The 57,671-nt window shown below is 70.4% G+C and carries 48 protein-coding genes (2 of these 48 running past the window's edge); 32 read left to right on the top strand and 16 right to left on the bottom strand.

The features are described 5' to 3' along the window. Window positions 1-559, top strand: partial view of a trans-sulfuration enzyme family protein gene (locus OG504_RS16420; RefSeq protein WP_405990515.1) — the 3' portion only. It extends 626 nt beyond the left edge of the window; 559 of the gene's 1,185 nt are visible here — the last part of the coding sequence; its start codon lies beyond the left edge, outside the window; it ends in the stop codon at window positions 557-559. Between the two features lie 69 nt (window positions 560-628). After that, the gene (locus OG504_RS16415; protein WP_405990514.1) at window positions 629-1,933 is read left to right on the top strand and encodes an amidohydrolase family protein; all 1,305 of its coding nucleotides are present in this window, start codon (window positions 629-631) and stop codon (window positions 1,931-1,933) included. 39 nt (window positions 1,934-1,972) lie between these two features. Here OG504_RS16415 and OG504_RS16410 read toward each other — a convergent pair whose 3' ends face one another. The 6 genes from OG504_RS16410 to manD form a co-directional block, all read right to left on the bottom strand. Continuing rightward, complete coding sequence (locus OG504_RS16410) at window positions 1,973-2,614, bottom strand: bifunctional 4-hydroxy-2-oxoglutarate aldolase/2-dehydro-3-deoxy-phosphogluconate aldolase (protein WP_405990513.1); 642 nt, start codon at window positions 2,612-2,614, stop codon at window positions 1,973-1,975. 374 nt (window positions 2,615-2,988) lie between these two features. Next, window positions 2,989-4,059: a sugar kinase gene (locus OG504_RS16405; RefSeq protein WP_405990512.1), complete on the bottom strand. Its 1,071-nt coding sequence runs from the start codon at window positions 4,057-4,059 to the stop codon at window positions 2,989-2,991. Between the two features lie 43 nt (window positions 4,060-4,102). Further along, entirely contained in the window at window positions 4,103-5,194 is a 1,092-nt protein-coding gene (locus OG504_RS16400) for an L-idonate 5-dehydrogenase (protein ID WP_405990511.1), read from the bottom strand. Next, on the bottom strand, window positions 5,191-6,594 hold the full coding sequence (locus tag OG504_RS16395) for an MFS transporter (protein ID WP_405990510.1): 1,404 nt from the start codon (window positions 6,592-6,594) through the stop codon (window positions 5,191-5,193). Before OG504_RS16395 ends, OG504_RS16400 begins: the two co-directional genes overlap by 4 nt. 68 nt (window positions 6,595-6,662) lie before the next feature. After that, window positions 6,663-8,135, bottom strand: coding sequence for a mannitol dehydrogenase family protein (locus OG504_RS16390; protein WP_405990509.1), 1,473 nt, complete (start codon window positions 8,133-8,135; stop codon window positions 6,663-6,665). Next, window positions 8,132-9,340, bottom strand: a complete 1,209-nt coding sequence (manD, locus tag OG504_RS16385; RefSeq protein WP_405990508.1) for a D-mannonate dehydratase ManD — start codon at window positions 9,338-9,340, stop codon at window positions 8,132-8,134. Before manD ends, OG504_RS16390 begins: the two co-directional genes overlap by 4 nt. 122 nt (window positions 9,341-9,462) lie before the next feature. Here manD and OG504_RS16380 point away from each other — a divergent pair, with 122 nt between their 5' ends. Then, entirely contained in the window at window positions 9,463-10,176 is a 714-nt protein-coding gene (locus OG504_RS16380) for a GntR family transcriptional regulator (protein ID WP_405990507.1), read from the top strand. A 15-nt stretch (window positions 10,177-10,191) separates the two neighbouring features. Here the strand turns inward: OG504_RS16380 and OG504_RS16375 are convergent, their stop codons facing one another. Beyond that, window positions 10,192-10,641, bottom strand: coding sequence for a MarR family winged helix-turn-helix transcriptional regulator (locus OG504_RS16375; RefSeq protein ID WP_405990506.1), 450 nt, complete (start codon window positions 10,639-10,641; stop codon window positions 10,192-10,194). Window positions 10,642-10,734: 93 nt separating this feature from the next. On the opposite strand from OG504_RS16375, the gene OG504_RS16370 reads away from it, so the two are divergent. From OG504_RS16370 to OG504_RS16335, 8 genes are all read left to right on the top strand, one after another. Next, complete coding sequence (locus OG504_RS16370; RefSeq protein ID WP_405990505.1) at window positions 10,735-11,805, top strand: ABC transporter permease; 1,071 nt, start codon at window positions 10,735-10,737, stop codon at window positions 11,803-11,805. A gap of 165 nt (window positions 11,806-11,970) precedes the next feature. Further along, window positions 11,971-13,392 carry a dihydrolipoyl dehydrogenase gene (lpdA, locus tag OG504_RS16365; protein ID WP_405990504.1) on the top strand — a complete coding sequence of 474 codons (1,422 nt, stop codon included), beginning with the start codon at window positions 11,971-11,973 and terminating at the stop codon, window positions 13,390-13,392. Window positions 13,393-13,536: 144 nt separating this feature from the next. Then, window positions 13,537-13,938, top strand: coding sequence for a sortase-dependent protein (locus tag OG504_RS16360; protein ID WP_405990503.1), 402 nt, complete (start codon window positions 13,537-13,539; stop codon window positions 13,936-13,938). After that, complete coding sequence (locus OG504_RS16355) at window positions 13,935-14,558, top strand: class F sortase (protein WP_405990502.1); 624 nt, start codon at window positions 13,935-13,937, stop codon at window positions 14,556-14,558. Before OG504_RS16360 ends, OG504_RS16355 begins: the two co-directional genes overlap by 4 nt. A gap of 47 nt (window positions 14,559-14,605) precedes the next feature. Then, a complete protein-coding gene (locus OG504_RS16350; RefSeq protein ID WP_405990501.1) occupies window positions 14,606-15,097 on the top strand; it encodes an RNA polymerase sigma factor in 492 nt (163 codons plus the stop codon). Beyond that, on the top strand, window positions 15,081-15,596 hold the full coding sequence (locus OG504_RS16345) for a hypothetical protein (RefSeq protein WP_405990500.1): 516 nt from the start codon (window positions 15,081-15,083) through the stop codon (window positions 15,594-15,596). Before OG504_RS16350 ends, OG504_RS16345 begins: the two co-directional genes overlap by 17 nt. An 83-nt stretch (window positions 15,597-15,679) precedes the next feature. Beyond that, a complete protein-coding gene (locus OG504_RS16340) occupies window positions 15,680-17,353 on the top strand; it encodes a carboxylesterase/lipase family protein (protein WP_405990499.1) in 1,674 nt (557 codons plus the stop codon). A 71-nt stretch (window positions 17,354-17,424) separates the two neighbouring features. Beyond that, complete coding sequence (locus OG504_RS16335) at window positions 17,425-18,693, top strand: alpha/beta hydrolase-fold protein (protein WP_405990498.1); 1,269 nt, start codon at window positions 17,425-17,427, stop codon at window positions 18,691-18,693. Between the two features lie 35 nt (window positions 18,694-18,728). Here the strand turns inward: OG504_RS16335 and OG504_RS16330 are convergent, their stop codons facing one another. Next, window positions 18,729-19,403: an IclR family transcriptional regulator gene (locus OG504_RS16330; protein ID WP_405990497.1), complete on the bottom strand. Its 675-nt coding sequence runs from the start codon at window positions 19,401-19,403 to the stop codon at window positions 18,729-18,731. Between the two features lie 73 nt (window positions 19,404-19,476). On the opposite strand from OG504_RS16330, the gene OG504_RS16325 reads away from it, so the two are divergent. Together OG504_RS16325 and OG504_RS16320 are read left to right on the top strand one after the other, a co-directional pair. Beyond that, window positions 19,477-20,121, top strand: coding sequence for a nitroreductase family protein (locus tag OG504_RS16325; RefSeq protein WP_405990496.1), 645 nt, complete (start codon window positions 19,477-19,479; stop codon window positions 20,119-20,121). 64 nt (window positions 20,122-20,185) lie between these two features. Continuing rightward, on the top strand, window positions 20,186-20,713 hold the full coding sequence (locus OG504_RS16320; protein WP_405990495.1) for a hypothetical protein: 528 nt from the start codon (window positions 20,186-20,188) through the stop codon (window positions 20,711-20,713). Here the strand turns inward: OG504_RS16320 and OG504_RS16315 are convergent. After that, complete coding sequence (locus tag OG504_RS16315; RefSeq protein WP_405990494.1) at window positions 20,706-21,860, bottom strand: serine hydrolase domain-containing protein; 1,155 nt, start codon at window positions 21,858-21,860, stop codon at window positions 20,706-20,708. The two genes, OG504_RS16320 and OG504_RS16315, sit on opposite strands and share 8 nt — an antisense overlap. Before the next feature lie 283 nt (window positions 21,861-22,143). Here OG504_RS16315 and OG504_RS16310 point away from each other — a divergent pair, with 283 nt between their 5' ends. Further along, the gene (locus tag OG504_RS16310) at window positions 22,144-23,427 is read left to right on the top strand and encodes an alginate lyase family protein (protein ID WP_405990493.1); all 1,284 of its coding nucleotides are present in this window, start codon (window positions 22,144-22,146) and stop codon (window positions 23,425-23,427) included. Window positions 23,428-23,459: 32 nt separating this feature from the next. Continuing rightward, on the top strand, window positions 23,460-25,517 hold the full coding sequence (locus tag OG504_RS16305) for an RNA polymerase sigma factor (RefSeq protein ID WP_405990492.1): 2,058 nt from the start codon (window positions 23,460-23,462) through the stop codon (window positions 25,515-25,517). Here OG504_RS16305 and OG504_RS16300 read toward each other — a convergent pair. Next, window positions 25,499-25,867, bottom strand: coding sequence for a winged helix-turn-helix transcriptional regulator (locus tag OG504_RS16300; protein WP_405990491.1), 369 nt, complete (start codon window positions 25,865-25,867; stop codon window positions 25,499-25,501). The genes OG504_RS16305 and OG504_RS16300 overlap by 19 nt on opposite strands. A gap of 30 nt (window positions 25,868-25,897) precedes the next feature. On the opposite strand from OG504_RS16300, the gene OG504_RS16295 reads away from it, so the two are divergent. Next, window positions 25,898-26,563 (top strand): NADPH-dependent F420 reductase, encoded by a 666-nt coding sequence (locus OG504_RS16295; RefSeq protein WP_405990490.1) that lies wholly within the window; start codon window positions 25,898-25,900, stop codon window positions 26,561-26,563. Here OG504_RS16295 and OG504_RS16290 read toward each other — a convergent pair. Together OG504_RS16290 and OG504_RS16285 are read right to left on the bottom strand one after the other, a co-directional pair. Further along, complete coding sequence (locus OG504_RS16290; protein WP_405990489.1) at window positions 26,547-27,233, bottom strand: glycerophosphodiester phosphodiesterase; 687 nt, start codon at window positions 27,231-27,233, stop codon at window positions 26,547-26,549. The genes OG504_RS16295 and OG504_RS16290 overlap by 17 nt on opposite strands. Window positions 27,234-27,269: 36 nt before the next feature. Further along, window positions 27,270-28,349, bottom strand: a complete 1,080-nt coding sequence (locus tag OG504_RS16285; RefSeq protein WP_405990488.1) for an adenosine deaminase — start codon at window positions 28,347-28,349, stop codon at window positions 27,270-27,272. Window positions 28,350-29,123: 774 nt separating this feature from the next. Between OG504_RS16285 and OG504_RS16280 the strand changes: the two genes are divergently transcribed. Next, on the top strand, window positions 29,124-29,954 hold the full coding sequence (locus OG504_RS16280) for a DUF4190 domain-containing protein (protein ID WP_405990487.1): 831 nt from the start codon (window positions 29,124-29,126) through the stop codon (window positions 29,952-29,954). Between the two features lie 577 nt (window positions 29,955-30,531). Here OG504_RS16280 and OG504_RS16275 read toward each other — a convergent pair. After that, window positions 30,532-31,125: an NADAR family protein gene (locus tag OG504_RS16275; protein ID WP_405990486.1), complete on the bottom strand. Its 594-nt coding sequence runs from the start codon at window positions 31,123-31,125 to the stop codon at window positions 30,532-30,534. A gap of 211 nt (window positions 31,126-31,336) precedes the next feature. Here OG504_RS16275 and OG504_RS16270 point away from each other — a divergent pair, with 211 nt between their 5' ends. The 8 genes from OG504_RS16270 (at window position 31,337) to OG504_RS16235 (ending at window position 41,117) form a co-directional block, all read left to right on the top strand. Next, window positions 31,337-32,875 (top strand): gamma-aminobutyraldehyde dehydrogenase, encoded by a 1,539-nt coding sequence (locus tag OG504_RS16270; RefSeq protein ID WP_405990485.1) that lies wholly within the window; start codon window positions 31,337-31,339, stop codon window positions 32,873-32,875. Window positions 32,876-32,990: 115 nt separating this feature from the next. Beyond that, entirely contained in the window at window positions 32,991-34,235 is a 1,245-nt protein-coding gene (locus tag OG504_RS16265) for a PotD/PotF family extracellular solute-binding protein (protein WP_405990484.1), read from the top strand. A 79-nt stretch (window positions 34,236-34,314) separates the two neighbouring features. Then, window positions 34,315-35,469 (top strand): ABC transporter ATP-binding protein, encoded by a 1,155-nt coding sequence (locus OG504_RS16260; protein ID WP_405990483.1) that lies wholly within the window; start codon window positions 34,315-34,317, stop codon window positions 35,467-35,469. Beyond that, window positions 35,466-36,398 (top strand): ABC transporter permease, encoded by a 933-nt coding sequence (locus OG504_RS16255; protein ID WP_405990482.1) that lies wholly within the window; start codon window positions 35,466-35,468, stop codon window positions 36,396-36,398. Before OG504_RS16260 ends, OG504_RS16255 begins: the two co-directional genes overlap by 4 nt. Next, the gene (locus OG504_RS16250; RefSeq protein WP_405990481.1) at window positions 36,398-37,204 is read left to right on the top strand and encodes an ABC transporter permease; all 807 of its coding nucleotides are present in this window, start codon (window positions 36,398-36,400) and stop codon (window positions 37,202-37,204) included. Before OG504_RS16255 ends, OG504_RS16250 begins: the two co-directional genes overlap by 1 nt. Window positions 37,205-37,221: 17 nt before the next feature. Continuing rightward, window positions 37,222-38,640, top strand: coding sequence for an NAD(P)/FAD-dependent oxidoreductase (locus OG504_RS16245; protein WP_405990480.1), 1,419 nt, complete (start codon window positions 37,222-37,224; stop codon window positions 38,638-38,640). 128 nt (window positions 38,641-38,768) lie between these two features. Further along, window positions 38,769-39,236, top strand: coding sequence for a hypothetical protein (locus OG504_RS16240; protein WP_405990479.1), 468 nt, complete (start codon window positions 38,769-38,771; stop codon window positions 39,234-39,236). A gap of 108 nt (window positions 39,237-39,344) precedes the next feature. Then, the gene (locus tag OG504_RS16235) at window positions 39,345-41,117 is read left to right on the top strand and encodes a chitinase (RefSeq protein WP_405996348.1); all 1,773 of its coding nucleotides are present in this window, start codon (window positions 39,345-39,347) and stop codon (window positions 41,115-41,117) included. Here the strand turns inward: OG504_RS16235 and OG504_RS16230 are convergent. Together OG504_RS16230 and gabT are read right to left on the bottom strand one after the other, a co-directional pair. Further along, entirely contained in the window at window positions 41,105-41,680 is a 576-nt protein-coding gene (locus tag OG504_RS16230; protein ID WP_405990478.1) for a phosphatase PAP2 family protein, read from the bottom strand. The two genes, OG504_RS16235 and OG504_RS16230, sit on opposite strands and share 13 nt — an antisense overlap. Before the next feature lie 478 nt (window positions 41,681-42,158). Beyond that, window positions 42,159-43,493 carry a 4-aminobutyrate--2-oxoglutarate transaminase gene (gabT, locus tag OG504_RS16225; RefSeq protein WP_405990477.1) on the bottom strand — a complete coding sequence of 445 codons (1,335 nt, stop codon included), beginning with the start codon at window positions 43,491-43,493 and terminating at the stop codon, window positions 42,159-42,161. A gap of 251 nt (window positions 43,494-43,744) precedes the next feature. On the opposite strand from gabT, the gene OG504_RS16220 reads away from it, so the two are divergent. The 3 genes from OG504_RS16220 to OG504_RS16210 all read left to right on the top strand — a co-directional run bounded on the left by OG504_RS16220 (window position 43,745) and on the right by OG504_RS16210 (window position 49,489). Then, window positions 43,745-46,159, top strand: coding sequence for an ATP/GTP-binding protein (locus OG504_RS16220; RefSeq protein ID WP_405990476.1), 2,415 nt, complete (start codon window positions 43,745-43,747; stop codon window positions 46,157-46,159). A gap of 116 nt (window positions 46,160-46,275) precedes the next feature. Then, window positions 46,276-47,865 (top strand): PucR family transcriptional regulator, encoded by a 1,590-nt coding sequence (locus OG504_RS16215; RefSeq protein ID WP_405990475.1) that lies wholly within the window; start codon window positions 46,276-46,278, stop codon window positions 47,863-47,865. 178 nt (window positions 47,866-48,043) lie between these two features. Continuing rightward, on the top strand, window positions 48,044-49,489 hold the full coding sequence (locus OG504_RS16210; protein ID WP_405996347.1) for an aldehyde dehydrogenase family protein: 1,446 nt from the start codon (window positions 48,044-48,046) through the stop codon (window positions 49,487-49,489). 153 nt (window positions 49,490-49,642) lie between these two features. On the opposite strand, the gene OG504_RS16205 is transcribed toward OG504_RS16210, so the two are convergent. Then, the gene (locus tag OG504_RS16205; protein ID WP_405990474.1) at window positions 49,643-52,480 is read right to left on the bottom strand and encodes a glycoside hydrolase family 3 C-terminal domain-containing protein; all 2,838 of its coding nucleotides are present in this window, start codon (window positions 52,478-52,480) and stop codon (window positions 49,643-49,645) included. A 291-nt stretch (window positions 52,481-52,771) separates the two neighbouring features. On the opposite strand from OG504_RS16205, the gene OG504_RS16200 reads away from it, so the two are divergent. From OG504_RS16200 to OG504_RS16185, 4 genes are all read left to right on the top strand, one after another. Then, entirely contained in the window at window positions 52,772-54,463 is a 1,692-nt protein-coding gene (locus tag OG504_RS16200) for an extracellular solute-binding protein (protein ID WP_405990473.1), read from the top strand. 27 nt (window positions 54,464-54,490) lie between these two features. Further along, window positions 54,491-55,525 (top strand): ABC transporter permease, encoded by a 1,035-nt coding sequence (locus OG504_RS16195; RefSeq protein WP_405990472.1) that lies wholly within the window; start codon window positions 54,491-54,493, stop codon window positions 55,523-55,525. Continuing rightward, window positions 55,522-56,484, top strand: coding sequence for a carbohydrate ABC transporter permease (locus OG504_RS16190; protein ID WP_405990471.1), 963 nt, complete (start codon window positions 55,522-55,524; stop codon window positions 56,482-56,484). The genes OG504_RS16195 and OG504_RS16190 overlap by 4 nt, the downstream gene beginning before the upstream one ends. Window positions 56,485-56,586: 102 nt before the next feature. Next, window positions 56,587-57,671, top strand: the 5' portion of a protein-coding gene (locus OG504_RS16185; RefSeq protein WP_405990470.1) for a 1,4-beta-glucanase. It continues 1,126 nt past the right edge of the window; only the first 1,085 of its 2,211 coding nucleotides appear in the window; the start codon lies at window positions 56,587-56,589; its stop codon lies off the right edge, out of view.

The raw sequence follows: 57,671 nt of genomic DNA, 5'->3' as shown, positions 1-57,671 counted from the left end.
TTCCGATGTGTCCGCGGGAGTACTGGCCGGGCCGGCCGAGATCCTCGACCGGATATGGGACGTGGGTCTTCTGACCGGTGCCACGCTCGGGCCGATCGACGCGTGGCTGTTGCTGCGCGGGATGCGGACCCTGCCGTTGCGGGTGCCCCGGCACAACGCCAACGGACGTGCCCTCGCTGAGGCGTTGAGCTCGCATCCGGCGGTGACGAAGGTGCACTATCCCGGGCTGGAGACCCACCCGCAGCACAAGCTGGCCGTGGACCAGATGAGCGGTTTCGGCGGGGTGCTCGGCATCGAGTTCGCCGGTGGGTTCGAGATGGCCGACGCGTTTCTCGGGCGGCTGCGTTACCCGCGTCGGTCGGCCAGCCTCGGGGGCGTGGAGTCGCTGGCCGTGCATCCGGCGTCGATGTGGCGCGGGATGCTCAGCGAGCAACAGCTCGCGGAATCCGTTCCGTCGGGGCTGGTCCGGCTGGCGGCGGGCACGGAGGACACGGCGGATCTGGTCGCGGACGCGGTTGCAGCGGCCGACGCGGTGCTGGCTGAAGCGGCGAGTGGCTGAGCGGGCGACGACACCCCCACCCCCTAGTGACGACAGACACTCCACCCCCACCAGTCAGGAGCTCCTCCGATGACGAAGAAAACCCTGCTCACCGGCGGCACCGTGGTCAGCATGGACCCGGCTGTCGGCGATCTCGAACGCGGTGACGTGCTGATCGAGGACGGTGTGATCGTCGAGGTGGCCGAGCGCATCGACGCGCCGGACGCCGCGGTGATCGACGCGGCCGACCGGATCGTCATGCCCGGCTTCGTCGACAACCACCGGCACAGCTGGCAGACCGCGTTCCGGGGTGCCGGTGCGGACTGGACGTTCCCCGAGTGGGCGCTCGCCATGCACCGCACGGTCAAACCCCATTACCGGCCCGAGGACGTCTACGTCGGCACCCTGCTCGGCCGTCTGGAGGCTCTGCACTCCGGGGTGACCACGATGCTGGACTGGTACCACGTCGCCCAGACCCACGACCACGAGGACGCCGCCGTCGCCGCGCTGCGGGACGCGCCGGGGCGGTCGATCTTCTGCCTCGGTGCCGGCTGGGGCACCGCCGACTCCGTCGACGCCGACATCCGCCGCGTCCGCTCCGAGCTGCCCGGCGACGGCCTCGTCACCATGGCGTTCGGCCTGCGCGGACCCGACGACACCGGCATGGACACCGTCGCCCGGGAACTGAAGCTGGCGGACGAACTCGGCCTGCGCACCAGCCTGCACGTCGACCCGGGCGGCACCAGCCCCACGGTCGCCGGTCTGCGTGAGCACGGTCTGCTGCGGGAGACCACCACGTTCGTGCACGCCAACGGGATCACCGACGAAGAGCTGCGGATGCTCGCGGACGTGGGCGCGTCCCTGTCCGTCAGCCCGGACGTCGAACTGAAGATGGGCTTCGGATCGCCGGTCACCGGGCGGGCGTTGGCCGCGGGCGTGCGCCCGACGCTGTCCGTCGACGACGTTCCCTCGGCCGGTGGTGACATGTTCTCCACGATGTGTACGGCCTTCGCCGTGCAGCGCGGTCTGGACGGTGGCCTGCGCTCCCGCGACCTGCTGGAGTTCACCACGATCGACGCCGCCCGCTCCTGCGGACTCGACGCCCGCACCGGCAGCGTCACCCCCGGCAAGGACGCCGACCTGATCCTCCTGCGCACCGACGACCTGACGGTGTTCCCGGTCACCGACCCGGCCGGCAGCATCGTCAGCGCGGGTCATCCCGGTCTGGTCGACACCGTCCTCGTCGCCGGTCAAGTGGTCAAGCGCGACGGGGAGTTGGTCGGCGTGGACCTGTCCGCACTGCGGACCCGGCTGCTCGCGTCCCGCGACCGGATCGCGGCGGCGGCGGGGATTCCGGTCGACGGTACGTGGCGCCCGCGGCCCGAGCAGGCGTAGCGGGGTAGGGGTTCGGCGCCGGTCCCGGCAGCCGTTCCCCTACACCGGCGACGGTACGGCGGACAGCGCGTCGGTGAAGACACGCGCCCGGCGCGTGATCTCCGCCCAGTCGCCCGCGGCCACGACCGCGGGCGGTACGACCTCCGAACCGGCGCACACCGCACGCGCCCCGGCCGCGAGGAACCCGGCCGCGTTCTCCGCGTTGACCCCGCCGGACGCCACCAGCGGTACGTCAGGAAAGGGACCGGCCAGGTCACGGAAGTGCCGGGGGCCGAAGGCGCGGGCCGGGAAGATCTTCACCGCGTCCACGCCCAGGTCGAGCGCCATCCCGACCTCCGTCGGCGACAGGGCACCCATGACGACCGGCACCCCGGCCGCCGCTCCCGCCTCCGCGACACCGGGACGGCAGCCCGGGGTGACGAGATACTGCGCCCCCGCCTCGATCAACTCCTCGGCCTGGGCAGCGGTCATCACCGTCCCGGCACCGACCCCGTCCTGTCCGTCGGCCACCGCGCGCCGCAGATGCCCGGCGAGTCCGGGGGTGGTCCGGGTGAACTCGATCCACCGGATGCCACCCGCCCGCAACGCCTCGCGCAGCGCCGCGGCGTCCGGTATTTCCGGCGCCCGGACCACGGCGATCACACGGTCCTTCGCCAACCGGGTGAGGAAGTCGGGGGTCATGGGCGGGGGCTCCTTCGGCTGTGGGTGGGGGTGGTTACGCCGGTCGGCGTGCGGGGCGGCGGCGTGGGCGGGCGGTGTTGTCCCGGGCGGGACAGGGGCCGGTGGTGGGTGTGCTCGCGTCGGCCTGTCCGCTCGGGTGTCGTTCCGAGCGGGGCCGAAGTCGCGCTCCGCGTACGGTGATCGGGCGTGGCCGGCGCGGTCTCGGTGAGCCGCTTCACTGCGGTGGACCGGGCCCGCTGCCCAGGGTGGCGGCGCCTGGGCGGGGCCGGACCCGGGAGTCGCAAGCCGATTCCCCCGGCACCGTCCCGGACCGACCGCCGTCACCCGGCACGGCACGGCACCGACCCCAGGTGAGCGCCGTCGCCTCCGCCGATTCATCCCGTCGCCGCCATGGCCCAACCCACGTCGTCCAGCGCGAGCCATCGAGCGGTCTCCGTGCGGGACGGCATGCGGGGCACGTCGTCCCGCGTTCGCAGCGCCGCGGAGGCCGCTACATGGCCGAGGCGCAGGCGGGACCGTTCGTCCCGGTTCTCCAGGACCGCCGAGAGGTAACCGGCGGCGAACGCGTCGCCCGCGCCCACCGGTTCGACGACCTGGGTGGGCAGTGCGGGGACGAACGTACGGGTGCCGGCGGCGTACGAGGTCGCTCCGTGTTCGGCGTCCTTGACCACGACCAGCGGTGCGGGGCCGAGCAGTTCGGCCACGTCGTCCGGGCGGGCCGTGCCCCACAACGCCTCGGCCTCGTCCCGTCCGACGAACACGATGTCGGCGGCGCGGGCCAGGGCCAGCAGGTTCTTCGCGGCGTCCGCGGGGCCGGAACGCCACAGCGCGGGGCGGTGGTTGACGTCGAAGGAGACGATCGGTCCTCTTGATTCACCCAACTCACCCAACTCACCCGACTCATTGGACTCATTGGACTTAGCCGACTCGCCGGCTTCGCTCTCGAGCGCGCGGTCGACCAGGATCGCCTCCAACAACCCGGCACAACTCTCGGAGAGCGCCGCCGCGACGCCCGAGAGATGCACGATGCGGGCCCGGCGCAGCACGGGCAGCAGGGTCAGCTCCGGGCCCATCAGGGTCGCGGCCGATCCGCCCCGGTAGTAGTGGGTGCGGGTGCCCTCCGGCGCCGGGTCCTTGAAGTAGACGCCGGTCGGGCGGGCCGGGTCGGTCTCCACTCCCGTCACGTCCACGCCCCGCGCGGTGAGTTCGGCCAGGATGCGGCGCGCGAACGGGTCGTCGCCCAGGCGGCTCAGCCATGCGACACGGTGACCGAGACCGGCGAGCCCGCAGGCGACGTTGGACTCGGCACCGCCGATGGCCATCGTGAGCGTCGGCTGTTCGTCGAGCGGACGGCTGTCCGGCGGACTGAGGACGGCCATCGTCTCGCCGACGCACACGACGTCGGCAGCCTTCACCCGTCGGTCGGTCGTAGGGGGCAAGAGCACGTGAATCTCCTGGTTCTCGTTCTTCCGAAGGACGACCTGTGTGTCACGTACCGGAGCCGGACGAACCGGCGTCAGGCACACCGGAGTTGGTCCCACCACCCAGCCGCAGCAGCACCTTGCTGCTCCCGCTTCCCGGATCCGCCGCGACCGCCAACGCCTCCTCCGCCCGCTCCAGCGGGAACCGGTGCGTGATCACCGGCGTCACGTCCAGCCCGTCCCGCAGCGCGCGCAACGCGTCGTCGATCTCCTCGACGAAGCGGTAGGAGCCGATCCAGGTGACCTCGCGGGTGACCAGGTCACCGAGGGCCGCGGAGACCGCCGTACCGGGGAGGTTGCCGACCTGGACGAGGGTGCCGCCGCGCGCGGTGGACCGTAGGACCGGGCCGAGGGCCGAGGGGGCGCCGGATGCCTCGAAGACGACCTCGACGTCCTCCGGCAGGGACTCGCCGCGCGAGATGTCCCGCGTCTCGTCGGCGCCCATCGCGCGGGCGACGGCAAGGGAGGTGGCGGAGAGGTCGGCGGCGATGACGGTGCCCGCTCCGGAGTGCCGGGCCGCCGCGACCACCAACGAGCCGATCGGACCTGCCCCGTTGACCAGGACCGTCCGCCCGCGCAACGACGGCACCCGGCCCACGGCGTGCAGGGCGACCGCCAACGGCTCGGCCAGGGCGCCCTGTTGGGTGTCGACGCCGGCCGGCAGGGGGCGGACCTGGGCCGCGCGGACCGTACGGAATTCGCTGAACCCGCCGTCCGTGTGCGGGTCGAAGGCCGCTGAGCCGAAGTAACGGACGTGCGGGTAGAGGTTGGTGCGTCCGGCGATCCGGTCCGGGAGGACGCCGTCGCCGACCAACTGGGCGGGGTGGACGGTGACTTGCTGGCCCTCGTCCAGGCCGGTGACCCCGGCGCCGAGTGCCGCGATGCGGCCCGCGACCTCGTGGCCGAGGACGAGCGGGTGGGCCAACGAGGCCGTACCGGACGCGCCGTTCTTCCAGTAGGCGATGTCGGAGCCGCAGATCCCGCCCCACTCCAGGGCGAGCAGCACCTCGCCCGTACCCGGTGTCGGGCGGGTCCGTTCGTCGATGCGGACGTCTCCGGGGCCGTGCACCACGACGGCCCTCATACGGCCCGTACTCATACGGCGTCCTCCAGTCGGACCAGGTCGCGTCCGCGTGTCTCGGGGGCGAGGTACGCGCTGACGAGGGTGATGAGCGAGTAGACGATGAGCATCACCGCGATGGGCCACCAGCTGCCGGTGACGGCGGTGAGCGAGGCCGCGAGGACCGGGCCGATCGCGGTGGTGAGGATGCCGCCGATCTCCTTGGCGAGCGCGAGCTGGGTGAACCGGGTGCGGGAGCCGAAGAGTTCGGCCATCGTCACGCTCTCCAGCGAGAAGAGGCCGAGGACGCCGACGTTCAGACCGAGCACCATGCCGAACATCACCGCCGCCGCGGAGCCGGACGCGATGAGGAACATCACCGGGAAGGCGATGACGACGGTCAGCAGCGAGAACGCCATGTAGACCGGGCGGCGTCCGTAGCGGTCGCCGAGCAGACCCACGGCCGGCACGGTGGCGAAGCCGAGCAGCGAGCCGTAGACGATCGCGTCCGTGGGGACCGAGCGGCCGACCGAGAGGTTGGTGGCGATGTAGCCGACGAGGAACGTCTGGATCAGCCCGGAGTTGCCCGCCTGGCCCAGGCGCAGGCCGAGCGCGAGGAAGAACGCCTTGCCCTTGCGCTGCCGGATGCCCGCCGCGAGGACGTCGACCCGGTGTTCGCCCTCCTCGGCGATCGTGGACTCGACCTCGCCGCGGGTCATCGCCACGCCGTCCACGACGTCGGCGCGTTCCTCGAAGACCGGGCTCTCCTTGAGGCCGCGCCGCAGCCAGACCGCGAAGAGCATGAGGACGAAGCTCAGCAGGAACGGCAACCGCCAGCCCCAGGACAGGAGTTGGTCCTCGCTGAGCACGCTGATGAGGATGGCCCACAGACCCGACGCGGCGAGCGTCCCGGAGTTCGTGCCGAGCGACACCAGCGAGGCGATCAGACCGCGCCTGCGCACCGGGGCGTACTCGGCGAGCAGCACGGTCGCGCCCGCTATCTCGGCCCCGGCGCCGAAGCCCTGGACCAGGCGCAGCAGGACCAGCAGGCTCGGCGCGAGGATGCCGATCGCGGCGTAGGTGGGCAGCGCGCCGATGAGGGTGGTGGACCCGCCCATCAGCAGGATCGTGATGACGAGGACCTTCTTGCGGCCGATCCGGTCGCCCATCCGCCCGAAGTAGACCGCACCGGCGAGGCGGGCGACGTAGCCGACGCCGTAGGTCGCCATCGCGGCGATCAGCCCGATGGCCGGGCTGACGTCCGGGAAGAAGATCTTGTTGAAGACGATCGCGGCGGCCAGCGAGTACAGCTGGAAGTCCATGAACTCCATGGCCGTACCGAGCCAGCCCGAGACGGCCGCCTTGGTGAGATCGCGGGTCGTGCGCCGGGCGGGCGCCGATGGTTCCGTGCGGGCGGGGACGGGGGTGTCCTGCATCATGAACTCCGTTGTTCGTGAGCCGAGTTGAGCGAGCGGACGGGCAGGGGAGTGGGCTTGGGGGCGGGGGTTCAGATCTCGATGCGGCCGGCGCGCAGGCCGGGCAGCCGGCCGGTGATCGCGGCGGTGAGCCGGTCGTCGTCGGCCAGGTCCGTGGCGCCGAGCACGCGCAGCAGTGCGCGAACCGTCTCCACGGGAGTGGCCGTCCCGTCCCAGCAGGCGGCGAGGGCGTCGGCCGCGGGGTCGGTCGGCGCGTCGGTGTGACGGGTGCTCCGGGTGCTCAACACCCAGGCGGCAAGGGCGAGTTCGAGCACGGGCGTGCTCGTTCCCCGTTCGCGCAGGGCCCGCAAGGCGGGCAGCCAGCGCTCCGTGATCTTCAGCGAACCGTCGGACCCGATCTGCCGCAACAGGTGCCGCATCGCGGGATTGCGGAACCGTACGACGAGATCGTCGGCGTACGCGGACGGGTCGGGACCGCCCGGCGGGAGCGTGGGCGCGACCTCCGCGCACAGCGCCCGGACGAGCCGCTCGCCCCAACTCGCCGCCATGGTCTCGGAGATGGTGGTGAGGCCCGCTGCCGTCCCCAGGTAGGCGAGAGCCGAGTGGGAGCCGTTCAGCAGCCGCAGCTTCGTGAGCTGATACGGCGTCACATCCCTGACGAACAAGGCACCGTCGAGTTCCCACGGCGGCCGGGTGGCGGCGAAGGAGTCCTCCAGGACCCACTGCCGGTACGGTTCGGACGTCACGGCGAGTTCGTCGCGTACCCCGAGAGCGGTCGCGGCGGCCACGAGGTCCGCCTCGCTCGTCGCGGGCACGATCCGGTCGACCACTGTCGCGGGGAAACGGACGGATTCGGCGATCCGGTCCAGGATCCGGTGCCGGTCGGGCCAGTGGGACGCGTCGACGAACTCCCGTACCACCCGGCCGAGTACGGCGCCGTTGTCCGCCATGTTGTCGCAGGACACGACGGTGATCGGCGCGCCGCCCGCCCGTGTTCGCGCCGCGAGCCCGGCGGCCAGGGCCCCGACTGCCGTGCTGAACGGGCCGTCAGGGTCCGCCGCGAGGTCGGCGGCGACGGCGGCCGTGTCCAACCCGCCTGTGGATGCGAGCCGTTGATAGCCCTTCTCGGTGACGGTGAGCGTCACCACCGTCACCTCGGGATCGACGAGCAGCGCGCTGAGCGCCTTCGCGTCCGGTCCCATGGCCAGCGCGTCGACCACCGAGCCCACGACCCGGGTGCGGGGGCCGTCCGGACGGCGTTCGGTGAGCGAGTACAGGAAGTCCTGTTCGCGCAGGGCACGTACGGTCGCCGCCGACCTCGGCGCCACGGCGGTGATGCCCCAGGGCTCGCCGGACAGCGCGGCGGCGTTCTCCGTATAGACCGCCTGGTGCGCGCGGTGGAAGGCGCCGAGCCCGAAGTGGACGACACGGGTGCGGAGTTGGGCGGGGTCGACGGCGGGCCGCGCCTCCGGGGCGAGCGGCGCCGTACGGCTCAGCGCGGGGAGCCCGGCACCCCTCGCGGGAGGAAGGTCGACGCCGCTCACCAGTCGTGCACCGACCCGTCGAGACGCCGCGCGACCGGAAGATAGCGCTGCTGGTACGGGAAACGCTCGGCCGCCTTCTCGTCGTACTCGACGCCCAACCCCGGTTCCTCCGAGGGGTGGAGCATCCCGTCGGCGAAGGTGACGCCCGTGCGGAACACCTCGGCGGCCTCGTCGGGATGCCCCATGTGCTCCTGGATGCCGAAGTTCGGCACGCTGATGTCGAGGTGCACCGCCGCCGCCATGCTGACGGGGGAGAGGTCGGTCGCGCCGTGCGAACCGGTCCGCACCTGGTACAGCGCGGCGAGGTCGAAGATCCGCCGCAGGTGGGTGATGCCGCCCGCGTGCACGACGGTCGTACGGACGTAGTCGATGAGCTGCTCGGTGATCAGGTGCTGGACGTCCCAGATCGAGTTCATCACCTCGCCCACCGCGATCGGGGTCGTCGTGTGCTGCCGGATGAGCCGGAACGCCTCCTGGTTCTCGGCCGGTGTCGGGTCCTCCATCCAGAACAGCCGGCACGCCTCGACGCTCTTGCCGAAGCGCGCCGCCTCGATCGGGGTGAGCCGGTGATGGACGTCGTGAAGGAGGTGGAAACCGAAGCCGAAGCGTTCCCGGACGGCTTCCAGATACGTGGGCGCGAACCCCAAGTAGGCCTCGGTGTCCCAGGGTTGCTCGTCCGGCAGCTCGGTGGCGGCGGGTTCGTAGACCTTGCCCTTGCGGACGCCGTAGGTGCCGCCGACGTCGGGGACGGCGGCCTGCGCGCGGACCGCCTTGTAGCCCAGCTCCAGGTAGCGCTCGACGTCGTCGAGGAGGGACGGCACGTCGGTGCCGCTGGCGTGCGAGTAGACGAGTACGCCGTCCCGGGAGCGGCCGCCGAGGAGCTGGTAGACGGGCAGGCCCGCGGTCTTGCCCTTGATGTCCCACAGCGCGGTGTCGACGGCCGCGATCGCCGTCATGGTGACCGGTCCGCGCCGCCAGTACGCGCCCCGGTACAGGTACTGCCACATGTCCTCGATGCGGGCGGGGTCCTTGCCGATCAGCAGTGGGACGAGGTGATCGCGCAGATAGCTCGCCACGGCCAGTTCACGTCCGTTGAGCGTGGCGTCGCCGAGGCCCGTCACACCGTCGTCCGTGGTGATGCGCAGCGTGACGAACGTGCGCCCGGGGGAGGCGACGAACACGTCGACGCGCTCGATCTTGCTCACGGGTGGCTCTCCTAACCGTGTCCTGTTGCCGGTCGACCGGGTTCCACCGCCGGTCGCTCAGTACTTGTATACAAGCATGTGTCGCGAAGTGGCAATGGTCGCGTCACGGATACGATGGCCGCATGGCTCACTCGAATCGGGACCGCACCAGCCGACGCGCGATCTATCTGAAACTGCGTCAGATGGTCCTGACCCTCGAACTCGCCCCGGGCGCCGCCCTGTCGGAGAACGAACTCGCGGCCTCGCTCGGCGTGAGCCGGACCCCGGTGCGGGAGAGCCTGATCCTGTTGTCGCAGGAGGGCCTGGTGCAGGTCTTCCCGAAGATCGGCTCGTTCGTCTCCCGGGTGGACCCGGCACAGGTCGCCGACGCGCAGTTCCTGCGGGAGGCCGTCGAACTTGCCTCACTGGACGACCTGCCCGCCGCACTCGACCCCGAGGTCGACGGCGAGCTCCGCGAGAACCTCGCCCGCCAGCAGCGCGCGGACCTCGGCCTGGAGGAGTTCTTCGACCTGGACGAGGCGTTCCACCAGGGCCTGATGCGCCTGAGCGGCCACGGCAACGTCTGGACCAACGTCGCCGCCGCCAAGGGGCATCTCGACCGGGCCCGCCGCCTGGGCCTCCACGAGAACGTCTCCCCGGCCGTCTTCGCCCTCCAGCACCGCGAGATCTACGACGCGGTCGTCGCCGGCGACATCCCGCTCGCCCGCGCCGCCATGCGCACCCATCTCCGCGCCGTCTTCAGTGACATCGAGCGCATCCGGGCACACTCACCGGAACTGTTCGCCAGCGGGCCCTCGACGGTGCCGGTGCGGCGCAACGTGGTGGTCTGGGAGTAGCGCCGGTCCGGCGCCTCAGGAAAGGTCGCCCTCCAGGGCGGAGGGATTCAGTGACGCCAGCAGCTTGAGCAGCAGCGCGTGCGTCTGCTCCTGCTCCGCCGGTGTCAGCGCCTGAAGCGCCTCGGCGTGGGCGGCGTCCACCGTCTCCGCCGCCTCCGCGGCGAGTCGTACGCCGGCCTCGGTCACGTGCAGGCGCTGGGTGCGCCGGTCGCCGGGCGTCGTACGCCGCTCCAGCATCCCGCGTTCGACCAGCCCGTTGACCGCCGTGCCCATCGACTGCGGGGTGATCGCCGCCCTGCGTGCAGCGGTCGCGCTGGAGACCCCCGGGTCGAGGACGGCCTGCATCAGGGCCCGGTGCTGGGCGAGCGTGAGCTGGAGCGGGCGCAGGGCGCGCTCCATCCGGGCCGCCATGATCTGGCCGATCTGCCAGGCGACGTAGCCGGTGCGGCGGTCGGGATGGTTCACAGGGTGGACCTCTTTTGTAAGGCAGCTGATGGTGATGTACAAATATTATCAGTTGCCTTCTAATCGAGCGCCTTCTGATCTAGGACCCTCCCGATGTCCCAGCAAGCCACCACCCCGGTCACCGGCACCACCAGCGCCCCCCGGCCGTCGCACAAGCACGCCCTCGACGTGGCCCACCCGCCCCCCGGCCCCGGAAACCTCCGTGCCGTCCTGCTCCCCGTGGCCGTCGTCCTGCTGATCGGCGCCGTCTTCGTCAGCGTCTACCTCGCCGCCTTCCACGCCCCGAGCCCGCACCAACTCCGCGTCGGCACAACGGAGATAGGCACGGCACAGGCCCACCTGAACGAGGACCTCGACCGCATCGCCCCCGGCGGCTTCACGGTCGAGACCTACCCCGACGAGTCCGCCGCCCGGAACGCCGTACAGGACAGGAAGGTCTACGCGGCCTACCTCGGCGACGGAAAGCTCCTCTACGGCAGCGCGAACGGAGCCGCCGTCACCGCCACCGTGACCACCGCCTTCGGCACCGTGGCCCACGCGGAGCAGCACGAACTCGCCGTCGAGGACGTCGCCCCGGCGGCGGCGGGCGACACCCGGGGCCTCTCCGTCTTCTACGCCGCCTTCGGCCTGGTCCTCGCGGGCTACCTCTTCGGTATGACGACCTACCAGCTCGCGCCCCGCCTCCAGTACCGCTGGCGGATGGCCAGCCTGGCCCTGTTCGGCGTCGTCGGCGGTCTCCTGATCGCCACCATCGCCGGCAGCACCGGCTTCGGCGCGCTGCCCGGCTCCTTCCTGCCGCTCGTCGTCGTGATCTCCCTGATGGGCGCGGCGGTCGCGGCCACGACCATGGTCCTGCTACGGCTGTTCGGCTCGGCCGGCGTCACCCTCGCCTCGATCCTCATGCTGATCCTCGGCAACAGCACCAGCGGCGGCATCATGCCGTCGGCGTATCTGCCGGGCTGGCTGCGCCCGCTCTCCGAGATCCTCCCGGTCGGCGTCGGTGTCCGCGCGATGCAGGGCCTTTCCCGCTTTCAGAACGACGGCCTCTCCCGCGCCCTGGTGATCCTCCCGGTGTGGGTGCTCGGCGCGGTCCTCGTGCTCTACCTCAAGGACGTGTACCGGCGCGGCCCCCGAGCCGGGACGCCCGCGCCCGCGACCGGCTGACGTCGTCCCGCCGTCACCCTGTGGCACGTCGACGAGACCGGTCTCATCGACGACTTCCGCGGCTACTTCGACCTCGCGCCGCTTTTCGCCTGATCGTCCCCGGACGCGGCATGCTGGACACCGCAGAGGATCTACGTGGACCTCCTCTCGGGAAAGGACCTTCCGATGGACCAGCAGGACGCGCAGGACGAGCGGTTCGACGTCGTCGTACTCGGTGCGGGACCCGGCGGCTATGTCGCCGCCGTCCGTGCCGCCCAACTCGGCAAGCGGGTGGCCGTGGTTGAGGAGAAGTACTGGGGCGGTGTCTGTCTGAACGTGGGCTGCATCCCGACCAAGGCCCTGTTGCGGAACGCCGAGTTGGCGCACATCTTCACCCGCGAGGCGAAGACCTTCGGCATCAAGGTCGAGGGGGAGGTCTCCTTCGACTACGGCGAGGCGTTCCGCCGCAGCCGCCGGGTCGCGGACGGCCGGGTGAAGGGCGTCCACTACCTGATGAAGAAGAACAAGATCACGGAGATCGACGGCCGCGGCACCTTCCTCGACCCGAACACGCTTCAAGTCGCGGGCTACGACGGCGAATCGCGCACCATCGGCTTCGAGCACTGCATCATCGCGACCGGCGCCACCCCCAGGCTGCTGCCCGGCACCAAGCGCACCGCGCGCGTGGTGACCTACGAGGAGCAGATCCTCGCCGACGACCTCCCGCGGTCGATCGTCATCGCGGGCGCCGGCGCGATCGGCATCGAGTTCGCGTACGTCCTGCACAACTACGGCGTGAAGGTCACGATCGTCGAGTTCCTGGACCGGATGGCGCCCCTGGAGGACGTCGAGGTCTCCACCGAACTCGCCAAGCAGTACCGCAAGTTGGGCATCGACGTCCTCACCTCCACCCGCGTCGAGTCGATCGACGAGTCCGGCCCGCAGGTCCGCGTCACGGTCACCGGCAAGGACGGCGCCCAGCAAGTGCTGGAGGCCGACAAGGTGTTGCAGGCGATCGGCTTCGCCCCGAACGTCACCGGCTACGGCCTGGAGAACACGGGCGTACGGCTGACCGAGCGCGGCGCGATCGACGTCGACGGGCACTGCCGTACGTCCGTCCCGCACCTGTACGCCATCGGCGACGTCACCGCGAAGCTGATGCTCGCGCACGCCGCCGAGTCGATGGGTGTGATCGCCGCCGAGACCCTCGCGGACGCGGAGACGATGGAGCTGGACTACGCGATGATCCCGCGCGCCACCTACTGCCAGCCGCAGATCGCCAGCTTCGGCTACACCGAGGCGCAGGCACGGGAGTTGGGGCACGAGGTCAAGGTCGCGAAGTTCCCGTTCACCGCGAACGGCAAGGCGCACGGCCTCGGCGACACCACCGGTTTCGTGAAGCTGATCAGCGACGCGAAGTACGGCGAACTCCTCGGCGGCCACCTCATCGGCCCCGACGTCACCGAACTCCTCCCCGAACTCACCCTCGCCCAGCAGTGGGACCTCACCGTCCACGAGGTCGCCCGCAACGTGCACGCCCACCCGACCCTGGGCGAGGCGGTGAAGGAAGCGGTGCACGGCCTCGCGGGACACATGATCAACATGTGAGCCGGAGGGCTCCTGGCGGACTTTGCCAGCTCTTTGCAACCCACCCGCCCGCTGCCTCGTCTCTCCGCTCGATCACTGACCCGCCCCGCCGCCGAACCGTCGTCCGACGGACCCGGTGGGGCGGCCGACGAGAGAGAGCGATCCATGCGCCGAACTGTCCTCAGCGCCCTGGCACTTACGTGCGGCGCGGTCCTGGCGTCCACCGCGCCCGCGTTCGCGACCGGGGCCTCAGCGTCCCCGACCCGCGCCCCGTCCGCCTCGCCGTCCACGGCGCCGAGCGCCACCCAGGCGCCGACCCCGGCCCCCACTGCCGAACCCACCCGCAGCGCGAGCACTGCACCCTCCGCCGTACCGTCCGCCGAGCCCACCCGGGCCCCGAGCCAGGTCGCCGTGGTCCCGAGCGGCGCCCCGGACACCGGTGTCACGACGGAGTCGAAGTCGTCCGGCGACCTGACGACCGCGCTGGTCGGCGGGGGAGCCGCCGCGCTGGTCGTCGGCGGCGGCGCCTTCGTCGTCGTACGGCGCCGGAGGACGACCGGCGTATGACCTCGCTCTCCAGGCGCGCCTTCGTCACCGCGGCGACGGCGACGCTGCTCGCCGGCTGCGGCGGCGGGCACGGGACCACCTCGGCCGCGAACGCCCCTCAGCAGCAAGGGAGTTCGACGCCCACCGGACAGTCCTCGGCGCCACCGTCGGCCAGGACGGCACACGCCCTCGCGCGTTCCGTCCCGGTCACCCTGCGCGTCCCGGCGATCGGGGTCGACACCCCCGTCATGCGGCTGGGGCTGGCGGCGGACGGCACCGTCCAGGTGCCGCCGATCACCGCGCACGACCGGGCGGGCTGGTACCGGAATTCGCCGACGCCCGGCCAGACCGGGCCGTCGGTGATCCTCGGGCATGTGACCGTCGGCGCGTACGGGGACGGCGTCTTCCGTCACCTCGGGAAGCTGCGCAAGGGCGACCGGATCGAGGCGGGCCTGGAGAACGGCACGACGGCCACGTTCACTGTCACCAGCGTACGGACGGTCGCCAAGGCCGACTTCCCGTCCGACGAGGTGTACGGGAACGTGGACCGTCCCGAACTGCGTCTCATCACCTGCGGCGGGACCCGCACCGGTACGGGATATCTCGACAACGTGATCGTCTTCGCCACGCTGACCGGCTGAACTCCCGTACCCCGTAGCCACTTTGCACGTCACGACCATGGAGAGCGTTGAAACGGTCCCGCGAGAGGGCAGCGTCCGAACTGTTCGCCGCCGTCTACCCGCGCCTCGCCGGCTGGTGCCGCCGTCTCGTCGACGACGACGAGACGGCGCACGAGATCGCCTCCGAGGCGTTCACCCGGCTCTGGGCCCGGTGGACGAAGGTGGCGGAACCCCGCGGCTTCCTCTACGTCACCGCGGCCAATCTCGTCCGGGACCACTGGCGCAAACTGGAGCGCGAACGCCGGGCCGTGCGCCGCGCCACCACGGAGGAGGCGATCCGCCCACCGACCGAACAGGAAGACCCCTCGGTGCGGCTGCTCGTGCAGTCCCTGCCCGAACGGCTGCGCGTCCCGATCCTCCTGCACTACTACGCTGACATGCCGATCCGGGAGGTGTCCGTGCTGACCGGACGCAAGGAAGGAACCATCAAGGCCGACCTCCACGCGGCCCGCGAACTGCTCCGCGCCCACCTGAGGAGAAGCCTTGACCACACACTTTGACGAGGGAGACGAGGGCCAGGACATCGACCCCGACGACCCCCTCACGGTCATCCTGCGCCCCTCCTCCGCCGAGTACCTCGGCCCGCCCCCCGGCCGCTACGAGACGATCCGCCGCGGCGCGAACCGCCGCCGCCTGCTCCGCGCGACGGTCGGCGCCGGCGCGACCTGCGCGGTGATCGTCCTCGCGGCCCTCCCGTTCCGCCTGGCCCACCACGACTCGCCTACGACCCCCACGGTCCCGCTCGCCCCGCCCCCCGCGAGCAGCAGTCCTACGCCGCCTTCCCCGTCCGCGACGCAGGCCCCCAGTCCCACCGCGAGTCCGAGTTCCTCCTCCGACCCCCACATCCCGAGCCGCACCCAGGTCCCCACCACGGAACCGTCCAGGGTCCCGTCGGCATCGGCGTCGGCATCCACCTCGGCACCTTCATCGGTACCCGGCTCGTCCTCGCCGACCTCGCGCTCCGTCGAGCCGTCGGCCGTGCAGACGCACACGGGATAACTCCCGCGCCCACAGAGGTAATTGCAGCCAATCGTGTCGCACATCTTGCCGACAATATTGCCGAGACGTTACACAAGTGGGTCATGGGAAGGACGACCACACTCCGCAGCAGAGTCCGCACCACCCTGGCAACCGTAAGCGTGCTCGGCCTCGGGCTCCTGTCCCCGATCGCCGTCCACGCACTGAAGGCCCCTCCCGCACAAGGGAGTTCACAACACTCGTCCCTGGTGGTGTCCACCGCCACCGGCAAGGTCAGGGGTCAGGCCCAGACCGGATACGACGCCTGGCTCGGCATCCCCTACGCCGCCACCCCCACCGCCGCCCACCGCTGGACCGCCCCTCGACCCGCCTCCGCCTGGAGCGGTATCCGCGACGCCACCCGTTTCGGCGACCGCTGCGCCCAGGCCTCCGGCTGGGACCCCGGCTACGAGAAGACGATCACCACCGAGGACTGCCTCGACCTCAACGTCTATGCCCCGCAAGGGAGTCGGGCCGACACCCCGGTCGTCGTGTGGATCCACGGCGGCGGTTTCACCGGCGGCGCGGGCCAGGACACCAACCCGCGCAAGTTCGTCCAGCAGACGGGCGCGATCGTCGTCACCGTCAACTACCGCCTGGGCCCGCTCGGTTACCTCAACCTGCCGCAGCTCCGCGCCGAGAACGCCAACGGCGCCGGAAACTACGGCCTGTTGGACCAGCAGACGGCACTGCGCTGGGTGCGGGCCAACATCGGGCACTTCGGCGGCGACGCCGGGAACGTCACCATCGCCGGCCAGTCCGCGGGCGGCAGTTCGGTCTGCGACCAGCTCACCTCGCCCACCGCCAAGGGCCTGTTCGCGCGGGCGGTCATCATGAGCGGCAGTTGCGCACTGCAGACGGCCGCGGCCGGTGAGACGCAGAGCCAGGCCTTCGTCAAGGAGATCGGCTGCGCCACCGCCTCAGACGTCCTCGCCTGCCTGCGCGCCAAACCGGCCGCCGCGGTCGTCGCCGCCCAACTGAAGGCCCCGATCCGCCCGTCCCTCGGCGGCACCGCGTTCCCGCTCGACCCGGGGACGGCCGTACAGACCGGAAACTTCACCAAGGTCCCGGTCATGCTCGGCCAGACCAACAGCGAACGCGGCCTGTTCACCTTCCAGACCTACGACTACCTCGGCACCCCCATGACCGCCGACCAGTACACGCAGTCCGTGAAATCGACGTACGGCACCAACGCCGACAAGGTCCTCGCCGAGTACCCGCTCTCCGCCTACCCCACCCCGGGCCAGGCCTGGACCGCCGTCCAGAACGGTTCGACCTCCTACGACCGCCAGCAGTTGATGGCCCGGCTGTCGAGGTGGGTGCCGACGTACGCCTACGAGTTCGCCGAGAGCGACACCCCGCACTTCACGTCGATCTACCGCCTCCAGCAACAGAGCGCCACGGCAAGGGACTTCCCCTTCGGCGGAGCCATCCACGTCGACGACCTCGGCTACCTCTGGGACTACCTCGGCCAGACCCTGCCGTACGACGACGACCAACTGGAGCTGTCCCGGCAGATGATCATCTTCTGGGACCACTTCACCACGACCGGCACTCCGAACGGCCCGGGCACCCCGAACTGGCCGAAGTACAGCATCAGCACAGGCGAGTTGATGTCCTTGAAGGCCTGCGACACGGCGCCGTCGAGCAACGAGCCCCCGGCGGCCTGCTCCAAGGTCACCCGTGACTTCGCCCAGGAACACGACCTGGCCTTCTGGCAGAGCCTGGGTTCGGCGTGAGGGCCTCAACTCACCGCGGGGCGAGGCGGTTTCACCACCTCCTCGCCCTCCTGGCGACGCTTCTCCTGACCGTGGGCGGCAGCACGGCCGCCGCCCACGGCTCCACCACGCGGCCTCTTTCGCCGCAGGTGACCCACACCCGCACCGCGCCCACCGGCTACCAAGTCACCTTCCGCTACCGGGACTCGAAGGCCACCCGCGTCCAGCTCAAGGGCGAGTGGTACTTCGCCAACCCCTACGAACTCTCCGCCCTCTCCAGCCCCGAGGGCAGCACCGTCGAGACACCGGGGACAACGCCCGCGCACTGGCGGCCCGGTGACATCCCGATCGCGTACCCCAACTCCCCGGCCGCCAACTGGCCGGTGGTGGACATGAAAAGGGGCGCCGGGGGAGTGTGGACGTACACAACGCCCCTCCCGTCCGGCGTCTTCACCTACTCCTTCTACGTCGACTGCGCGGACCCGACCCAGACCGGCTGTACAGCTCACTCCGACCCCGCCAACCCGCCCTGGAACGAGCACAACGGCAAGGTGACCGGCACGGTCGAGGCGACCAGCCAGGTGTACGTCCCCGCCGACCCGGCCTTCGACACGGTCAACTACGCCTGGCAGGGCCCGAGTCGGACCCACGGCAAGCTGACCCACGTCACCTACCGGTCCCCGACCTCACTCACCCCACCCGGCGAGAACTACCTCTCCGTCTACACCCCGCCCGGCTACGACCCGCACCGCGCGCAGCCGTACCCGACGCTCTACCTCTTCAGCGGCGACGGCACCGAGATGGACTGGAGCACCCAGGGCGACGCGGGCACCATCCTCGACCACCTGATCTCCACCGGCCAGATCCAGCCGATGGTGGTCGTGATGCCCAACACGGCGGGCTACCCGGACTCGACGAACTACGCGTCGTTCGACGCCAACCTGATCGACACCCTTGTCCCGTACGTCGGTTCGCACTACCGCGTCTCCACGGACCCGGCCCGCCGAGCCGCCGCCGGCCTCGGCTACGGCGCCTCCCTCACCAACTCGCTCCTCTTCGAGCACACCGAGGCCTTCGGCTCGTACGGCGCGATGAGCCCCGGCCTGCGCGGCAACTACACGCTGCCGACCGCCCTCACCGCCCAACAGGCCGCAGCGCTACGGCAGGTGAGCATCTTCGTCGGCGGCGGTTGGCAGGACCCCAGCCACTACTACCACGCGAGCGAGATCACCCTGCTGAACCGGGCGGCCGTCCCCGTGACCCCCGGATTCGTCAACGGCGGCCACAACTGGTTCGCCTGGCGCCTCGACCTCAAGGACTTCCTGACCCGCACGGCCTTCTTCCCGCAGGTCGCCGGCTGAGCCGGAGTTACGTCAGCGCAGGCGGGCCGACGCCGCTACGGCTCGTCCAGCACCCGGCCGACAGCGGCGGCAGCCACCCGCACGGCGGCGCCCAGCCGGTCGTACGGCGTGCTCGTTGCCGCCGTGACCGAGACGGCCGCCACCGTGATGCCACCCCTCAACACCGGCGCGGCCAGTGACAGTTCGCCCGTCCGGTACTCCTCGTGCGCGGTGGCGAGGCCCGTCGCGCGGACACGGGACAGCTGGGCGCCGAGGGGGCCCGGCGCGGTCAGCGTGTGCGGGGTGTGGCGTTCGACGGTGGCCGGCGGCCCGTGTCCGTGGGCCAGCAGGACTTTCCCCGCGGCCGTCGCGTACAGCGGGAGCCGTTCACCGCTGACCAGGCACAGCGCCGTACCGTCCGCCGGAACGGCGATGTCGGCGTGCCCACCCGTGCGCGCGGACAGCGTACGGAGCGCGGGAAGCGCCGCGTCCAGCAGCCCACGAGGGCAGGGCGCCGCCGCACCGAGCGCCCGGATGCGGGTGCCCAGGCGGTAGGAGCCGTCGGCCGCCCGCTCGAGCCCACCCCACGCCACCAGCTCGCGCACCATCCGCAGCGCGGTGGGCACCGGCAGCCCCGTCCGCCGCGCGATGTCCGTCAGCCGCAGGGCGTCCGGAGCGCCCACGAAGGCGTCCAGCACCGAGAAGACCCGCCCCGCCACGCTCTCGGCCACTCCGCACCCCACGTTTTCATCCAGTGAAAGCCGGACGTTGTCGCCGCCCGGCACGCTCCGCGAGGGTCAACGCATGACTCTCGACCTCTCTTCCGACGAGCTCCTGTCCACCACCCGGGCCGTCCGCCACCGCCTCGATCTCACCCGGCCCGTACCCCGTCAACTCCTGCAGGAATGCGTCGACTTGGCGGTCCAGGCACCGACCGGACGCAACCGCCAGCGCTGGCACTTCGTCATCGTCACCGACCCGGAGCGCCGCGCCGCCCTCGCCGAGGTGTGGCGGGCCGGGGTGAGCACACCGGGAGTCTCCGACCCCGTCCCTGAGCGCGACGTGCGCCGCGCAGATGTCGCGCACATGGAGCGTGTGTATTCCGGCGCCACCCACCTCTACGAGCACATCCACGAGGTCCCGGCGATCGTCGTCCCGTGCGTGGAGGGCCGTACCGACGACGCACCCGTGCTCCGCCAGGCGGGCACCTGGGGATCCATCCTCCCGGCCGTGTGGAGCTTCATGCTCGCCGCCCGCTCCCGTGGCCTCGGCACCTGCTGGACCACGGGCAACCTCGTCCACGAGAAGGAGGCGGCCCGCGTCCTCGGCATCCCGTACGACGACGTCATGCAGGTCGCCTTCATCCCCGTCGCGTACACCCTCGGCACGGATTTCCGCCCGGCCCGCCGGATCCCTCGCGAGGAGGTCCTCCACTGGGACGCGTGGTGACGCGGCGGAGAAGGCTTTCGGGGATTGTTTTGAACGTGTTCAATTCTCGGCGTACGCTGCTGCCATGAGCGACAGAGCCGCCCTCCTGAAGGGCATCCGCGCCTGGCTGGTCCTGTTCGTCGTCTGCCTGGTGCTCAGCGGCGCCACCGCCTTCCCGCTGGTCCACGAACTCCGCTGGACCGAGGACGTGTTGAGGTCCCTGTCCGTCCCGCACTACCTGCCCACCCTGATGGACTGGATCGTGCAGGTACGACAGGGACTCGACACCGCCGACACCGACTACCCCTTCCTCCTCTACGGCACGGACTGGCTGGCCTTCGCCCACCTCGTCATCGCGGTCGCCTTCTACGGCCCCTACCGCGACCCGGTCCGCAACATCTGGGTCGTCGAGTTCGGGATGATCGCCTGCGCCGGGATCGTTCCGCTCGCCCTGATCTGCGGACCGATCCGCGGAATTCCCTTCTGGTGGACGGTGATCGACATGTCCTTCGGAGTCGTCGGGATCATCCCGCTGTACGTCGTACGGAGGATGATCAAGCGCCTGGAGGCCGTGACGCTCGCGCCGACTCCCGCCCTCGCCCCGGCTACTTGAGCGCCGCCAGCGCGATCCGCTCCGCGACCGCGTTCATCGACTCGCCCTTCGCGTCCGTCGCGTTGACCGAGTAGACGAGGGTGCGGGAGAGGTCGCGGGTGGCGAGGACGACGGCGCTGTAGCCGTACCGGGAGCCCGACTTGAGCCAGTACACCTTGCCGCCGTACTCGAACCGCTGCAGCCCGGCGCTGTAGGTGGCGCCCTCGATGCCCGCCGGGACCGTGAACATCTCCTTCAGCTGCGGACCCGGCACGATCCGGCCCCGGAACAGTGCCGTGACCAGCCGTTCCAGGTCGGTTGTCGTCGAGATCATGTCGCCGGCCGCCCAGCGGTCCGCCTGGTTCCAGTCGGTGACGTCCACGAACTCCGTTGTGCCGTCGTCCTGTTGGACCAGCTGGTAGCCGTGGTTGTGCGGGCCCCGGATGTACGGGTCGGTGCCGGGGAAGTACGTGTCCCGCATGCCCGCCGGACGCAGGACGAGCCGGGTGGCCTCCGAGGCGTACGAGTGGCCCGTGACCTTCTCTATCAGCAGGCCGAGGATCGTGTAGTTGATGTTGAGGTAGTCCTGCCCCTGGCCGGGGCTGAACTCCGGGCCCTTCGCCACCGCCGACGCCACCACCTGTCTCGGTGTGAGGGTGTCGAAGCGGTGCGCGTACTGGTCCTCGAAGGCGTCCCCGAAACCGTCACCGGCCTGGATGCCACTGGTGTGGTTCAGCAACTGCCGTACGGAGATGGGTTCGAAGGCCTTGGTGAGGAGCCCCGGGAGGTAGTGCTGGACCGGGGTGTCCAGGTCGACCTGCCCCCGCGCCGCGAGCCGCAGCACGGTCGCCGCCGTCACGACCTTCGTCGTCGAACCCGCCCGGAAGCGCGCGTCGGGGTCGGCGGCCGCACCGCTCTCCAGATCGTGCACACCCGCGCTCCCGCGCCAGGTCCCGTCCGTGCCTCCGACCCGTACGAGAGCCGCCGTCGCGTCGGAGTCGGGTAGCCCGGCGAGCGCGGCGTGCAGTGCGTCGGCGTCCGGTGCGGTCGTGTGCCGCGCGGTGGCCGACGGGGGCGCGGCGAACGCGGGGGCCGCCAACGGGCCTGCCGCGAGGGCGAGTACGAGGGAGGCGGTGAGAACGGTGGTGGTGCGGTGGCGGGTGCGCACAGAATGCTCCTGGGATCTCCGGTGGGTGTCGGTGATCAGCCTCGCCCCGCGCGGTCGTAGGCGGATCGTCGGCGAGGAGGGTGTCACCCCTGGTGTGGCCCGGACCAACTGCCGTACAGGACACGGGGGTTGTGGGGGATGCCCCTTACGGGATTCAACTCGGCACGGCGAACTCGGAGTTGAGGACGGAGTTGAAGCCGGCGTCGGAAAAACTGTTATCGCGGAAGCCTTCACTCCGTCTCCCTCTGCGTCCCCAGTCTCCTCACGCACCGGAGCCACCCACATGGCCACCAGCGCACGCAAGCCCACCAACAGGCACCGCCTCACCCGCCGGGGCCTCTTCACCCTCGGCGGCGGAGTCGCGGCGGCGGGCGTGGTCGGCGGCGGGATCGCCGCGTTCTCCGGCGGTGGGGCCGACGCCGCGCAGACCGGCACGGCCATCGGCACCGCCACCGCCCGGCCGCAGGCCCTCGTCCACCCGGGCATGCTCCACAACGCCGGCGACCTGCACCGCGCCAAGGTCCGCGTCGCCGCCCGCAAGGACCCCTGGCTGAAGGGCTGGACGCGGCTCACCGACAACCGCCATTCCGCGAGCGGTTGGCAGCCCCGCCCGCAGGCCGTCGTCGTCCGCGGCGGCACCGGCCAGAACTACGTCACGCTGTACAACGACATCCACGCCGCCTACCAGAACGCCCTGCGCTGGCAGATCGGCGGCACCAAGGCCAACGGCGACACCGCCGTCGCCATCCTCAACGCCTGGTCGGCCACGCTCACCTCGGTCAACGGCAACGCCGACCGCTTCCTGGCCGCCGGCATCTACGGCTACCAGTTCGCGAACGCCGCCGAACTCGTCCGCGACCACCCGCAGTTCGAGTTCGCCCGCTTCAAGAAGATGCTGCGCACGGTGTTCACACCGATGAACATCGACTTCCTGACGAACCACAACACCGCCAACATCAGCAACTACTGGGCGAATTGGGACCTCTGCAACGTCGCCTCGCTCATGGCGACCGGCATCCTCTGCGACGACCGCGCCACCTTCCGGCGCGCGGTCACCTACATGAAGTCCGGCGCGGGCAACGGCTCGTTCAAGAACGCCATCCCCTTCGTCTACGCCGGCCAGGACCTCGCCCAGTGGCAGGAGAGCGGCCGGGACCAGGGCCACACGATGATGGGCATGGGCCTCATGGGCGCGATCTGCGAGATGGCCTGGAACCAGGACGTCGACCTCTACGGCTACCTCGACAACCGGTTCATGAAGGCCGCGGAGTACGTCGCCAAGTACAACCTCGGCGCGGCCGTGCCCTTCACGACCTACGGCTGGCGCAGCGGTCAGGGCAACGGCAAGTACCTGGAACAGCCTGTGATCTCCGACATAGCCCGCGGCGCCGTTCGCCCGGTTTGGGAGATTCTGTACAACCACTACGCCCGCCGACGACGCCTCTCCACCCCGTTCATCACGCTCATGGCTGAGAAGGTGCGTGCGGAGGGCGGTGGCGGTGACTACGGCCCGAACAGCGGCGGTTTCGACCAACTGGGCTTCGGGACGCTGCTGTACAGCAAGTGACATCGGGTGAGGTCGGGAGGGCGGGGAGCGACATGGACGGGCGGCAGTGGCGCTCCACCATCGCGGCGGCGCAGGCGGGTGACCGGCGGGCGCTGGACGAACTGGTCGCGGGCTGGCTGCCGTTGGTCTACAACGTGGTCGGCCGCGCCCTCAACGGCCATGCGGACGTGGACGACGTGGTCCAGGAGACGATGCTCCGCGCCGTCGACCACCTCGGCTCGCTCCGCGACCCCGACAGCTTCCGTTCCTGGCTGGTGGCGATCGCCATGCGCCAGATACGGGACCGGGCGCGCCGTCGGAAGTCCCCCGACCAGTTGCCCGACGGGTTGCCGGGGGACGCGGCCGACTTCGCCGAACTGACCGTCCTGCGGCTTCAGTTGGAGGGCCAGCGGCGCGAGGTCGCGGAGGCGGTGCGCTGGCTCGACGACGAGGACCGCCAGCTCCTCTCCCTGTGGTGGCTGGAGGTCGCGGGCGAACTCACACGCCGCGAACTGGCGTCGGCGCTCGGCATCAGCCGCCAGCACGCGGCGGTCCGCGTCCAGCGCATGAAGGAACGCCTGGAGACCGCCCGAGGCGTCGTCCGCGCCCTCGACGGCGCCTGCCCCGACCTCCGCGACGTCACCGCCCGCTGGGACGGCCGCCGCGACTCGGTCTGGCGCAAACGCCTGGCCCGGCACCTGCGCGGCTGCGCCTACTGCGGCGACCCGCGCGAGTCCGTCGTACCGGCGGAGCGCCTCCTTGTCGGCATCGCCCTCGTCCCGCTGCCGCTCGGCTTCACGCTGTCGCTGGCGTTCGGGGCGAAGACGGCGGCGGCCGCGGCGGGGGTTGCCGGGGCTGCCTTTGGGGTCGGGGCGAGTGGGGTGGGCGGGGCCGCCGGTGGGGTCGCGGGTGCGGCGGGGTTCGCGGGCTCGGTGGGCGCTTCTGGCGTCGCTGGTTCCGCCGGGGCGGCCGGGGTTTCTGGTGCTGCGGGTGCTGCGGGCGTCGCCGGTTCCGCGGGCACGGTCGGCTCGGCGGGAGCCGTAGGAGCGGCGGGTTCCGTGGGCTCGGCGGGAGCGGCCGGGACCGCCGGCGCCGCGGGAGCTTCGGGCATCGGAGGTTCGGCAGGGGCCGTCGGCGCTTCCGGCGTCGCGGGTTCGGCGGGAGCCTCCGGGGCCGCGGGCTCGGCCGGGATCGCCGGTTCGGTCGGTGCTCCCGCCGGCTGGTCCGCCAAGGTGCTCGGGGTGCTGACCAAGCCCGCCGTCGCCGTGGCGGCCGGCGCGACGATCGCCGCGGGCGGCGTCTACGTCGTCACCCAGTCCCCGAACGACCCACCCCCGAAGGCCCTCACCCCCACCGCCGCAGCCATCACACCCGGCCCGGGAACCGGCAGCCCGACGACCCCCGCGTCACCCTCACGGTCCGCGTCCAAGTCGCCCTCCCCGTCTCCGTCCCCGTCCACCTCCCCGTCGAAGACGGCCACCGGCCCCTACGGCTCGGTCGTCGACGCCGTGGACCGGGCGCCGGACCCCGACACCCCGCCCGCGGCGCTCCCGCACCGACCCGCCTCCGGCGTCACCAGCACCGGCGGCGCGCACGCCACGATGAACCATCGCGGGGACAACGTGACGCTCAGCGGCCAGGGTTACGTCCTCGTCCGCTGGCAGTTCTCGCCGCAGTACCGCAACGGCGCGGTGGTGATGCCGAGTTGGACCGCCCTGAAGGGCAAGCTCTTCCACGTGGCCTCGGGCGGCGGCCGCCGTATGGACGACCCCGTCAGCACCACCGACACCACCGCGACCGGGATGGGCAGCTCGACCACCGGCTACGACGTCCTGCCCACCGGCACCCAACAGATGTGGCAGAACGAGTACTTCTACGTCGACGGCAGCGTCACCCTCACCGTCAACGAACGCGGCGCGGACTACGGCCTGAACGTCTTCCCCACCACCTGGGACGCCGTGGACAAGGACATCACCACCGGCCCCACCCAGGGCGCGACCCGCTACGGCCTCACCCGGGACACCGGCAAGGACAACACCCCGATACCCCAGTACGTCACCCGCACCACCCCGGCCGACCCGGCGACCGTGGCTCAGAAGTCCCGCGTGTAGTCGTCCTGCGCGGCCACGACCTCGTCACCGTGCTCGAAGGCCCAGGCCCCGAACGCGTCGATCGGGTCGAGCAACGTCCGTCCCAGCGCGGTGAGTTCGTACTCCACGCGGGGTGGTGAACCCCCGTACGACCGTCGCGCCACGAGCCCGTTGAACTCCAGCCGCCGCAGCGTCTCCGTCAGCACCTTCTGACTGATCCCACCGATCCGCCCGCGCAACTCACCCGGCCGCCGGGGCTCGTGCCGTAGCGCCCACAGCACCACGCAGTTCCAGGTGTTGCCCAGCAGGTCGAAGGCGAGCCGGGCCCGGCAGTCGGCGAGGAACGTCTGGTCGGAGGTCACGAACCACATGGTGCCCGAGCGGCTTCCTACTGTCGTGGCATGCAGATAGGAATTCTCGGCACGGGCGGGATGGCGGACGCGCTGGGCGCGCAGTGGATCCGGGCCGGACACGAAGTGCTGTTCGGCGGACGGGACTTGGGCCGGGCGGAGGCACTGGCCCGGCGACGGGGAGGCCTCTCCGGCAGCCTCCGCGAGGCCGCCGACTTCGGCACCGGCGCCGTACTGGTCGCGTTGCCGTGGGACGTCGCGACGGAAGTGGCCCGGCAACTCCCCTTGGTCGGAAGGGTGTTGATCGACTGCACGAACCCCGTCGGCGCCGGTTTCCGACTGCTCACCGCGGGTGGCCCCTCCGTCGCTGAGCAACTCGCCGCCGCCGCGGGCCCCGAGGCGCGCGTCGTCAAGGCGTTCAACCTCTGCCACGAGGACGTCTGGCGGCTGACACCGCCGGTGTTCGACGGTCGCCCGCTGGGTGTTCCGCTGAGCGGGGACGACGTCGAAGCCCTTGCGGTCGTAGGGCAGTTGGTGCGGGATGTGGGGTGCGAGCCGTTCGGGGCAGGGGAGTTGGAGCAGGGTGCGGGGCTGCTGGAGGCGACCGCCGCGCTGCTGATCCGGCTGTGGGTGGGGGAGGGGGTGGACGCTCGATCCATCGCCCCGCCAAGGGAGTTGGCGGGGCCACTGGGGTCCCCTCTCAGCCCTTCTTCCTGAGCCCGCAGAGCACGTCGACCCGGTTGGTGGTGATCGAGTCGACGCCCATGTCGAGGAGGCGGCGCATCGAGCGTCGGGTGTCCGGGGTCCAGACGGAGAGGAGGTAGCCCTCGCGGTGGACGTGGGCGGCGAGATCCCGATCGACCAGCGTGAAGCGGTAGTTGAGCCAGCGCGGCCGTACCGCTTCGAGCACCGCGGGGCGCGGGGGAGCGAGCGAGGTCCAGGTCATGGCGATCTCGGCGGACGGGTCGGTCGCGCGGACGGCGAGCATGGCGTCGGCGCCCGCGCAGTAGTACACCCGGTCCTCCGCCCCGTACTCGCGGATCTCGTCCACGATCCGGCGCACGGCCCGCGGGTCGGCGGGGCCGGGCAGGTCGACCATCACCCGGCTGCCCTCGGTCGCGGCCAGCGCCTCGACCAGCGTCGGCACCCGGCCGTCCGTGAGCCCGCGCACCTCGTCCACCGACAGCGACTTCAGCGGCCGGTCCAGTTCCCACAGCCGTTTCAGCGTCTCGTCGTGCAGCAGCACGGGGACGCCGTCACGGGTCAGCCGTACGTCGAACTCGACGGCGTCCGCGCCCTGGTCGAGCGCGGAACGCAGCGAGTCGATGGTGTTCTCGCGGACACGGTAGGGGTCGCCGCGATGGCCCACGGCGGTCACGTTCTGCATGGGCCCATTCTGCTGGTTGTCAGGACGCGCCGGTTGTCAGGGGGCGAGCCACGTCGAGGTGTAGGTGTCGATCTCGTCGTTGATACGGGCCTTGCCCGCCGGGTCCAGGAAGGAGGCCTCTACGGCGTTCTTCGCGAGGTCGGCGACACCGCGTTCGTCGAGGTCGAGGAGGCGGGCGGCGACCGCGTACTCGTTGTTGAGGTCGGTGCCGAACATCGGCGGGTCGTCGGAGTTGATCGTGACGACGACCCCGGCGCTGACGAACTCCTTGATCGGGTGCTCGTCGAGCGTGCGGACCGCGCGGGTGGCGATGTTGGAGGTCGGGCAGACCTCCAGCGCGATGCCGTGCTCGGCGAGATGCGCGAGCAGCCTCGGGTCCTGGGCGGAGGTGGTGCCGTGACCGATGCGCTCGGCGCGCAGGTCGTTCAGGGCGTCCCAGACCGTCGCGGGGCCGGTGGTCTCACCGGCGTGCGGCACGGAGTGCAGACCGGCGGCGATGGCCCGGTCGAAGTACGGCTTGAACTGCGGCCGCGGCACCCCGATCTCCGGGCCGCCGAGCCCGAACGACACGAGCCCCTCCGGCCGTACCCGGTCCTCGGTGGCGAGCCGCGCGGTCTCCTCGGCGGCTTCGAGCCCCGCCTCACCGGGAATGTCGAAGCACCACCGCAGCACGGTCCCGAACTCCGCCTCCGCCGCCTTGCGGGCGTCCTCGATCGCGTCCATGAAGGCCCGCTCGTCGATCCCGCGCCGGGTCGACGAGAACGGCGTGATGGTCAACTCGGCGTACCGCACCTGCTGCCGGGCCATGTCCCGGGCGACCTCGTAGGTCAGCAGCCGTACGTCCTCGGGCGTGCGGATCAGATCTACGACGGACAGGTACACGTCGATGAAGTGCGCGAAGTCCGTGAAGCTGAAGTAGTCGACCAGGGCCTCGGGGTCGGTGGGCACCCTGGAGTCGGAGTGCCGGGCGGCCAGCTCCGAGACGATCCGCGGGGAGGCGGAGCCGACGTGATGGACATGCAGCTCGGCCTTCGGCAGCCCGGCGATAAAGGCATGCAGGTCACGGGCCTGACCGGCGGCGGGTACGGCGCTGTGGTCGGAGCTCTGGTCGGACAAGGTTCCTCCCCGGAACGGCGTCCCGGGCAGTGCCGTGCGGGACGCGGATGATCGGCTGATCGATGACTCGGGATCATCGTAGGCCGGGGTGGGCAGGGGTGCGGTTGCGAGGGGGACGGGGGGCTTGGGTTTGTTGTGGGGTGCGGGTTCGTGGGGGCTGGTCGCGCAGTTCCCCGCGCCCCTGAGGGGGTCGGGGTGGGCCGGGTCTGGGGTGGCGAGGGCGCCGGTGTCTGGTGGGTGGGTCGGGGTCGTGGCGGTACGGCGAGCCCGCCGCTTGCGGGGCCCTTCGGTTTTGCTACCACGGTTGAGCGGGTTGGTGCCGGGTACGCGGCGGGCTGCGCCGTACCGCCACGACCCACTCCCGTCTCGTCGGCGGCTGTCGGCTCATGGTCCATCCCGGCCCATTCCAGGCGGGGATACGCGATCTAGGGTGCGGCGGTGGCTCGACGAGCATGAGCGGAGCCTGTACCCCTGGTGCCGGTGGCGGGGCACCTCGGTGGGTGAGGTGCCCACGATCAGGGGCACGGGCACACCCGCAGCGGGGCGAATGCGGGCCGGCTGCCGTGGCTGTGAGGCGCGGCTCCTGCCTGGGCGGGGTCGGGCCCGGGGCCGTCGGGCTGGGGGCGGAGTTGTACAAGGGGTCGGAGTCCGTGGTGCCGTCCATGGTGTCCGGTGATGCCGACGGCATCCGGGCCAGCCCACGTGGCGGAGCTGGGCCGGGGACGCTCTAGCATGGTCGGTCTGACGATCGACCGACGGGGACGGGGACACGACGTGGGGGACCAGACACAGCCGGACGGCGGCGCGGGAGCGAACCGCGATCCGTGGGCACCGCCGGAGAGCAAGCCGTCGCTGGAGAAGAACGTGCCGCAGCAGCCGGCGCCGGGACAGCAGCCCGCCCCCGGGCAGTGGGCCGCTCCGCAGGACCAGCAGCCTCCGCCGCAGTCGCCGTCCGTGCACAGCCAGGCCACGGTGACCGCCATGCCGTCCGACGGCTTCGCCCCGCCTGCTTCCACCGCCCCCGCGCCCGGCGCCCCCGCCTACGGCCCACCCGGCACACCCCCGGGCCTCCCCGCCTACGGCGCTCCCGGCTACGGCCAGCCCAACACCCCCGGCGGCTACGCCCAGCCCGGCCCACCGAACGGCCCCGGCCCGGGAATGCCCGGCGGCCCGGGAATGCCGGGCGCCCCCGGCATGTCCAACGGCTACGGATACCCCGGTTACCCGCAGGGCTACGGCTGGCCCGGTATGCCGATGGCCCCGCAGAACAACATGGGCACCGCGGCGATGGTGCTGGGCATCCTGTCCTGCTGCCTGTTCTGCTTCTACGGCGTCGTCTCCCTCGGCCTCGGCATCGCCGCGATCATCCTCGGCGTCAAGGGCAAGAGGCGGGCCGACCGGGGCGAGGCCACGAACCGCGGTCAGGCCCAGGCGGGTTTCATCACCGGCATCATCGGGACCGTCCTGGGGGTCATCACGGCCGCCGCGATGATCGCCACCATCGTGTACGCCATCAACCACGGAGACAGCACCGACACCTCGGACACGGACCCCTTCTACAACTCGGCCCCCAGCCTGACGGCCCCGGCCCTGCCCCAGACCTGACCCCGCCCCGGCAGAAGCCCCACCTCACACCCACGGCAACCGAGCCGCACTCACTCCACCGCGGGCGTGCCCGTGCCCGTGATCATGGGCACGTCTCCCACCCGGGTGCCCCGTCCCCTTCGAGCCTCCGCCGCACTTAGGGGTACAGGCGACCGCCCCAGCTCCAACTTGTCCGGATCACCATTCCGGCAACCCCACCCGGAACCGGCCGGGATGGTCCACGAGCCCGTAGCCGCCGACGAGACGGGAGTGGGTCGTGGCGGTACGGCGCAGCCCGCCGCGTACCCGGCACCAACCCGCTCAACCGTGGTAGCAAAACCGAAGGGCCCCGCAAGCGGCGGGCTCGCCGTACCGCCACGACCCCGACCCACCCACCAGACACCGGCGCCCTCGCCACCCCAGACCCGGCCCACCCCGACCCCCTCAGGGGCGCGGGGAACTGCGCGACCAGCCCCCACGCACCCGCACCCGGCAACGAGCCCAACCCACCCACCACCGGCATCCCGCTGACCGTGCCGACCAGCCCAGCCCAGCCCAGTCCGGCCCCCGCCCAAGCCCTGGCGCCGCGCAGCGCCCGTCACACCTCCCGCAACCGCCCCCGCGCCACCATCAACGCGAAGCCCAACAAATTCGGCCCCCGCCACCGCTCGGGATCCCCCGCCGCCGCATCATCCGCAGCCAGCCCGATCCCCCAGACCCGGTCGACGGGACTCGCCTCCACCAGTACCCGATCCCCCGTGCCCAGCAGAAACGCCCGCATCTCCGCATCCCCCGTGAACTTGTGGACGCTCCCCTCCACGACGATCCCGAACCGCTCCCGCGCCCAGATCTCCTCGTCGAACCCCCGCACCAGCCGCCCCGCCGTCTTGGCCTGGGACGGATGCCCCGCGGCCAGCACCCGCGCGAGGGCCTCCTCGTCGCCGAAGAGCCGCGCTTTCCCCGCCATCATCCAGTGCTCGGCGGTCGCATACGGCACCCCGTCCACAATGAACGGCGACGGCCACCACTGGCTCAGACAGCTCGCGCCCACGCGGCCGTCCGGGCGCGGCCGGTGACCCCAGAAGTGCAGGTACTTGACCCTCGTCCCGGCCCGCACTTCCCTGATCAGGGCTTCCTGCGAGTCGATCTTCTCCACGGCCCCCGCCGCGAGCTTCCCCGTGATCCTGTCCATACACGCGAGTCTTGCAGGCACCACTGACACTCCGTCCCCCCTTTTCCATGAGGACTCGACACCTGGTCGACAGATTCCGTCGCGTAACCAAAAGGCAACAACGGAATCACTTGTTGGAGTCCCTTTGCTCTGTCAGGATCGGCATTCAAATCGAGCTGGAGCTACGCCACCCGCCAGCGGACGAAGCGGGGCGAAGGCGGAGGAGAGCGACATGCACAACCCGGGCAGCGTCACCCCGGAACGATTCCCCGCACAGGAGTACTTCGCGGACGGCGCGCAGTTCATCGCGGGCCGCCTGACGAAGGGCACCTCGGGCCACACCCACGCCGTCGTCGACCCGGCCACCGGCGAGGACGTCTACACGTACGAGCTGGCCGGTACGGACGACGTGGACGCCGCCGTGGCAGCCGCGCGCGCCGCGTTCCCCGGCTGGTCGGGCGCCACACCCGGCGAGCGCTCCGACGCGCTGCACCGTTTCGCCGCCGTGCTCGCCGAGCGCGCGGACGACTTCGCCCGCGCCGAGTCCCTCCAGTGCGGCAAGCCCCTCAAGCTGACCCGCGAGTTCGACGTCCCGGGGACCATCGACAACACGGCTTTCTTCGCCGGTGCCGCACGGCATCTGCAGGGGCAGTCCGCCGGTGAGTACTCCGGCGACCACACCTCGTACGTACGCCGGGAACCCATCGGTGTCGTCGGCTCCATCGCGCCCTGGAACTATCCCCTCCAGATGGCCGCCTGGAAGATCCTCCCGGCGATCGCCGCGGGCAACACGATCGTGCTGAAGCCCGCCGAGCTGACCCCGCTCACCTCGCTGATGTTCGCCCAGGCCGCCACCGAGGCCGGCATCCCGGACGGTGTCATCAACATCATCACCGGCGCGGGGAAGGTCGCCGGTGAGCATCTCGTCGGTCATCCCGACGTGGCCATGACCTCCTTCACCGGGTCCACCGCCGTCGGCAAGCGCGTCGCCGAGATCGCGACCGCCACCGTCAAGCGCCTCCACCTGGAGCTGGGCGGCAAGGCACCCTTCGTGGTCTTCGACGACGCCGATCTCGAAGCCGCGGTCAACGGAGCCGTCGCCGGTTCGCTCATCAACACCGGGCAGGACTGCACGGCCGCCACGCGCGCGTACGTGCAGCGGCCCCTCTACGACGCGTTCGTCCAGAAGACGGCCGCCCTCATGGCGAGCGTCCGGGTCGGCGACCCCTTCGCCCCGGGCACCGACCTCGGGCCGCTGATCTCGCACGTCCAGCGCGACCGCGTCGCCGCCTTCGTCGACCGGGCGCGTGACTACGCGCGCGTGGTGACCGGCGGCGAGGCTCCTCAGGGAGATCTCAAGAACGGCGCGTACTATCGCCCCACCCTGGTCGCGGACGCCGCCCAGGACAGCGAGATCGTGCAGTCGGAGCTCTTCGGCCCGGTGCTCGTGGTGCTCCCCTTCGACAGCGACGACGAAGGCATCGCGCTCGCCAACGACACCCCGTACGGCCTCGCGGCCTCCGCGTGGAGCCGGGACGTCTACCGGGCCAACCGCGCCACCCGCGAGATCAAGGCGGGCTGCGTGTGGATCAACGACCACATCCCGATCATCAGCGAGATGCCCCACGGCGGATACAAGGCGTCCGGCTTCGGCAAGGACATGTCCGCCTACTCGTTCGAGGAGTACACCCAGATCAAGCACGTCATGTTCGACAACACCGCGGTCGCCAGGAAGGACTGGCACCGCACGATCTTCGGGGACCGACCGTAGCCGCCACCCGGCGGTGGCCGGATATCAACACAGTCGGCTGCCGCCGGGTGTGAACGGGCCGCCCGACCGCGGCCACCCGCCCAGTCTCCCTTGAGTTCAGAGAAAGGCCGGATCGGTGACCGACTCCAGCTCGTTCGACCCCGCGCGCTTCATCAACCGCACCCGCCTCGCCTCCACCGCCGCCGCCCTGAGCCGTCGGCAGCTGCTGCGCGGCGCGGTCGCCGGAGGCCTCGTCGTGTCCGGTGCCGCCGCTCTGTCGGGCTGCGGAGTGCCGGGAGCCGCCTCCGCCAGTGACAAGGTGAAGATCGGCCGGGCCGCCAAGGACCACTCGGACACCGAGAAGAAGCTGGTCTGGGCGAACTGGCCCGCGTACATCGACGTGGACGACAAGGACCCGAACAAGCGGCCCACCCTGGACGCCTTCGAGAAGCAGACCGGTATCGCGGTCAAGTACCTGGAAGTCGTCAACGACAACAACGACTGGTACACGAAGATCGACCCGTCACTGGTCAAGGGCGTCGACACCGGCTACGACCTCATGGTCGTCAGCGACTACATGCTCCCCAAGTACCGCAAGTACAACTACATCCAGAAGCTCGACCTGGCGAACATCCCCAACCACAAGAACATGCTCCCGGACGTCCTGCGCTCCAGCGAGGACCCGGGCCGCCTCTTCTCCGTGCCGTGGGCGTACGGCTACACGACCATCGCGTACAACAGCGACCTGGTGAAGAAGCCGATCACCTCGTGGGCCGACCTGTTCACGCGCTCCGACCTCAAGGGCAAGGTGGCGATGTTCTCCGAGATGGAGGACACCATCGGCGCCGCGCTGCTCGCGACCGGCCACAACCCCGCGAAGTTCACCGACGCGCAGTTCAACGAAGCCCTGGACTACGTGCGGAAGGCCAAGAACACCGGCCAGTTCCGCTCCTTCACCGGCAACGACTACCTGAGCGACTTCCAGCAGGGCAACACCGCCGTCACCATGGCCTACTCGGGCGACGTGGCGCAGCTCGGCAAGAAGAACCTGGTCACCGTGGACCTGCCGAGGGAGGGCCTCGTCTCCTGGTCGGACAACCTCGTCATCCCCAACTACGCGCGGCACAAGAAGAACGCCGAGCTGCTGATCAACTACTACCTCCAGCCCGCCGTGGCCGCCACCCTCGACGACTGGATCGAGTACGTCCCCAGCGTCAGCGGCGCCGTCGAAGAACTGAAGAAGATCGACCCGGACGCCGTCGAGATCCCCCTGATCGTCCCCACCGACGCGATGCGCAAGAAGTCGTACGGCTTCATGTCCCTGGAACTCTCCCGACTGGACGACTACGTCAGCCGCTTCCAGCAGGTCACGGGTCAGTAGCACGCACCGTACGGGCCACGCGCCGTACGGACCACCACAGCGCATCAGCGACGAGAAGCACAGCGAAGGAGAGGCTCGGATGAGCACTCAAGACGTGGCCGGCCGCAGCGAGGGCGGGGACCTCCGCCTGGCCGGTCTGACCAAGCGGTTCGGATCCTTCACCGCGGTCGACAACCTCGAACTCACCATCCCCCAGGGCTCCTTCTTCGCTCTGCTCGGTGCCTCCGGCTGCGGGAAGACCACCACCCTGCGGATGGTCTCCGGCCTGGAGGCGCCCAGCGCGGGGAAGATCTTCCTCGGCGACGAGGACGTCACCGGCCGCAGGCCCTACCGGCGGCCGGTCAACACGGTCTTCCAGAACTACGCGCTCTTCCCGCACCTCGACATCTTCGAGAACGTCGCCTTCGGCCTGCGCCGGCGTGGCGTCAAGGACGTGAAGAAGCAGGTCGAGTCGATGCTCGACCTCGTCGAACTCGGCCACCTCGCGCGCCGCAGGCCCACCCAGCTCTCCGGCGGCCAGCAGCAGCGCATCGCGCTGGCCCGCGCCCTCATCAACGAGCCCCAGGTGCTGCTCCTGGACGAGCCGCTCGGCGCCCTCGACCTCAAACTGCGCCGCCAGATGCAGATCGAGCTGAAGCGCATCCAGCTGGAGGTCGGCCTGACGTTCGTGCACGTCACCCACGACCAGGAGGAGGCCATGACCATGGCCGACACCATCGCGGTGATGAACCAGGGCCGCATCGAGCAGATGGGCAGCCCCGAGGAGCTGTACGAGAACCCCGGCACGACCTTCGTCGCCAACTTCCTCGGCCAGTCCAACCTGATCCCCGGCACGATCGCCGGGACCAGCGGCGACACGGTCGGTGTGACGGCGCACGGCCAGAAGCTCACGGTCCTCGCGAGCCGATGTCGGCCGACCTCCGGTCCGGTCATCCTCGGTGTGCGCCCGGAGAAGGTGCAGATCGTCGTGGCCGAGGCGGACGTCCCCGAGGGTGCCAACCGGCTCACGGGCGGTGTGGTCATCGACGCGTCGTTCATCGGCGTCTCCACGCAGTACCTGGTCAAGCTGCCGTCCGGCGAGGAGATCTCCGTCTTCGAGCAGAACACCGGCCGCGAGATCCAGCGCCCCGGCACCGAGGTCGTCGTCCACTGGGACCCCAGCCAGGGCTTCGGCCTCGACGGCACCCAGGACATCGAGGCGGGCGCCGACGTGGACGAGGAGAGCGCCGCATGACCACGACCCTGAGCGCGCCACCCGCCGCGCCCCCGGCGAAAGGCGGCCCGGACCGGCCCGACCGCCGCGCCACCCTCACGCCCTGGCTGCTTCTGCTGCCCGGCCTGCTCTGGCTGGTCGCCTTCTTCCTCGTGCCGATCCTCACCTCGGTCGGCGCCTCCGTGCAGACCGGCAGCGCCGACGAGGGCTACAAGCTCACGTGGCACTGGGGCAACTACGCGACCGCCATCTCGGACTACCTGCCGCAGTACGGCCACTCGCTGCTGTACTCGGTGCTCTGCACGATCTTCTGCCTGGCCCTGGGCTACCCGGTGGCGTACTTCATCGCCTTCAAGGGCGGCAGGTGGAAGACCCTGCTGATGGCACTGGTGATCGTGCCGTCCTTCACCAGCTTCCTGATCCGCACCATCGCCTGGAAGACGATCCTGGCCGACAACGGGCCGGTCACCACCACCCTCAAGGACCTGCACGTCCTCAAGGTGACGTCGGCCCTCGGCTGGACCGTCGGCGACCACGTCCTGGCCAGCCCGGCCGCCGTGGTGTGCGGCATGGTCTACAACTTCCTGCCGTTCATGATCCTCCCGCTGTACACCTCGCTGGAGAAGATCGACCCGCGGCTGCACGAGGCCGGCAGCGACCTGTACTGCAGCCCGTACACCACCTGGCGGCGCGTCACCCTGCCGCTGTCCATGCCCGGCGTGGTCGGCGGCACCCTGCTCACCTTCATCCCGGCGGTCGGTGACTACATCAACGCCCAGCTCCTGGGGAACCCCAACACCGGCGTCGTCGGCCAGAAGATCGAGAACCTCTTCCTGCGGCAGTCCTCGGGCTACCCGGTCGGCTCCGCGATCTCCGTGGTCCTCATGGTCGGCACGCTGATCCTGGTGATGATCTACATCCGCAAGGCCGGCACGGAGGACCTGATCTGATGACGAGAATCCTCACCTGGATCCGCGAGCACCTGCTGGCGGCCGTGACCGTCCTGGTCTTCGTCTTCATGCTCGCGCCCAACGCGATCATCCTGTGGATGTCGTTCAACAAGCCGGTCGGCAGGTTCAACTACACCTGGGAGCAGTTCTCCCTGGACGCGTGGAAGAACCCCTGCGCCAGCAACGACATGTGCCAGAGCCTGAGCCTGTCGGTGGAGATCGGCCTGGTCGCGACCGTGGTCTCCACGATCCTCGGCACGATGATCGCGTTCGCGATGGTCCGGCACCGCTTCCGCGCCCGCTCCGGCATCAACGGCCTGCTGTTCCTGCCGATGGCGGCCCCGGAAGTGGTCATGGGCGCCACCCTGACCGCGCTGTTCTTCAACACCATCGGCCCCGGCTCGCTGGGCTTCTGGACCATCACCATCGCCCACATCATGTTCTGCCTCAGCTATGTGGTGGTGACGGTGAAGTCCCGGCTCGCGGGCATGGACCCGACACTGGAGCGCGCCGCGCAGGACCTCTACGCCACTCCGACACAGACCTTCATGAAGGTCACCCTGCCGCTGGTCGCTCCCGGCATCGCCGCCGCCGCCCTGCTGTCCTTCGCCCTCTCGGTGGACGACTACATCATCACCGCGTTCACCGCGGGACAGCGGGAGACCTTCCCCATGTACATCTGGGGCTCCGTACAGCGCGCCTATCCCGCGCAGATCGACGTGATCGGTTCGATGATGCTGCTGGTGACCATGGCGGTCATCGCGCTCTCGCAGCTCCTGGGCCGAGCCCGTACAGCACGCCGCTGAACCAGCGGAAACACCGCATGAAAGCAGTGATAGCGATGAATCCAGCCCGCTCGCTCGCGGATGCGCAGCCGGTGCCCTTCTGGCTGGACGACCCGGGCAAACCCCACCCCCAGCCCGCGCTCACCGGCGCCGAGACCTGCGACCTGCTGGTCGTCGGCGGCGGGTACAGCGGACTGTGGACCGCGCTCATCGCCAAGGAGCGCGATCCGCAGCGGGACGTGGTGCTGGTGGAGGGCCGCGAGGTGGGCTGGGCCGCCTCGGGCCGCAACGGCGGTTTCTGCGCCGCCTCGCTCACCCACGGACTGTCCAACGGCCTCACCCGCTGGCCCGACGAGATCCACAAGCTGGAGGAGCTGGGCGCCCGCAACCTCGACGAGATCGAGAGCGCGGTCGCCCGCTACTCCCTGGACTGCGAGTTCGAGCGCACCGGCGAGATCGACGTCGCCACCGAACCGCACCAGGCCGAGGAACTCCATGACTGGTACGGCGAGTTGGAGAGCAAGGGCCTCGCCGACGGCACCGAGTTCCTGGACGCCGAGGCACTCCGCGAACAGGTCGCCTCCCCGACCTTCCTGGCCGGCCTCTACGACCGCCGCGGCGTCGCGATGCTCAACCCGGCCAAACTGGCCTGGGGGTTGAAGCGCGCCTGCCTCGGGCTCGGCGTCCGCGTCTACGAACACACCCCCGCCCTCGCCCTCAAGCCGCACGGCGCCGGCATGGCCGTACGCACCCCGTACGGCTCGGTCCGTGCCCGCCGGGTCGCGCTCGGCACCAACATCTTCCCGAACCTGGTCAAGCGGGTCCGCTCGTACACCGTCCCGGTCTACGACTACGCCCTGATGACCGAGCCGCTCTCCGCCGACCAGTTGGCGTCGATCGGCTGGAAGAACCGCCAGGGTCTCGGCGATTCGGCGAACCAGTTCCACTACTTCCGGCTCTCCGCCGACAACCGCATCCTGTGGGGCGGTTACGACGCGATCTATCCCTACGGCGGCCGGGTGCGCGCCGAGTACGACGACCGGCCGGAGACGTACGCCAAGCTCGCGGAGCACTTCTTCACCTGCTTCCCGCAGTTGGAGGGGCTGAACTTCTCGCACGCGTGGGGCGGCGCGATCGACACCTGCTCGCGCTTCTCGGCGTTCTTCGGCACCGCCCACCAGGGCAAGGTCGCGTACGCGGCGGGCTTCACCGGGCTCGGCGTCGGCGCGACCCGGTTCGGCGCGGACGTGATGCTGGACCTGCTCGCGGGGGAGCGGACCGAGCGCACCGAACTGGAGATGGTCCGCAAGAAGCCGCTGCCCTTCCCGCCCGAACCCTTCGCGTGGACCGGCATCGCGCTCACCAAGTGGTCGCTGGCCCGAGCGGACAACAACGGCGGCCGGCGCAACCTCTGGCTGAAGGCGATGGACACGCTGGGCCTCGGCTTCGACAGCTGAGCCCGCCTGCCCGACGGGTGTGATCCGGTTCACTCCTTCGGGGTGCCGGAACCCGCGTAATGCCTGGCGGAGACCTCCCTCTCTCCTGTGACGCGACCAGCGTCGACATGAGAAAGGGAGGTCTCCTCATGACTGGGGCGAAGACGGCCGTCGAGTGGCTGGCATCCGTGGCTCCGGATCCGGAGGCCTGCCGCTGGGAATGGGAGCGCAACCCCCTCGGGGTCGCGCTGCTGCCCGCCGGCAAGGCCTGGGACGTACTCATCCTGCCGGGTGAGCTCGGCTATCCCACGCTCGATGTGCTCACCAGGGTCATCGATCAACCGGGCCCGGTACTCGTCGACTTCGGCGACGCCCGGATGGGCTTCCTCGTACCGCCCGGCACCGCGACCCGCTGGCTGGGCACCGGCATCCGGACGGCCGGACTCGGCACCTGGATCGTCGTGCCGTACCCCGGCCGGTCGACCGGCGGAGTCCGCTGGCTGGTACCGCCGGACGGCTCCGGCACCCTCACCGACCCCGCACTCCTCGAACTAGCCATGCACGAGGCGGCGGCGGGCCTGGCCACGGAAGGGGAGGACGGGAGGACGGGTAACTGATCGAGGTCTTGACAAGCTAATTGGTCTGGACCAAATTGGGCGCGCTCCACCCCTCCAATTCCCCCATGCCCGGAGGCACTTGTGGACCGCACCAGACCCGTCCTGACCATGCTCACGGTCGCGGCCCTGGCCGTGTCCGGATTCACCGCGCTCTCGTCGGCCGCCCGTGCGGCCGACGCGGACCTGGCGAAGAACGGAGGCTTCGAAGCGGGCCTCGACAGTTGGTCCTGTACCGCGAACAGCGGTACGGCGGTCAAGTCGCCCGTGCACGGCGGCAGTTCGGCGTTGCAGGCGACCCCGGCCGGCAACGACTACGCCCAGTGCGCGCAGACGGTGACCGTGCAGCCCAACTCCCAGTACGCGCTCGCCGGTTACGTCCGCGGCAGCTACGTCTACCTCGGCGCGAGCGGCACCGGCACCACCGACGTCTCCACCTGGACCCAATCGGCCCCCGACTGGCAGCAGTTGACGACCAGCTTCCGTACCGGCCCGTCCACCACCAAGGTCACGATCTACACCCACGGCTGGTACGCCACCGGCGCCTACTACGCCGACGACATCTCCCTCATCGGCCCGGCAGGGACCGTAGGACAGCCGCCCGCCACCCCGACGGGCCTCGCCGCAGGCTCCGTGACGTCCTCCTCCGTCGCCCTGTCCTGGTCCGCCGTCACCGGCGCGACGAGCTACGCGATCTACCGCGACGGGGCCAAGGTCCAGACGGCGAGCGGCACTTCGGCCACCGTGAGCGGGCTGTCGGCCGCGACGGCGTACAGCTTCCAGGTCACCGCGGTGAACGACGCGGGCGAGTCCGCGAAGTCGACGGCGGTCACCGCGACGACGTCCACCGGCTCGGGCCCGACCTCCGGCCTGCCCACCCACGCCCTGGTCGGCTACCTCCACGCGAGCTTCGCCAACGGCTCCGGCTACACACGCCTGGCCGACGTCCCCGACAGCTGGGACGTCATCGACCTGGCCTTCGGCGAACCCACCTCCGCCACCTCGGGCGACATCCGCTTCAACCGCTGCCCGGTCAGCGAGTGCGCGAACGTCGAGAGCGACGCCGACTTCAAGGCGGCGATCAAGGCCAAACAGGCAGCGGGGAAGAAGGTGTTGATCTCCATAGGCGGCGCCAACGGCCAGGTCCAACTGACCACGACGGCGGCCCGCGACACCTTCGTCTCCTCGGTCTCGAACATCATCGACACCTACGGCCTCGACGGCCTGGACATCGACTTCGAGGGCCACTCCCTGTCGCTGGACGCGAGCGACACGAACTTCAAGAGCCCCACAACTCCCGTGGTGGTCAACCTGATCGCGGCCCTGAAGACCCTGAAGGCCAGGTACGGCTCGAAGTTCGTGCTGAGCATGGCGCCCGAGACGTTCTTCGTGCAGATGGGCTACCAGTTCTACGGCACCGGCAAGTTCGGCGGCCAGGACCCGAGGTGCGGGGCGTATCTGCCCGTCATCTACGCCCTGCGCGACGACCTCACCCTGCTGCACGTCCAGGACTACAACTCGGGCCCGATCATGGGCCTCGACAACCAGTACCACACCATGGGCGGCGCCGATTTCCACATCGCGATGACCGACATGCTGCTCACGGGCTTCCCGGTCGCGGGTGACACCACCAACATGTTCCCGGCCCTGCGCCCCGACCAGATCGCCATCGGCATGCCGGCGTCGGTCAACGCGGGCAACGGCTACGTCGCCCCGGCCGAGGTCACCAAGACCCTGGACTGCCTGACGAAGAAGGTGAGTTGCGGCTCGTACGCGACTCACGGCACCTGGCCGACCCTGCGCGGGCTGATGACGTGGTCGATCAACTGGGACCGGTACTCGAACTGGGAGTTCCAGAAGACGTTCGACGGCTACTTCGGCTGAGGGGCGTCCCGGAAACGGTCGAGGAAGAGCCGGAACGACGCGAGCAGCACCGTACCGAGGCACCAACTGGCCACGACGTCGAGTGGCCAGTGGTAGCCCCGGCGGACCAGCCCGAAGCTGACGGCGGCGACCAACAGGGCGCAGAGGATGACCAGTTCGCGCCGGGCGTACACCGTCCGGAGCCAAGGGAGGAGAAGCAGGGTCGAGGCGCCGTAGGCGATCATCGCGGTGGCGGTGTGGCCCGAGGGGTAGTAGCCGGTGCCGGGCGGGACCGCCGGGGTGCCGCCGCGGGCGATCAGTTCTTTGAGGGGGACGACGATCGCCGGGACCAGGGCCATCAGCACGGCCGCCGCGAGGGGCGGCAGCCACCACCGGTTTGTACCTGTGGCACGGGCGCGCCGGCCGACGTGGACGAGAACGACCACGAGGACAGGTACCGCGACCTGGATGTTGCCGAGGTCGGCGAGGAGTTCGGAGGCGCGGTCCGGGTGGACGAGGGCGCGGCTGAGGCGGGTGTCCAGACGGAGGAGGGGGCCGTCGGTCGCGACCTGCCAGGTGATCACCGCGAAGAGCAGCGCGGGAAGGGCGAGAAACAGCCAGAAAAAGGAGGTCGGCCGGCCCGGAACAGGGGGGGTAGTTCCGAGCCGGCCGTCCGGATCGGATGGTCGGCCGCCCCGGGGGGTTTGGGGCGGGCGACTGTCCGATCGGTGAGGAGATTCGGAGCCAGAGGCTCCTGTTGTGTGCGCGAGGGCACGACCAGGTCGAAGCTGGGGAGGCCCCGGCCTGAAATCGCCCACAGTCCCCTGTGGGCGGGGTGTATCTCTCATCTGGGTAGAACCTACGGCAGTGGCTGCGGGTACGACAGGCGGAATCGCGTCCCGTCATGCACCCCGCACACCTTCTTCACACGGCCCGACGCCCGCCGCCCCGGCCCGGGAATCGCTGTGGACGGTACGGGTGGGGCGGTTGAGGCGCATGAGGCTCAACTCCTGTGCGGGAGCTGGGAGTTGCGTGTGGCCGGGATGCACGGGCGGGGGTGGCTCAGATACGTGCGAACGCCTGCTCGATGATGTCGAGCCCCTCGCTCAGCAGATCGTCCCCGATGACCAGCGGGGGCAGGAAGCGCAGCACGTTGCCGTAGGTGCCACAGGTCAGGACCAGCAGCCCCTCCTGGTGGCACGCCTTGGCGAGCGCGGCCGTCGCCTCCGGGTTCGGCTCCTTGGTCGTACGGTCCTTGACGAGCTCGATGGCGATCATCGCGCCGCGTCCGCGCACGTCGCCGATGATGTCGAACTTCTCCGCCATGGCCCCGAGCCGGACCTTCATGACCGACTCGATGTTCTTGGCCTTGGCGTTGAGGTCCAGCTCCTTCATGGTCTCGATCGCGCCGAGCGCACCGGCGCAGGCGACGGGGTTGCCGCCGTAGGTCCCGCCGAGCCCACCGGCGTGCGCGGCGTCCATGATCTCGGCGCGCCCGGTGACGGCGGCGAGCGGCAGCCCGCCCGCGATCCCCTTCGCGGTCGTGATGAGATCCGGGACGACACCCTCGTCCTCACACGCGAACCACTGCCCCGTACGGCAGAACCCGGACTGGATCTCGTCGGCGACGAAGACGATCCCGTTGGCCTTGGCGAACTCGCTCAGCGCGGGCAGGAAGCCCTTCGCCGGCTCGATGAAGCCGCCCTCGCCGAGGACCGGCTCGATGATGATCGCGGCGACGTTGTCGGCGCCGATCTGCTTGTTGATCATGTCGATGGCCTGCGCGGAGGCCTCGGCACCGGCGTTGTCCGGACCGGTCGGCCAGCGGTAGCCGTAGGCGACCGGAACGCGGTAGACCTCCGGCGCGAACGGCCCGAAGCCGTTCTTGTACGGCATGTTCTTCGAGGTCAGCGCCATCGTGAGGTTGGTCCGGCCGTGGTACCCGTGGTCGAACACGACGACGGCCTGCCGCTTGGTGTACGCCCGCGCGATCTTCACGGCGTTCTCGACGGCCTCGGCGCCGGAGTTGAACAGCGCGGACTTCTTGGCGTGGTCACCGGGGGTCAGCTCGGCGAGCGCCTCGGCGACCTCGACGTAGCCCTCGTAGGGCGTGACCATGAAACAGGTGTGGGTGAAGTCGGCGAGCTGCGCGCTCGCCCGCCGTACTACGGCCTCGGCGGAGGCGCCGACGGACGTCACGGCGATACCGGAACCGAAGTCGATGAACCGGTTCCCGTCGACGTCCTCGATGATCCCGCCGCCGGCGCGCGCGGTGAACACGGGCAGCACGGAGCCCACACCGGCCGCGACCGCGGCGGTACGGCGGGCCTGCAGCTCCTGCGACTTCGGGCCGGGGATGGCGGTGAGAACGCGGCGCTCCTGCGGAACAGCGGTCATGAGGGGCTCCTGGGGTGGTGCGGACGCTTTTCTACTTTCTTCCTTTCTCGCAGGCTAGGGCGGGTGGCCGGGGGTGGGCATGCTCCATGTGGGCGGTGTCGGGGGCGGGGGTTGTCCGCCGTGGACAGTGCCGGTATCGCGAGGATCCATGCGGGCCCGGCCCGGTAAGCGGTGAACTCCCCTTGTGGGCGCGTTAGATTGACTCGCTGACGGTGTACGGAACGGCTGGTCAAGGGGCGAGGGCGAGGACGATGGACAGCGACGGGACGCGGGACGCGCGACACACACAGGCGAATCCTGTGCCGCGGCCTGCGCGGCCGCCGGAGGTGCCGGGCACGCCGCCGCGGCCTGCGCGGACACCGGACATGACGCCCGCGCCCGAACAGTCACCGCGGTTCGCCCCTGCCGTCGCCGAGTGGCTGAACGAACCCCGGCCGGCCGCCGCACCCGGCATCTGGCGCTACGGATACCGCCCGCCCAAGGCCGACCGCGCATCGACGCGGCTCTCCCCGGTCGCGATCCTCGGTCTGCTGGTCCCCCTGGTGGTGGCGCTGATCGTGTGGTCCTTCTGGCGCCACGGTGCCGTTCCGTACCAATGGGTCGTGCTCAAGCTGTTCACCCCGAACGACTGGTGGTGGGCCGGCACCACATCCCCCAAGAACTTCAGGGGCACCGAGGCCATCAGCGTCTACGACGGTGTCTTCTTCGCCCTGCTCGTCTACACCGTCATCCGGCTGGGCGGCTGGCTCGACGTCGCCCGCCATGTCGTCGGCAGTCGTCCGCAGCCGGCTCGCGCACTGCTGGCGGCCGTCGGCGGCCTTGTCACGCTGAGCTTCGTGTTCCCCAAGGCGTTCGGCGTCGGCTGGAACGCCCTGCCCGTGCAGGACCCGCTGTTCTCTCTCCTGACCCTGATCACCGGGGGCTACGAGATCTTCCAGTCGGTGCTGCTCATCGACTTCCTCTACGGCCTCATCACCGCCCTGGTCCTGTGGCCCTTCGCCCGCCTTGGCGGCTGGTGGGCACTCGCGAAGGAACGACTCGCCGCGCGCGCCGGCACGGGGGAGGACGGTGCCCAGCCGGTGCCCGCCGCGCTGCCGCCCGCCCAGTGGCCCGAGCTGCGCGAGGCGGGCCAGTACGAAGCGGCGGAACTCCTCACCGCCGAAGTGCTCACGGGCCGTATGAACGACGTGGACTGCGCCCGGATCGGGCACGCGTGGGAAACCGCCCGCAAGGAAGCGCAGTTGGCCGCCTTCAGCGACACGGTGCTGCGCAACGGGGCGGCGGCCTGGGTCCACCCGTCCGGTGCCCGGGAACTGCCCGGCCGTGCCGCATGCCACGACCTGCTGGACGGGCAGGTGCGCATCGGACAGTGGGCAACCGGGGAACGTACGCCGTCGGCCTACCGCGGTGCGGGCACGGCGCTCGGCCCCGATGCTCTCGGCACCTCGCTCCTCGTCGTGGGACCGTCCGGCTCAGGCAAGACCAGGCACGTGGTCGCCCCGGTCGTCGAGTCCCTCGCCCTTCGGGCGCTGACCGGGCAGTGCGCCGTCGTCGCGGTCTGCACGGCCGGCACCCCGCTCGGCCCGGACTCGGCGTACGACGTCGTGGTGCGGATCGGGGACCCCGCCTCCGTCTACGACCTGGATCCCTACGCCGACAGCGCCGACCCGGACGCGGCCGCCGCGTTCCTCGCCGAGGGACTGGTCGGAGACCTCGACACCGTCGGCGCCCAACGGGCCACGACCGCACTCGCCCAGCTGCTCGGGCCGTACCGGGCGGTGCACGGCACCTTCCCGTCCCTGCCCGTACTGAGGGAACTCCTGGAGGGCGAACCGTCGGCGCTCGACGCCCTGCGCCAGGCCCTGTCGGCGCCGGAGCACGCCGGTCTGCGCCGTGATCTCGACGCCCGGGCCCGTCAGAGCGGCGGGACCGCCGACCCCGGTCCGGTGCTCGCCGACCGGCTCGCGCTGCTGGACCGGCCCGTGTTCGCCGACTTCTTCGGCACCGGCGACGCGGCGGTCCGGCCGTTCTCGCTGCGAGCCGTCGCCCATCACCCCCTGCGGGTCCGCATCGACGTGCCGGCCCACGGGCACGAGGAGGCCTCCCGGCTGATCACCCGGCTGGTCCTGGCCCAGTTCGACCATGTCGTGCACGACGCCGGCCGCCGGCACTTCGCCTGTCTCGTCCTCGACGACGCGACCGGGACGGTGACCACCGAGTCCGTACGGCACATGCAGCGTCTGCGCTCGCAGAACGCGGGCGTACTCCTTGCCCTGCGCACCCTCGGCGACGTCCCCGAGGCGCTGCACGGGCCGCTGCACGGCGCGGTCGGCTGCCGGATGGCCTTCTCGGGTGTCACGACCTGGGACGGCAGCCGCTTCGCGCACGCCTGGGGCACGGAGTGGGTGGAGACCCGGGACGTGGCCCAGCACACCGTCTTCGCGGACCAGCCGATGACCCGGGCCATCCACGCCCTGCGCAAGCTGGTGACGGGCCGGGCGGTGACGACGGAGGCCGTGACCGTACGGCAGGTCGAGCGGGAGCGGTGGTCCGCGTCCCAGCTCGCGCACGAGGTGCCGCCGGGCCACGCGGTGCTGTCCCTCACGACGGTGGAGGGGAAGCACACTCCGCCATCACTGGTGGATCTGCGGTCCCCAGCCCGCTGAACCGGACATACAGGTACGCCCCCACCATACGGTGAGGCAGAATCGGCACAGGCAGTTCATACGCGACGGCCAAAAGATCGACATGATCGCCCGTTCTTCCTCCACCTGAAGGCACCATGCCCCCCACGCTCGCCTCCCTCGTCCACCACTCCGCGCTCAAGCTCACCGTGCGCGCCGGCGAGGACCGGCTGGACGTGCCCGTCCGCTGGGCGCATGTCAGTGAGCTGGCGGACCCGGTGCCGTACATGGAGGGCGGGGAGCTGCTGCTGACCACCGCGTTGAAGCTGGACGCGGAGGACACCAAGGCCATGCGGCGGTATGTGAAGCGGCTGGTGGGCGCGGGAGTCGTCGGGCTGGGGTTCGCCGTCGGGGTCAATTACGACGAGATTCCCAAGGTGCTGGTCGACACCGCGCAGGAGGAAGGGCTGCCGCTCCTCGAAGTCCCCCGCCGCACCCCCTTCATCGCGATCAGCAAGGCCGTCTCCGCAGCGATCGCCGCCGACCAGTACCGCTCCGTCACCGCCGGCTTCGCCGCTCAGCGTGAACTCACCAAGCAGGCCCTCACCGACGGCCCCGAGGGACTCCTCTCCGCCCTCGCCGCGCAGGTCGACGGCTGGGCCGCGCTCTACGACGCGTCCGGCGCCGTCGTCGCCACCGCCCCGGAGTGGGCGGGCCGCCGCGCCGCCCGGCTCACCGCGGACGTGGAGCGGCTCCGGGACCGGCCCGCCCCGGCCTCCTCGGTCGTGGGCGGCCCGGACAACGAGGACCGTGTCGAACTGCACACCCTCGGCACCGGCCGCCGCCCCCGCGCCGCACTCGCCGTAGGAACCGCATCCGCGCTCGGGACGGCGGAGCGCTACGCTGTGCACTCCGCGATCGCGCTCCTCACCCTCACCACGGAACGCTCGCGGTCGCTCCAGGCCGCCCATGAGCGGATCGGCGCGGCCGTGCTGCGGCTGCTGCTCGCCGGGCACCCGGACCACGCGCGGGCGGTCGCCGGAGATCTGTACGGCGGGCTGCTCGACGCGCCGTTCCGGATCATCGTGGGGGAGTCGGGGGACGCGGGGGACAGTGACCCCCTGGACGGGCTCGCCGAGGTCGTGGAATCCGCTGCGGCGCGCTCCGGGGAAGCCGTCCTCGTCGTACCGGAAGGGCCGGAACGGCTGGTGGCGCTGGCCGTCGACGGCGGCGCCGCGGTCGAGGCGTGCGCGGAGTACGCGGCGACGCTGGAGGGCGAGCGGGCCTCCTCGGCCACCGGGGAGCGCACCGGTGACGAGGACGACCTGGTCGTGGGGCTCTCGGCGCCCGCCGGGCCCATCGCCGCCGCGGCCGCCTACAAGCAGGCCGAGCAGGCGTTGTCCGTGGCGCGGAGGCGGGGGCGCGTGCTCGTGGAGCACGAGCAGTTGGCCGCCGGGTCCGTGCTGCCGCTGCTCGCCGATGACGCGGTGCGCGCCTTCGCGGACGGGTTGCTACGGCCGCTCTCCGAGCACGACGCCACCGGGCGCGGGGACCTCGTCGCCTCGCTGCGGGCGTGGCTGTCCCGGCACGGGCAGTGGGACGCGGCGGCCGCCGACCTCGGGGTGCACCGGCACACCTTGCGGTACCGGATGCGGCGGGTCGAGGAGATCCTCGGGCGGTCCCTGGACGATCCCGATGTACGGATGGAGTTGTGGCTCGCGCTGAAGGCGACGGCCGCGATGGAGTAGGCGGAACGGCATCTGCCTAACTGGAGTGTCCCGGCGCGGTACTGCTACTGCTCGGACAAACGCACCCCAGCTTCCCCGCACCTACCGTTGACCGGGAAGCACCGAGGAACACCGAGCAGCACCGAGAACAAGCACCCCCAACGCGGAAGGGCCGGCACACGCAATGCCCAACGAAACTGTGGCAGTCACCCACGCCTTCTGGCTCGCCGGCCGCCAGGCCACCGGCGAGGACACCTTCGACGTCACCTCGCCCTGGGACGGACGCCTCGTCGGCAAGGTCAGCGTGCCGTCCGACGCCCAGGTCGAGGAGGCGGTGGCCGCCGCCTACGCCGTACGGGACGAGTTCGCCGCCACCCCCGCCCACGTCCGCGCCGCCGCCCTCGACCACGTCAGCCGGCGTCTCGTCGAGCGCACCGAGGAGATCGCGCAGCTCATCTCCGCCGAGAACGGCAAGCCGATCAAGTGGGCGCGCGGTGAGGTCGGCCGTGCGGTGTCCGTGTTCCGGTTCGCGGCGGAGGAGGCCCGGCGGTTCAACGGCGGCGAGGCCCAGCGCCTCGACACCGACGCCGGCGGCCAGGGCCGGCTCGCCCTCACCCGGCGCTTCCCGAAGGGCGTCGTCCTCGGCATCGCGCCCTTCAACTTCCCGCTGAACCTGTGCGCCCACAAGATCGCCCCCGCGATCGCGGCCGGCGTGCCGATCATCCTCAAGCCGGCCCCGGCCACCCCGCTCTCCGGCCTGATCATCGGCGAGCTGCTCGCCGAGTCCGAACTGCCCGCCGGCGCGTGGAGCGTCCTGCCGGTCGCCAACGACCACATGCCGGCCCTCGTCCAGGACGAGCGGCTGCCGGTGATCTCCTTCACCGGTTCGGAGAAGGTCGGCTACGCGATCATGGACTCGGTGCCGCGCAAGCACTGCACCCTGGAACTGGGCGGCAACGGCGCGGCCGTCGTCCTCGGTGACTACTCCTCCGACGCCGACCTCGACTGGGCCGCGACCCGCATCGCCACCTTCTCCAACTACCAGGGCGGCCAGTCCTGCATCTCCGTGCAGCGCGTCATCGCGGACGCGGCCGTCTACGACCGGCTGCTCCCGCGCATAGTCGCCGCCGTCGAGGCCCAGGTCACCGGCGACCCGAGCGACGACAAGACCGATGTCGGGCCGCTGGTCAGCGAGGCCGCCGCGCAGCGCGTCGAGTCGTGGGTCCAGGAGGCCGTCGAGGCGGGCGCCACCCTCCTCACCGGTGGCAAGCGCGACGGTGCCTCGTACGCGCCGACCGTCCTCACCGACGTACCGGCCGACACGACGATCTCCTGCGAGGAGGTCTTCGGACCGGTCCTGACCGTCACGAAGGTGGACGGCGAGGCCGCCGCCTTCGCCGCCGCCAACGACTCCAAGTACGGCCTCCAGGCAGGAGTGTTCACCCACGACGTGCAGGTCGCGTTCCGCGCCCACCGCGCGCTCGAGGTCGGTGGTGTCGTGATCGGCGACGTCCCGTCCTACCGCGCCGACCAGATGCCCTACGGCGGCGCCAAGCAGTCCGGGGTCGGCCGCGAGGGCGTCAAGTTCGCGATGGACGACTACACCTACGAGCGGGTGCTGGTGCTCACGGGCCTCGCGCTCTGACCGGCCTCGGGGCGAGAGCGGCCGCTCTGACCGTTCTCTCACCGAGCGCCCCTAGCTAATGGGATCCATTTTCATATAGCCTCCCCGAAGGGGCCCGGCACCGATGCCTTCCGGTGCCGGGCCCCTTCATTGCTGTCGGCGGCCTCCGGACCCTCAGCCGGAGAAGCCGACATGCGCGAGCCGCAACGGCCCGCGCAGCTTCAGGTGCACATCGTGCAGGCCCTCGGCGACGATCCCGGCGCCGAGCGTCGTGTAGTCGTACGGGCCCGACGTCGGCGCGGGCAGGGCGAGTCGGGCGAGCGCCGGGCCGCCGTCCAGAGACAGTTCTACGACGCCCTCGCCCGCCACCTCCACGGTCATCTCCGTGACACCGGCGCCGAAGTCGCAGTGCCGGTAGGCCAGTTCGGCCGTACCGCCCCCCGCCGGTGTCACCGCGTCGCCCGCCACCTTCGTACGGTCGACGATCGCGCCGCCGGACTGCTCGTCGAAGTCGGCCGCGTCCAGGCCCTGTTGGAGGAGGTGTCGGGGTGCGGCGGGCTCGCCGGTCAGCGTCACCGTCGTCCGCAGGCGGATGTCCTCGCTGGAGGCGCCGAGGAGGAGTTCGTACGGACCCGGTTCGAGGCGGTGGCCACCCCGCGCCACGTCCCAGAACTCGAAGGCGGACAGCGGGACTTCGAAGGACAGCACCGCTGCCTCGCCCGGCGCGAGGGTCACGCGACGTTGTGCGGCCAGTTCGCGGCGCGGACGCGGGACCGACGGGTCCGTGGCGCGGGTGTACAGCTGCGCGACCTCGTCGGCTGTCACATCGCCCGTGTTGGTGACCGTGAACTGCACGTGCACCGCGTCGAGTTCGACCTGTGCCGTCAGGCCGCCGTACGTGAAGGACGCGTACGACAGGCCGTGGCCGAAGGGGAACAGGGGGGCGCCCTCGAAGTAGAGGTAGGTCTGTTGGCCGCCGATCACGTCGTAGTCGAGGAGGTCGGGCAGGTCGGAGTCGGCCGCGTACCAGGTCTGGGGGAGGCGGCCGGCGGGGGAGACGTCGCCGGCGAGGACACGGGCCAGGGCGGTGCCCGCCGCCTGGCCGCCGTGGGCGGTCCACAGGATCGCGGGGAGGTCGCCGGGGTCGACCGTGTACGGGTACGCGGAGACCAGGGCCAGGACCGTGTTCGGGTTCGCGGTGCGGGCCGCGCGCAGGAGGCGTTCCTGGTGGGCGGGGAGGCGGAGGGTCGTACGGTCCTCGGTCTCGCGGCCGTTGATGTGCGGGTCGTTGCCCGCGACGACGAGCACCACGTCCGCCGCCTCCGCGACCCGGGCCACCGCGTCCTCGCCGCGCTCGGCGATCACCAACTCGAAGATTTCTCCGCCCTCCTCGGCAACCTTCACGCCGTCGGCGGCGACAGAGACGTGGCGACCCGTACCGATGTGCAGCAGGAGGTGACCGTTCTCATGGGGTTCCAGGCGGAATGTCTCCTGGACGACCCAGCCTCCGGGCTGGTCGGCGGAGGCGCGGACGTAGCCGTCGTCGGCGACCGAGAGGTACCGGCCGTCGGGCGCGCGGAGGGTGAGGACGCCCTCGCCCCAGTCGACGAGGGCGAGTTCGGTGCCGGTGCCGTCCGTGGTGAGGGGCGGGAGGTCGGTGCGGCCGGCGAGGAGGGCCGGGTCCAACGCGCCCTCGGCGCCGCGTACTTCGTCTTCTGCGTCTGCCAACGGCACGTGCAGGAAGGTGCCTTGGGAGGTCCGCAGCCGGACCCGGTCCACTCCCTCCGCGAACTCGACGCGCTCGGCGCCGAATCGCTCGTACAGGCCCTCCAGTGGAGTGGAGCGGTGGATCAACGTGCCGCTGTACCAGTCGAGTTTGCACTCGTCCGCGAGCAGGCCCACTACGGCGAGGCGGGTGTCGTGGGCGAGGGGCAGCAGGGCGTCGTCGTTCTTGAGGAGGACGACTGCTTGTTCGGCGGCTTCTTGGGCGAGCGCCTGGTGCTCCGGGGTGTCGAAGTCCTCGATGCCGGCGTGCGGGTCGTGCGCCGGGTCGAACTCGCCGAGCCGGAACCGCACCGACAGCTGACGGCGGACCGCCGCGTCGACGTCCGCCTCCGTCAACAGGCCCTGCTCCAGAGCCCCTTGGACCCGCGCCACGATCGTCGAACCGTCCGTGCCGTGATCGGTGAAACTGTCCACACCGGACAGCAGCGAGGCCGCGGTGGCCTCCTCATGGGTGTCGAAGTAGTGCTCGGAGTCGACCAGGTTGGAGGGCGCGCCCGCGTCCGAGCAGACGAGGAGGTCCTCGTCGGTCCAGGTGCGCAACTGCTCGCGCAGATACGGCGAGACGTGGTTGGGGCGGCCGTTGACCAGGTTGTACGCGGGCATCACGCCCGCCACCGCGCCCGCCTCGACCGTCTCGCGGAAGGCGCGCAGGTCGTACTCGTGCAGTACGCGCGGGCGGACGGACGAGGACGAGATGTCGCGGCCCGTCTCGTTGTTGTGCGCCAGCCAGTGCTTGAGGACGGGGGCCGTGCGCCAGTACGTCGGGTGGTCGCCGCGCAGGCCGCGCGTGTACGCGGTGGCGATCGCCGAGGTCAGCTTCGGGTCCTCCGAGTAGCCCTCCTCGTTACGGCCCCACAGCGGGTGGCGCAGCAGGTTCACCGTCGGGGACCACACGTTGAGGCCGACGCGGTCGTCGCGGGCCCGCATCGCGCGGGCCTCCTTGGACACCGCGTCGCCTACCCGTCGTACGAGATCCTCGTTCCAGGTCGCGCCCAGGCCCACCGCCTGCGGGAAGACCGTCGCCGGGCCCATCCACGCGACGCCGTGCAGGGCCTCCTGGCCGGTGCGGAACGCGGCGACGTCCAGACGCTCCACGGCGGGCGCGTACTGGTGCAGGAAGCCGACCTTCTCGTCGAGGGTGAGGCGCGTCAGCAGGTCGTCGATGCGCTTCGCGAACGGCAGATGCGGATCGCGGAAAGGCGGCGTAGGCGGCGTTTGTGCGGTCACGTGGGGTTCCCCTTGCGATGGAGCGGCGCGGCTCTTTCGAAGCGCTTCGATGCTGATTCGATGCGGGTCAGGTGTCAAGAGACCTTCACCGTTATTTCAAGCAGCACATACGGACAGGTCATGCCCCGCACCTCCGAGGAATCTTGGGAGCGACCCTTGTGCACCCTTGGGTGTTCACTTAACCTCGCAGCAACATCGAAGCGCTTCGACTAAGTGCTCTGTTCCACTCAAGACACCGCAGCCGACGGCTCCACCGCCGGGTGTCCTGGTGCGCCATGAAGGGTTGACGCAATGACGCCGAACGCCTCCGCCGCCTCCGCTCCCAGCCGGAGAAGTTTCCTCGCCTCCACTGCGGTCGCCGCCGCAGCGGTGGCGGGTGGGGTACCGCTGCTCTCCGCCTGCGGGGCCTCGGACAGCGGTTCGGGCGGGGGCAGTTCGGAGGGCAAGGGCGTCAAGAAGCTGCTGCCGGCCTTCGTCGCCAGCAACGTGGTGACCCCGGACATCGCGTCCAAGAACGGCTCCTCGATCGGCTTCACCAGCAAGCTCGACCTCGCCGGCCTGAAGACCTCGGTACCGAAGAAGCTCGGCAAGAGCGGCAAGGTCTCCATCATGGCGCCGTTCTGGGGCTCCCCGCCCAAGAGCGACAACGCCTACTACAAGGCGATGAACTCCCTCATCGGCGTCGACGTGACCTGGCAGAACCAGGACGGCAACACCTACGACCAGAAGCTCGGCGCGGTCCTCGCCTCCAGCGACATCCCGGACGTCGTGGTCGTCCCCAGCTGGAACATGGGCGGCAAGATACCCAGCGCCATCATCGGCAAGTTCGCCGACCTCGGCCCCTACCTCGCCGGGGACAAGGCCAAGGACTACCCGAACCTCGCGGCAATCCCTACCGACGCCTGGCAGCGCTGCATCTTCGGCGGCAAGCTGCGCGGACTGCCGATGCCGTCCTCCTACGTCCCCAACATCGTGCCGCTCTACCGCAAGGACATCTTCGACAAGGAGGGGTATGAAGTCCCCACTTCTGCCGACGAGTTCATGGCCCTGGCCAAGGAGATCACCAACGCCAAGGCCAAGCGCTGGGCCTGCCTGGACATGAAGTGGACCGCCTTCAACATGTGGGGCGTGCTCTCCGGCAGCGAGAAATCGCTCGGCTGGAACCTCGTCGACGGCAAGCTGGTCAACCGCGTCGAGACCCAGGAGTACCTCGAAGCGCTGGAGTGGACCCGCAAGCTGTTCGCCGCCGGATACGTGCACCCCGACGCCAAGCTGGGCAAGAGCGCGGCCACCGACCCGGGCCCCAAGTTCGCGGCGGGCGAGTTCCTCATCTACCCCCAGGACATCTCGCAGTGGTGGAGCCGCACCGCCGAACAGGCCACCCAGAACCCGTCCTACAAGATCTGGGGCATGGACCTCTTCGGCCACGACGGCGGCGACCCGACCCTCTGGGCCGGATCACCGGCCGGCATCTTCGCCTTCATCAGCAAGAAGGCCTCCGCGTCCGTCATCCATGACGCGCTCGCCGTCGCCAACGTCACCGCCGCGCCGTACGGCACCAAGGAGTACATGCTCACCAACTACGGCGTGGAAGGCACCCATTACACCGTCAAGAACGGTGTCCCCACCAAGACCGACCAGGGCAACAACGAGGTCATCAACGCCTACGTCATGGTCGCCAGCCCCGCCTCCACCATCGCCCACCCCGACTTCCCCGAGGTCGCCAAGGCGCAGGTCGAGTGGCAGCAGCGGATGGGCGCCTTCACAAAGAAGTCGAGCTTCTACGGTCAGCAGATCACCGAGCCGAGCCGCTACACCAACCTCTCCAACGACTTCGAGCAGTTGGAGGACGACATCACCCGCGGCCGCAAGAAGATCAGCGACATGCAGCAGGCCGTATCGGACTGGAAGAGCAAGGGCGGCGACCAACTCCGCGCCTGGTACCAGAAGTTGCTCGACGACAACGGCACGGCGGCGAGCTGACCGGGTACCGAGGCAAGGAGAACGGCCGTGTCCCACAGCACGGTGCCTCGGAGCAGGACCGAGGCCGACACGACGGGCAAGACCCCGAAGGCGTCCGGCACCAGCACCGGCCCCCGACGCAACAGCCCCAAGGCGAAGGTGAGTTGGCGGCTCCGGTTCAGACGCGACCGCGTCCTGCTCCTGATGACCCTGCCGGCCGTCCTGCTCATCCTGGTCTTCAACTACCTGCCGATCCTCGGCAACATCGTCGCCTTCGAGGACTACGACCCCTACGTCAGCGACAACGGCATCGTCTCGATGCTGCACAGCCCCTGGGTCGGCCTGGAGAACTTCCAGCAGATCTTCGCGGACTCGTCTTTCTGGAACGCCGTACAGAACACGCTGGTCCTGTTCTTCCTCCAGCTCATCCTGTTCTTCCCGATCCCGATCCTCCTCGCGCTGCTCATCAACAGCGTGGTCAGGCCCCGGGTCCGGGCGCTCTCACAGGCGATCCTCTACCTCCCGCACTTCTTCTCCTGGGTGCTGGTCATCGCCGTCTTCCAGCAACTCCTGGGCGGGGCAGGCCTGTTCTCACAACTGCTCCGTCAACACGGCTTCGACGGCCTCGACGTCATGACCGACCCCAACACCTTCAAGTTCCTCATCACCGCGCAGAGCGTGTGGAAGGACGCGGGCTGGGGGATCATCGTCTTCCTCGCCGCACTGTCCTCCGTCAGCCCCGATCTGTACGAGGCCGCCGCGATGGACGGCGCGGGGCGGTGGCGCCGGATGTGGCACGTCACGCTGCCGGCACTCCGGCCCGTGATCGCGCTGCTGTTGGTGCTCCGGGTCGGTGACGCGCTGACCGTCGGCTTCGAGCAGATCCTGCTCCAACGTGACGCCGTGGGACCGGGAGCGGCGGAGGTCCTCGACACCTTCGTCTGGTGGAACGGCGTCCGCAACCAGGACTTCGGCTACGCGGCCGCCGCCGGACTCGTCAAGGGCGTGATCAGTCTCGGGCTGGTCCTCGCCGCGAACAAAGTGGCCCACCTCATGGGCGAGCAGGGGGTGTACAAGAAGTGACCGCCGTCATCGACCAACCCGTCGAGCCCGCCACGTCTGCCAAGTCCGTACGGCCGCCCGGGCGTTGGGCCGCGCCGCCCCGGCCCACCTGGGAGGAGGAACCCGGCAAGGTCGGTCTCGCGGGCAAGGGGCTCGTCCTCACGATCGCCTGTCTCGCCATCCTCTTCCCCCTGTGGATCGTCCTCGTCACCAGCCTCTCCTCCCGCAAGACCATCGACCAGGCCGGTGGGCTCGTCATGGTGCCCAAGGGCATCACCTTCGTCGCCTACAAGGAACTTCTCAGCGGCGGCCAGGTCACCCGTGCGGCGATCATCAGCGTCCTCATCACCGTTGTCGGCACGCTGTTTTCCATGGCGGTGTCTGTCCTCTGCGCCTACGGGCTCTCGCGTATCGGGTCGCTCGGGCATCGGTGGATTCTGATGATGATGCTGGCGACGATGTTTTTCAGCGCGGGGCTTATTCCGACGTATTTGCTGGTCCAGTCGCTCGGCCTGACCGACAGCTATCTCGCGTTGATCCTGCCCAGTGCGCTCAGTGTCTTCAACATCCTTGTGCTGCGCGGGTTCTTCATGGGGATCTCGCAGGAACTCATCGACAGTGCGCGGATCGATGGCGCCGGTGACTTCCGGATTCTGTGGGTCATCGTCATGCCGTTGTCGCGTGCGGTGCTGGCGGTCATCACGTTGTTCTATGCCGTGGGGTATTGGAGTGCCTGGTTCAACGCGTCGCTGTATCTGAACGACCAGGACATGATGCCGCTGCAGAACGTCATGATCCAGCTGGTGCAGAAGCAGGAGGCTCCGGTGGGGCTCGGTCAGGCCATCAAGACCGGGGAGTTGTCGGGGCTTGCCGTGCAGATGGCGGTCATGGTGATGGCGTTGTTGCCGGTGGCTGTGCTTTCGCCGTTTGTGCAGCGGCACTTTAAGAAGGGGATGCTTACCGGCGCCGTCAAGGGCTGAATCGGTTGCGTTTTGTCTGCGGGTGCGTGGGGGCTGGTCGCGCAGTTCCCCGCGCCCCTAAAACATCTCTCCTTGCCCCATCTCATACAGCGAGGTATGTGCATGCTTGCGTCCCGAGTGAGCCGCCGGGCCGTTCTTGCCGGGGTTGCGGCTGGCGCCGCGCTCTCCACTGTGCCGGGTGTCACCGCGAAGGCGAATGCGGCGGAACGCCCCTCCTATCGCTGGCGCAACGTCGCAATCGGCGGCACCGGATTCGTTACCGGCGTTCTTTTCCACCCCTCCGTCCGCGGTCTCGCCTACGCCCGTACCGACATCGGCGGTGCCTACCGGTGGGACGACCGGACCGCCCGCTGGGCCCCCCTCACCGATCAACTCGGCTGGGACGACTGGAACTTGCTCGGTGTGGAGGCGCTCGCCGTCGACCCCGCGCACCCGGACCGCCTGTACCTCGCAGTCGGTACGTACGCCCAGTCGTGGGCCGGCAATGGTGCGATCCTCCGCTCCGAGGACCGGGGCGCGACCTGGACCCGCAGCGACCTGGCCGTGAAGCTCGGCGGCAACGAGGACGGGCGTGGTGCGGGGGAGAGGCTGCTCGTCGATCCGCGTGACAGTGACACCCTGTGGCTCGGTACCCGGCACGACGGGCTGCTCAAGTCGGCCGACCGGGGCGCCACTTGGGCAGCTGTGACCGGGTTCCCGGCGACCGGCAACGCCTCCGGCCAGGGCGTCACCTTCCTCGTCGCCGTCGGGCGTGCCGTCTACGCCGGGTGGGGTGACGGTGACGGGAGCGCGACCGCCGTCAACCTCTACCGCACCACCGACGGCACCAACTGGACCGCCGTTCCCGCGCAGCCCGCCGGCACCTCCGCCAAGGTCCCGATCCGTGCCGCCTACGACGCACGCGCCCGCGAGTTGTACGTGACGTACGCCGACGCGCCCGGGCCCAACGGTCAGTCCACCGGCAGTGTGCACAAGTTGGCCGTCGCGAGCGGGACTTGGAGCGAGGTCACGCCGGTGAAGCCGGGCGGGACCACGTCCGACGGGTCCGTCGACAGCTTCGGTTATGGCGGAGTCGCCGTCGACGCCCGTCGTGCCGGCACCGTCGTCGTCTCCACCAACAACCGCTGGGCGGCCGTCGACACCCTGTACCGGACCACCGACGGCGGCCGTACCTGGACGTCCCTCAA

This window comes from Streptomyces sp. NBC_00986 (assembly GCF_045162565.1).
Lineage (GTDB): Bacteria > Actinomycetota > Actinomycetes > Streptomycetales > Streptomycetaceae > Streptomyces.
Note: the sequence above shows the minus strand (reverse complement) of the source record. Positions and strands in the feature narration are given on the sequence as shown.

Coding starts and splice junctions, on each gene's coding strand:
- OG504_RS16410 (WP_405990513.1), bottom strand. CDS start 2,614: ATGACCCCCGACTTCCTCACCCGGTTGGCGAAGGACCGTGTGATCGCC.
- OG504_RS16215 (WP_405990475.1), top strand. CDS start 46,276: ATGCCCCCCACGCTCGCCTCCCTCGTCCACCACTCCGCGCTCAAGCTC.
- OG504_RS16245 (WP_405990480.1), top strand. CDS start 37,222: ATGAAAGCAGTGATAGCGATGAATCCAGCCCGCTCGCTCGCGGATGCG.
- OG504_RS16310 (WP_405990493.1), top strand. CDS start 22,144: ATGGCCACCAGCGCACGCAAGCCCACCAACAGGCACCGCCTCACCCGC.
- OG504_RS16320 (WP_405990495.1), top strand. CDS start 20,186: ATGAGCGACAGAGCCGCCCTCCTGAAGGGCATCCGCGCCTGGCTGGTC.
- OG504_RS16290 (WP_405990489.1), bottom strand. CDS start 27,233: ATGCAGAACGTGACCGCCGTGGGCCATCGCGGCGACCCCTACCGTGTC.
- OG504_RS16415 (WP_405990514.1), top strand. CDS start 629: ATGACGAAGAAAACCCTGCTCACCGGCGGCACCGTGGTCAGCATGGAC.
- OG504_RS16340 (WP_405990499.1), top strand. CDS start 15,680: ATGGGAAGGACGACCACACTCCGCAGCAGAGTCCGCACCACCCTGGCA.
- OG504_RS16295 (WP_405990490.1), top strand. CDS start 25,898: ATGCAGATAGGAATTCTCGGCACGGGCGGGATGGCGGACGCGCTGGGC.
- OG504_RS16260 (WP_405990483.1), top strand. CDS start 34,315: ATGAGCACTCAAGACGTGGCCGGCCGCAGCGAGGGCGGGGACCTCCGC.
- OG504_RS16270 (WP_405990485.1), top strand. CDS start 31,337: ATGCACAACCCGGGCAGCGTCACCCCGGAACGATTCCCCGCACAGGAG.
- OG504_RS16240 (WP_405990479.1), top strand. CDS start 38,769: ATGACTGGGGCGAAGACGGCCGTCGAGTGGCTGGCATCCGTGGCTCCG.
- OG504_RS16395 (WP_405990510.1), bottom strand. CDS start 6,594: ATGATGCAGGACACCCCCGTCCCCGCCCGCACGGAACCATCGGCGCCC.
- OG504_RS16305 (WP_405990492.1), top strand. CDS start 23,460: ATGGACGGGCGGCAGTGGCGCTCCACCATCGCGGCGGCGCAGGCGGGT.
- OG504_RS16400 (WP_405990511.1), bottom strand. CDS start 5,194: ATGAGTACGGGCCGTATGAGGGCCGTCGTGGTGCACGGCCCCGGAGAC.
- OG504_RS16275 (WP_405990486.1), bottom strand. CDS start 31,125: ATGGACAGGATCACGGGGAAGCTCGCGGCGGGGGCCGTGGAGAAGATC.
- OG504_RS16360 (WP_405990503.1), top strand. CDS start 13,537: ATGCGCCGAACTGTCCTCAGCGCCCTGGCACTTACGTGCGGCGCGGTC.
- OG504_RS16325 (WP_405990496.1), top strand. CDS start 19,477: ATGACTCTCGACCTCTCTTCCGACGAGCTCCTGTCCACCACCCGGGCC.
- OG504_RS16370 (WP_405990505.1), top strand. CDS start 10,735: ATGTCCCAGCAAGCCACCACCCCGGTCACCGGCACCACCAGCGCCCCC.
- OG504_RS16220 (WP_405990476.1), top strand. CDS start 43,745: ATGGACAGCGACGGGACGCGGGACGCGCGACACACACAGGCGAATCCT.
- OG504_RS16200 (WP_405990473.1), top strand. CDS start 52,772: ATGACGCCGAACGCCTCCGCCGCCTCCGCTCCCAGCCGGAGAAGTTTC.
- gabT (WP_405990477.1), bottom strand. CDS start 43,493: ATGACCGCTGTTCCGCAGGAGCGCCGCGTTCTCACCGCCATCCCCGGC.
- lpdA (WP_405990504.1), top strand. CDS start 11,971: ATGGACCAGCAGGACGCGCAGGACGAGCGGTTCGACGTCGTCGTACTC.
- OG504_RS16300 (WP_405990491.1), bottom strand. CDS start 25,867: ATGTGGTTCGTGACCTCCGACCAGACGTTCCTCGCCGACTGCCGGGCC.
- OG504_RS16250 (WP_405990481.1), top strand. CDS start 36,398: ATGACGAGAATCCTCACCTGGATCCGCGAGCACCTGCTGGCGGCCGTG.
- OG504_RS16235 (WP_405996348.1), top strand. CDS start 39,345: ATGCTCACGGTCGCGGCCCTGGCCGTGTCCGGATTCACCGCGCTCTCG.
- OG504_RS16355 (WP_405990502.1), top strand. CDS start 13,935: ATGACCTCGCTCTCCAGGCGCGCCTTCGTCACCGCGGCGACGGCGACG.
- OG504_RS16255 (WP_405990482.1), top strand. CDS start 35,466: ATGACCACGACCCTGAGCGCGCCACCCGCCGCGCCCCCGGCGAAAGGC.
- OG504_RS16380 (WP_405990507.1), top strand. CDS start 9,463: ATGGCTCACTCGAATCGGGACCGCACCAGCCGACGCGCGATCTATCTG.